This window comes from Rhizobium brockwellii (genome assembly GCF_000769405.2).
GTDB lineage: Bacteria > Pseudomonadota > Alphaproteobacteria > Rhizobiales > Rhizobiaceae > Rhizobium > Rhizobium brockwellii.
In genome coordinates, this window is record NZ_CP053439.1 from 2,175,226 (window position 1) to 2,232,896 (window position 57,671).

General features: G+C 62.0%; 48 protein-coding genes (2 of these 48 only partly in view). 18 read left to right on the top strand and 30 right to left on the bottom strand.

The features are described 5' to 3' along the window. From rpsD to RLCC275e_RS10990, 8 genes are all read right to left on the bottom strand, one after another. A protein-coding gene (rpsD, locus tag RLCC275e_RS10955) for a 30S ribosomal protein S4 (RefSeq protein WP_003540107.1) crosses the window boundary here: on the bottom strand, positions 1-70 show its 5' portion. The gene continues 548 nt to the left of window position 1, outside the view; only the first 70 of its 618 coding nucleotides appear in the window; the start codon lies at positions 68-70; its stop codon lies off the left edge, out of view. A gap of 224 nt (positions 71-294) precedes the next feature. After that, positions 295-1,806 carry a helicase HerA domain-containing protein gene (locus tag RLCC275e_RS10960; RefSeq protein WP_033182461.1) on the bottom strand — a complete coding sequence of 504 codons (1,512 nt, stop codon included), beginning with the start codon at positions 1,804-1,806 and terminating at the stop codon, positions 295-297. 32 nt (positions 1,807-1,838) lie between these two features. Then, positions 1,839-2,027 (bottom strand): hypothetical protein, encoded by a 189-nt coding sequence (locus RLCC275e_RS10965; RefSeq protein ID WP_033182385.1) that lies wholly within the window; start codon positions 2,025-2,027, stop codon positions 1,839-1,841. Next, positions 2,024-3,199, bottom strand: coding sequence for an MFS transporter (locus RLCC275e_RS10970; RefSeq protein WP_033182384.1), 1,176 nt, complete (start codon positions 3,197-3,199; stop codon positions 2,024-2,026). The genes RLCC275e_RS10965 and RLCC275e_RS10970 overlap by 4 nt, the downstream gene beginning before the upstream one ends. A 95-nt stretch (positions 3,200-3,294) precedes the next feature. Continuing rightward, positions 3,295-4,098, bottom strand: coding sequence for a glutamate racemase (gene murI / locus RLCC275e_RS10975; RefSeq protein ID WP_033182383.1), 804 nt, complete (start codon positions 4,096-4,098; stop codon positions 3,295-3,297). Continuing rightward, a complete protein-coding gene (locus RLCC275e_RS10980) occupies positions 4,079-4,909 on the bottom strand; it encodes an RNA methyltransferase (protein WP_033182382.1) in 831 nt (276 codons plus the stop codon). The genes murI and RLCC275e_RS10980 overlap by 20 nt, the downstream gene beginning before the upstream one ends. 4 nt (positions 4,910-4,913) lie before the next feature. Next, complete coding sequence (locus RLCC275e_RS10985) at positions 4,914-6,947, bottom strand: FUSC family protein (protein WP_033182381.1); 2,034 nt, start codon at positions 6,945-6,947, stop codon at positions 4,914-4,916. A gap of 112 nt (positions 6,948-7,059) precedes the next feature. Then, on the bottom strand, positions 7,060-7,587 hold the full coding sequence (locus RLCC275e_RS10990) for a hypothetical protein (RefSeq protein WP_033182380.1): 528 nt from the start codon (positions 7,585-7,587) through the stop codon (positions 7,060-7,062). A gap of 188 nt (positions 7,588-7,775) precedes the next feature. On the opposite strand from RLCC275e_RS10990, the gene RLCC275e_RS10995 reads away from it, so the two are divergent. The 3 genes from RLCC275e_RS10995 to RLCC275e_RS11005 all read left to right on the top strand — a co-directional run bounded on the left by RLCC275e_RS10995 (position 7,776) and on the right by RLCC275e_RS11005 (position 10,207). After that, entirely contained in the window at positions 7,776-8,987 is a 1,212-nt protein-coding gene (locus RLCC275e_RS10995) for an NADP-dependent isocitrate dehydrogenase (RefSeq protein ID WP_130668523.1), read from the top strand. A gap of 70 nt (positions 8,988-9,057) precedes the next feature. Beyond that, positions 9,058-9,504 (top strand): GNAT family N-acetyltransferase, encoded by a 447-nt coding sequence (locus tag RLCC275e_RS11000; protein WP_033182376.1) that lies wholly within the window; start codon positions 9,058-9,060, stop codon positions 9,502-9,504. 76 nt (positions 9,505-9,580) lie between these two features. After that, entirely contained in the window at positions 9,581-10,207 is a 627-nt protein-coding gene (locus RLCC275e_RS11005) for a glutathione S-transferase family protein (RefSeq protein WP_033182375.1), read from the top strand. A gap of 58 nt (positions 10,208-10,265) precedes the next feature. On the opposite strand, the gene RLCC275e_RS11010 is transcribed toward RLCC275e_RS11005, so the two are convergent. From RLCC275e_RS11010 to recA, 3 genes are all read right to left on the bottom strand, one after another. Beyond that, entirely contained in the window at positions 10,266-11,117 is an 852-nt protein-coding gene (locus RLCC275e_RS11010; RefSeq protein ID WP_033182374.1) for an AraC family transcriptional regulator, read from the bottom strand. Positions 11,118-11,264: 147 nt separating this feature from the next. Next, positions 11,265-13,919 carry an alanine--tRNA ligase gene (alaS, locus tag RLCC275e_RS11015; protein ID WP_033182373.1) on the bottom strand — a complete coding sequence of 885 codons (2,655 nt, stop codon included), beginning with the start codon at positions 13,917-13,919 and terminating at the stop codon, positions 11,265-11,267. Between the two features lie 154 nt (positions 13,920-14,073). Next, the gene (recA, locus tag RLCC275e_RS11020; RefSeq protein WP_003559805.1) at positions 14,074-15,168 is read right to left on the bottom strand and encodes a recombinase RecA; all 1,095 of its coding nucleotides are present in this window, start codon (positions 15,166-15,168) and stop codon (positions 14,074-14,076) included. A 229-nt stretch (positions 15,169-15,397) separates the two neighbouring features. Between recA and RLCC275e_RS11025 the strand changes: the two genes are divergently transcribed. Together RLCC275e_RS11025 and RLCC275e_RS11030 are read left to right on the top strand one after the other, a co-directional pair. Beyond that, positions 15,398-16,342, top strand: a complete 945-nt coding sequence (locus RLCC275e_RS11025) for a carbohydrate kinase family protein (RefSeq protein ID WP_033182372.1) — start codon at positions 15,398-15,400, stop codon at positions 16,340-16,342. An 88-nt stretch (positions 16,343-16,430) separates the two neighbouring features. Beyond that, positions 16,431-17,357: a pseudouridine-5'-phosphate glycosidase gene (locus RLCC275e_RS11030; RefSeq protein ID WP_033182460.1), complete on the top strand. Its 927-nt coding sequence runs from the start codon at positions 16,431-16,433 to the stop codon at positions 17,355-17,357. A gap of 259 nt (positions 17,358-17,616) precedes the next feature. Here the strand turns inward: RLCC275e_RS11030 and cckA are convergent, their stop codons facing one another. Then, positions 17,617-20,220 (bottom strand): cell cycle histidine kinase CckA, encoded by a 2,604-nt coding sequence (gene cckA, locus RLCC275e_RS11035; RefSeq protein WP_033182371.1) that lies wholly within the window; start codon positions 20,218-20,220, stop codon positions 17,617-17,619. Between the two features lie 299 nt (positions 20,221-20,519). On the opposite strand from cckA, the gene RLCC275e_RS11040 reads away from it, so the two are divergent. Together RLCC275e_RS11040 and RLCC275e_RS11045 are read left to right on the top strand one after the other, a co-directional pair. Then, the gene (locus RLCC275e_RS11040) at positions 20,520-21,575 is read left to right on the top strand and encodes a flagellar biosynthetic protein FliO (RefSeq protein ID WP_033182370.1); all 1,056 of its coding nucleotides are present in this window, start codon (positions 20,520-20,522) and stop codon (positions 21,573-21,575) included. A 430-nt stretch (positions 21,576-22,005) separates the two neighbouring features. Then, complete coding sequence (locus tag RLCC275e_RS11045; RefSeq protein WP_033182369.1) at positions 22,006-22,641, top strand: DUF1062 domain-containing protein; 636 nt, start codon at positions 22,006-22,008, stop codon at positions 22,639-22,641. Between the two features lie 63 nt (positions 22,642-22,704). Here RLCC275e_RS11045 and dksA read toward each other — a convergent pair whose 3' ends face one another. After that, positions 22,705-23,124: an RNA polymerase-binding protein DksA gene (gene dksA / locus RLCC275e_RS11050; RefSeq protein WP_003559816.1), complete on the bottom strand. Its 420-nt coding sequence runs from the start codon at positions 23,122-23,124 to the stop codon at positions 22,705-22,707. Positions 23,125-23,400: 276 nt separating this feature from the next. Here dksA and RLCC275e_RS11055 point away from each other — a divergent pair, with 276 nt between their 5' ends. The 3 genes from RLCC275e_RS11055 to RLCC275e_RS11065 all read left to right on the top strand — a co-directional run bounded on the left by RLCC275e_RS11055 (position 23,401) and on the right by RLCC275e_RS11065 (position 26,645). After that, the gene (locus RLCC275e_RS11055; protein WP_033182368.1) at positions 23,401-23,895 is read left to right on the top strand and encodes a SixA phosphatase family protein; all 495 of its coding nucleotides are present in this window, start codon (positions 23,401-23,403) and stop codon (positions 23,893-23,895) included. Positions 23,896-24,093: 198 nt separating this feature from the next. After that, positions 24,094-25,569, top strand: coding sequence for a YcjX family GTP-binding protein (locus RLCC275e_RS11060; RefSeq protein ID WP_033182367.1), 1,476 nt, complete (start codon positions 24,094-24,096; stop codon positions 25,567-25,569). Then, positions 25,566-26,645, top strand: a complete 1,080-nt coding sequence (locus RLCC275e_RS11065) for a YcjF family protein (RefSeq protein ID WP_033182366.1) — start codon at positions 25,566-25,568, stop codon at positions 26,643-26,645. Before RLCC275e_RS11060 ends, RLCC275e_RS11065 begins: the two co-directional genes overlap by 4 nt. 63 nt (positions 26,646-26,708) lie before the next feature. On the opposite strand, the gene RLCC275e_RS11070 is transcribed toward RLCC275e_RS11065, so the two are convergent. After that, complete coding sequence (locus RLCC275e_RS11070; RefSeq protein WP_165402796.1) at positions 26,709-26,846, bottom strand: hypothetical protein; 138 nt, start codon at positions 26,844-26,846, stop codon at positions 26,709-26,711. Between the two features lie 9 nt (positions 26,847-26,855). Between RLCC275e_RS11070 and RLCC275e_RS11075 the strand changes: the two genes are divergently transcribed. Further along, positions 26,856-27,407, top strand: a complete 552-nt coding sequence (locus tag RLCC275e_RS11075) for a hypothetical protein (protein WP_033182365.1) — start codon at positions 26,856-26,858, stop codon at positions 27,405-27,407. 68 nt (positions 27,408-27,475) lie between these two features. Here the strand turns inward: RLCC275e_RS11075 and folK are convergent, their stop codons facing one another. From folK to folP, 3 genes are read right to left on the bottom strand one after another with little or no spacing between them, the layout of a single operon-like run. Further along, complete coding sequence (gene folK, locus RLCC275e_RS11080) at positions 27,476-27,994, bottom strand: 2-amino-4-hydroxy-6-hydroxymethyldihydropteridine diphosphokinase (protein WP_171816954.1); 519 nt, start codon at positions 27,992-27,994, stop codon at positions 27,476-27,478. Then, complete coding sequence (gene folB / locus RLCC275e_RS11085) at positions 27,987-28,352, bottom strand: dihydroneopterin aldolase (protein WP_003540148.1); 366 nt, start codon at positions 28,350-28,352, stop codon at positions 27,987-27,989. The genes folK and folB overlap by 8 nt, the downstream gene beginning before the upstream one ends. Next, positions 28,349-29,218, bottom strand: coding sequence for a dihydropteroate synthase (gene folP / locus RLCC275e_RS11090; RefSeq protein WP_033182363.1), 870 nt, complete (start codon positions 29,216-29,218; stop codon positions 28,349-28,351). Before folP ends, folB begins: the two co-directional genes overlap by 4 nt. A gap of 101 nt (positions 29,219-29,319) precedes the next feature. On the opposite strand from folP, the gene RLCC275e_RS11095 reads away from it, so the two are divergent. Then, positions 29,320-29,946 (top strand): DUF922 domain-containing Zn-dependent protease, encoded by a 627-nt coding sequence (locus tag RLCC275e_RS11095; RefSeq protein ID WP_033182362.1) that lies wholly within the window; start codon positions 29,320-29,322, stop codon positions 29,944-29,946. A 313-nt stretch (positions 29,947-30,259) separates the two neighbouring features. Here the strand turns inward: RLCC275e_RS11095 and RLCC275e_RS11100 are convergent, their stop codons facing one another. Both RLCC275e_RS11100 and RLCC275e_RS11105 read right to left on the bottom strand, forming a co-directional pair. Continuing rightward, positions 30,260-30,580, bottom strand: a complete 321-nt coding sequence (locus RLCC275e_RS11100; RefSeq protein ID WP_003540151.1) for a 2Fe-2S iron-sulfur cluster-binding protein — start codon at positions 30,578-30,580, stop codon at positions 30,260-30,262. Positions 30,581-30,842: 262 nt separating this feature from the next. Continuing rightward, entirely contained in the window at positions 30,843-31,226 is a 384-nt protein-coding gene (locus RLCC275e_RS11105; protein WP_082229805.1) for an Hpt domain-containing protein, read from the bottom strand. 460 nt (positions 31,227-31,686) lie between these two features. On the opposite strand from RLCC275e_RS11105, the gene RLCC275e_RS11110 reads away from it, so the two are divergent. Both RLCC275e_RS11110 and RLCC275e_RS11115 read left to right on the top strand, forming a co-directional pair. Beyond that, entirely contained in the window at positions 31,687-38,550 is a 6,864-nt protein-coding gene (locus RLCC275e_RS11110; RefSeq protein WP_033182361.1) for an apolipoprotein A-IV repeat region-like domain-containing protein, read from the top strand. 89 nt (positions 38,551-38,639) lie between these two features. Then, on the top strand, positions 38,640-39,200 hold the full coding sequence (locus RLCC275e_RS11115; RefSeq protein WP_033182360.1) for a cysteine hydrolase family protein: 561 nt from the start codon (positions 38,640-38,642) through the stop codon (positions 39,198-39,200). Between the two features lie 217 nt (positions 39,201-39,417). Here the strand turns inward: RLCC275e_RS11115 and RLCC275e_RS11120 are convergent, their stop codons facing one another. Next, positions 39,418-40,779, bottom strand: coding sequence for a caspase family protein (locus RLCC275e_RS11120; protein ID WP_082229804.1), 1,362 nt, complete (start codon positions 40,777-40,779; stop codon positions 39,418-39,420). A gap of 286 nt (positions 40,780-41,065) precedes the next feature. Between RLCC275e_RS11120 and RLCC275e_RS11125 the strand changes: the two genes are divergently transcribed. Then, positions 41,066-41,941, top strand: coding sequence for a D-alanyl-D-alanine carboxypeptidase family protein (locus RLCC275e_RS11125; RefSeq protein WP_033182359.1), 876 nt, complete (start codon positions 41,066-41,068; stop codon positions 41,939-41,941). Between the two features lie 145 nt (positions 41,942-42,086). On the opposite strand, the gene RLCC275e_RS11130 is transcribed toward RLCC275e_RS11125, so the two are convergent. From RLCC275e_RS11130 to RLCC275e_RS11150, 5 genes are all read right to left on the bottom strand, one after another. Continuing rightward, complete coding sequence (locus tag RLCC275e_RS11130) at positions 42,087-43,340, bottom strand: sensor domain-containing diguanylate cyclase (RefSeq protein WP_033182456.1); 1,254 nt, start codon at positions 43,338-43,340, stop codon at positions 42,087-42,089. A 147-nt stretch (positions 43,341-43,487) separates the two neighbouring features. Further along, positions 43,488-44,099 carry an ABC-type transport auxiliary lipoprotein family protein gene (locus tag RLCC275e_RS11135; RefSeq protein ID WP_033182358.1) on the bottom strand — a complete coding sequence of 204 codons (612 nt, stop codon included), beginning with the start codon at positions 44,097-44,099 and terminating at the stop codon, positions 43,488-43,490. 24 nt (positions 44,100-44,123) lie between these two features. Continuing rightward, entirely contained in the window at positions 44,124-45,494 is a 1,371-nt protein-coding gene (locus tag RLCC275e_RS11140; RefSeq protein WP_033182357.1) for an MlaD family protein, read from the bottom strand. Positions 45,495-45,503: 9 nt separating this feature from the next. Then, a complete protein-coding gene (locus RLCC275e_RS11145) occupies positions 45,504-46,349 on the bottom strand; it encodes an ABC transporter ATP-binding protein (protein WP_011652197.1) in 846 nt (281 codons plus the stop codon). A gap of 1 nt (position 46,350) precedes the next feature. Beyond that, positions 46,351-47,520 carry an ABC transporter permease gene (locus RLCC275e_RS11150; RefSeq protein ID WP_171816953.1) on the bottom strand — a complete coding sequence of 390 codons (1,170 nt, stop codon included), beginning with the start codon at positions 47,518-47,520 and terminating at the stop codon, positions 46,351-46,353. 99 nt (positions 47,521-47,619) lie between these two features. Between RLCC275e_RS11150 and dgcA the strand changes: the two genes are divergently transcribed. After that, the gene (gene dgcA, locus RLCC275e_RS11155) at positions 47,620-48,603 is read left to right on the top strand and encodes an N-acetyl-D-Glu racemase DgcA (RefSeq protein ID WP_033182355.1); all 984 of its coding nucleotides are present in this window, start codon (positions 47,620-47,622) and stop codon (positions 48,601-48,603) included. Here dgcA and RLCC275e_RS11160 read toward each other — a convergent pair. Further along, complete coding sequence (locus RLCC275e_RS11160) at positions 48,555-49,775, bottom strand: MFS transporter (protein ID WP_033182354.1); 1,221 nt, start codon at positions 49,773-49,775, stop codon at positions 48,555-48,557. The two genes, dgcA and RLCC275e_RS11160, sit on opposite strands and share 49 nt — an antisense overlap. Before the next feature lie 165 nt (positions 49,776-49,940). Next, a complete protein-coding gene (locus RLCC275e_RS11165) occupies positions 49,941-50,753 on the bottom strand; it encodes a UDP-2,3-diacylglucosamine diphosphatase (protein ID WP_026238397.1) in 813 nt (270 codons plus the stop codon). A 219-nt stretch (positions 50,754-50,972) separates the two neighbouring features. Here RLCC275e_RS11165 and RLCC275e_RS11170 point away from each other — a divergent pair, with 219 nt between their 5' ends. Then, the gene (locus RLCC275e_RS11170) at positions 50,973-51,722 is read left to right on the top strand and encodes a histidine phosphatase family protein (protein ID WP_033182455.1); all 750 of its coding nucleotides are present in this window, start codon (positions 50,973-50,975) and stop codon (positions 51,720-51,722) included. Between the two features lie 67 nt (positions 51,723-51,789). Here RLCC275e_RS11170 and RLCC275e_RS11175 read toward each other — a convergent pair whose 3' ends face one another. Beyond that, entirely contained in the window at positions 51,790-54,942 is a 3,153-nt protein-coding gene (locus RLCC275e_RS11175; protein WP_033182353.1) for a multidrug efflux RND transporter permease subunit, read from the bottom strand. Positions 54,943-54,947: 5 nt separating this feature from the next. After that, complete coding sequence (locus RLCC275e_RS11180; protein ID WP_171816952.1) at positions 54,948-56,126, bottom strand: efflux RND transporter periplasmic adaptor subunit; 1,179 nt, start codon at positions 56,124-56,126, stop codon at positions 54,948-54,950. A 232-nt stretch (positions 56,127-56,358) separates the two neighbouring features. Here RLCC275e_RS11180 and RLCC275e_RS11185 point away from each other — a divergent pair, with 232 nt between their 5' ends. After that, positions 56,359-56,919, top strand: coding sequence for a TetR/AcrR family transcriptional regulator (locus RLCC275e_RS11185; RefSeq protein WP_033182352.1), 561 nt, complete (start codon positions 56,359-56,361; stop codon positions 56,917-56,919). Positions 56,920-56,978: 59 nt separating this feature from the next. Here RLCC275e_RS11185 and RLCC275e_RS11190 read toward each other — a convergent pair whose 3' ends face one another. Then, positions 56,979-57,671 carry the 3' portion of an FAD-binding oxidoreductase gene (locus RLCC275e_RS11190; protein WP_033182453.1) on the bottom strand. Its footprint extends 747 nt past the window's final position, so only the last 693 of its 1,440 coding nucleotides appear in the window; its start codon lies off the right edge, out of view — the gene reads right to left on this strand; it ends in the stop codon at positions 56,979-56,981.

Consider the following 57,671-nt stretch of genomic DNA (forward strand, 5'->3'; position numbering starts at 1 on the left):
TCGGACGGCCCCAGATGTTTTCGCCCATACGGCGGTCAATTTTGTACTTGGACGATTCGCGCTTGCTCATCGTATTTCCTTTCAAAGGTTTATGACGGTTTGTTGCCAAACCGCGCGAAGGAAACACGCCCTCCTCTGGTCTTTTCTAAGACCTGACAGGATGTTCCGGTTAGCGAACAGGAACGATCCACGGGACATGTCAAATGAAACACCGGACATTGCTGCCCGGTGCTTGCGGCGGTCTTTAGAGGCCCGTCATGAAAATGTCAACAGCGGCAAACCCGGAAAGCGCCACTATTCCGCCGCCAGCGGCTGGTCGCCCGTGTCGGGGGCATTGGCGTCGCCCGGCACCGTCTGGCAGTCCATATCAGGGAAAGCGACGATACGCTTGCCGGAAAAATCGGCGTGCACGACGATGATGCCCTGCTCCTCGAAATAGCCAAGCAGGCGCCGGGCGCGGCGGGCGGAATGGGTGCCGTAGGCGCGGGCGATGCGGGCGTCCGACGGACACGGCTCGCCGCAGACGGCAGCCTTGGCGAGCATCAGAAAGACGCCCTGCAGATCGTCGGTGACGCCCGATGACAGCGACAGCGCCGTCGCCCAGGCATCCGTCGCAGCTGTCGTCGCATCGACGCCGGAACGCGAGATCGCCACGCGCCGGCGGAAATCCGGCAGCGCGATCGGCGGTCCCGGGACGCGGCGCATGCGCAGCCTTACCAGAAAATCCTGGTAGAGCACCGAATCGGTGCGGAAGGCGGAGGTGGGATCGTCGAGGATTTCGGCAAGCACACCTGCAAGGCGCTCCTCCCGCTCCTCGGCGGAGACTTCCACCTGGCTCGCCCTTGTCTCGGCAGGTGCGGCCGATGCCGCCGGCGTCGAGCGCGAGAGTTCGGCCAGAATATCGGTCGTCGGCCGCGGCGCCGGCGGGGCGCGGCGCATCAGCGGGCGCTGGAATTCCTCCGGATCGGGCGTGAAGATCAGGTCTTCGACATCCTGCGGCGCATCCGGCAGCGGCATCAGCTTCGGGCTGGAAGAGCGCGCCGAGGTCTCCACCGCGCCGATCTGGATCGGCAGCGGCCGGCGCGACAGCGCCGGCCCGAGGGCGACGAAATTGCCGCGCTTCAGATCACGGAACATCTCGGCCTGGCGCCGGTCCATACCGAGCAGGTCGGCGGCACGCGCCATGTCGATATCGAGAAAGGTGCGGCCCATCAGGAAGTTCGAGGCCTCGGCGGCGACGTTCTTGGCGAGCTTGGCAAGCCGCTGCGTCGCGATCACGCCGGCAAGACCGCGTTTACGCCCGCGGCACATCAGATTGGTCATCGCGCCGAGCGACATCTTGCGCGCATCTTCCGAGACATCGCCACCGACCGACGGGGCAAACATCTGCGCCTCGTCGACCACGACAAGAACCGGATACCAGTATTCGCGATCGGCATCGAACATGCCGTTGAGGAAGGCGGCGGCGGCGCGCATCTGGTCTTCGAGATCGAGGCCTTCGAGCGTCAGCACGCAGGAAACGCGATGCTGGCGAATGCGGTTGGCGATGCCGGCAAGCTCCGCCTCGGTCCGCTCGCCGTCGACCACGACATGGCCGAACCTGTCGCTGAGGGTGACGAAGTCACCCTCGGGATCGATGATGACCTGCTGCACCCATTGCGCCGATTGCTCGAGCAGGCGGCGCAGCAGATGTGACTTGCCCGATCCGGAATTGCCCTGCACGAGCAGACGGGTCGCCAGCAACTCCTCGATATCGAGCGTCGCCGGAGCGCCGGACGCCAGTCCCATATCGATGCCAACCTGCACGTCCAATTCCCTTAAAAATTCCCGGCCCGTCTCTAGATCAGGATGATTTTAGGCCCGATCGGCCTAAAATCATCCTGATCTACATCAAAGAAATAGAGCATGATGTCGTCCGAAAACCGCGCACACTTTTCGGCATCATGCTCTAGCAGATTCGCAGGCACTGTTGTCGTCAAACCTTTAAGAACCCACAGGAAAGCCAGCCCTGGGAAATAGGGTTTCACACCGCCTCGCGCTCGACGAGGTCGCCCGCCATGTCCTTCTGCGTCGGAATCAGCAAACGTGTGCAGAGCAGGCTGACGAAAAGCGGTACCAGCAAGACCGCAAGCCCCGCGCGCAAGCCCAGGAGTTCGCCGAGAAAGCCGATGATCGGCGGCCCGATGAGAAAACCGCTCAGGGCTGCGAAAGAGAGCGTCGCAACGCTTGAAGCGGGCGGGCGGTCAGTCAGCGAAGCGACGGCCGTCACCGCAAGCGGAAACCCGACCGAGACGCCGACACCGACTGCGGCAAAGCCGAGTAGCGCAAGCGGCGTCGCCGGTGCAAGGAGAACGACGAGCATGCCGGCAAGCGAGGCGATGCCGCAGCCACGGGCAATGGCAACCGCGCCGAAGCGGCCTTTCATGTAATCACCGCTGAAGCGCCCCGCCGCAACCATGAAAGCGAAAACCGAATAACCGAGGCCGGTTTGCGCGCCTTCTGCATTCATGACATCGCGGAGGTAGACCGCCGACCAATCGGCGATCGCACCTTCGGTCATCGTCACGCCGAAGACGAAGGCGCAGATCCCGAGCAGAGCAAGACTGGGCAGCTTGAAGCCGGTCATTGCCTGCGAATTCTCCGCATGGTGACTTTCCGGCAATTTCGGCAAGCGCAGGCTGGCAATCAGGGCAGCCGGCAGGATAGCGATCGCCGTGATCAGGATCGACCAGTGCGGCGAAAGCCCGATGGCTATGGCACCAACGCCGATCAGGCTGCCGGCCATGATGCCGAAGCTCCAGAAGCCGTGGCAGCGGCTCATGATGATCAGCCCCGTCGCCTTCTCCGTGACATCGGCCTCGACATTCATGCCGAGTTCCACCGTCGAAAGCGCGACCCCAACGACAATCAAGGCGAAGAATAGAAGCATGGCGCTGGGCGCGAAGGCTGGAAGCGAAACCACGGCAAGAAAGAAGATGAAACCATAGATGATCGCCATGCGCCCGCCGATGCGCGAGACGAGGCGGCCGGCAAACGGCAGGGTGATCAGCGTGCCGATCGGCAATCCCAGAAGTGCGACGGCGAGATCGGCGGTGCCGAGTTCGAGCTTCGCCTGGATATCAGGAATGCGCGGCAACCAGGCGCCAAAGGCTATCGGCTGCAGAAAGAAGATCAGCATGACAAGTCTTTGCAGCGGCACGGCGCATCCCTTTGTGATTGAGCGGCAAACACCCGCCCGCGATTCCCCGCGGAGATCTTGCGCGATGACATCGCTGAAATAAAGCGCGCAGTGCCTTATCGCGTGCTGAGACCGAAACCCTGCATCAGTCGGCGCGTCGCAAAATCGGGATTGCCGGACGTAAAGACGGCAAAGTCGAAATTATCGGGGTGAACGGCATCGGCGATCTGCGGAACGAGTGTGCGCGCGCGCCGGGCAATGGCTTCTGCCGGATCCAGCCAGTCCACCGGCCAAGGCGCCAGTCTGCGGAATAGATTGGCCATGAAGGGATAGTGCGTGCAGGCAAGCACGACGATATCGGTCCTCTGACTGTCCTTCTCGACGAAGCATTGATCAATTTCGGCAAGCACGGCGTCGTCGGAGATGGCGTCACCGCGAATATAGGCCTCCGCCATGCGCGCCAGGTTCTCCGAGCCGACGAGCCGCACATGACATTGCTGGGCGAAGGACTGGATGAGATCGCGCGTATAGGCGCGCTTGACCGTGCCCGGCGTCGCGAGCACCGAGACCAGGCCGGAGCGCGTGCGCTCCGCTGCCGGTTTGATCGCCGGAACAGTGCCGACGAAGGTCATCTGCGGAAAGGCGGCGCGCAGATCGGCACCGACAAGCGTGAAGGCCGTGTTGCAGGCGATGATGCAGACTTCTAGATCGTGCTCTTCGAGCAGCCGGCCGAAGAGACCGATCACCCGCTCTTTCAGCGCCTGCTCCTCCCAGCCGCCATAGGGAAAGCCGGCATCGTCGGCGACATAGATGAAGCCGCGTTCCGGCATCAGTACGCGCACCTCGCGCAACACGGTCAGCCCGCCAATGCCGGAATCGAAGACGAGGACGGGTTTCAGCTCATGCGTCGGCGCTGTCATCTGGCGGTGTTTCCTTGGTCGCGGTCGGGAACCGGCCGCCGCGCGGGCTCTTGCGCGAGAAGCGGTCGAGGGAAGAGATGACGCCGCGCAGCACGCTGATTTCCTGCTCCGTGAAAGCCCGGCGGGATAGAACAGCGCGCAGATTGTCGACCATTTTTGGCTTTTTCCCGGCAGGATGGAAATAACCGCGCGCATCGAGCGCCTCTTCCAACTGGTCGAACAGGCCGAACAGCTGTTCCTTGGTCGAAGGCGTTTGCCCCGTCGCCTGGAAGGGCACGGCGCCGAGATCCTCCATGCCGGATTTCATCCATTCATAGGACATCAGCAGCACGGCCTGGGCGATGTTCAGCGAGGCGAAGGCCGGGTTGACGGGAAAGGTGACGATCTCGTCGGCAAGCGCCACTTCCTCGTTGGTCAGCCCCCAGCGCTCGCGCCCGAAGAGGATGCCGGTGCCCTCGCCGGCTCGGAACCTCGCCCGAAGCGTTTCGGCGGCGATGACCGGCGAGCGCACCGGCTTGTAGCCGTCGCGCTCGCGCGCCGTCGTCGCATAGACGAAATTAAGATCGGCAACGGCCTGCTCCAGCGTGTCGTAGACCTTGGTGGCCTCGATGACGTGATCGGCCTTGGAGGCGGTTGCCAGGGCTTTCTCGTTCGGCCAGCCGTCGCGCGGATTGACGAGGCGGAGTTCTGCAAGGCCGAAATTCGCCATGGCGCGCGCCACCATGCCGATATTCTCGCCCATCTGCGGCTCGACCAGAATGATGGCCGGTCCTTCGGCCAGAAGTTGACGTTCGCTGTTGGTGCCTGCCATGATCTCAACCCTGTTTCGAGCGCGCAATAGCCTCGCCCGGTGCAAACGGCAAGATGTCGGCCTGCGGATAGAGCCGTTCCAGCGCCGAACCGATCATTTCGAGCCCGAGTCTTGCGCCGTCGCGCGACAGCGGCAGATGCCGTCCTGTCGTCCGCGACGCCCTGCGCTCGATGAAGAAACAGGCCGAGCCCTGCGCAGCCGCATCCTTCGTCAGCGCCAGATCCGCCGCGATAAGCTTTTTCAGGTCGTCTCCCACCGCCGGCGCTTTGGAACTCTTCGCCAGGATGCGTGACCAATAGGTGCAGGAGAGAAAGACCGCCAGCGTCTGGCGGATCTGGCCAGGCCGCGTCACCACCGACCAGGATGAGCCGAGCGGCTTGGCCGCCACCGTCACGTCGCGGTAGCAGGCATCGATCTTCTGCGACAGCGCGATCAGCTCGAAGCCGCTCTTGCCCTCGCCGATCGCCGCCAGCAGGCCGTCCAGCGCCTGAAACCAGCGGGCAAGTGCCGCATCGAGCGCGCCGCGCGTGCGGGCCGGGAAAACGAGGAAGGCGACCGCCGTTCCGGCCACAGCCCCGATCACCGTCTCCCCGATGCGCAGCTGCAGCAGATCAAGCGTCAGCACCCCGGTCATGCCATAGACTAGGCAGAGCACGATCGAGATGAAGAAGGTCATCGTCGCATAGGATACTTGCAGGAAATAGAAAGCGAGGAAGATGCAGACGGCCGCAACCGGAATGGCGATGACAGGCTGCCCCGAAATCAGCGTCGCCAGCACGAGGCCGATCGCAATGCCGAACACGGTGCCGAGCGAGCGCGACAGTGCCTTCATCGCCGTGTCGCCGCGCGAATTGGTGTTGGTGAAGACCAGGAAAGCGGCAAGCACCGCCCAGAACCAGCGCTCGCGCGACAAGAGCAGACCGAAGCCCATGGCGAGCGCCGAGGCGAGCGTGATCTGCAGTGCCGAGCGCAGCAGCGGATTGGCGAATGAAAAGTCGATCTTCTCGGGCTGTGCCGTGTCCTTGACGGCATCGATACCGGCAAAGCCGGAAGCCTGCCCCTCGCCGATCGCCTGCGTCAATTGCTGCCGCGACTCGCCGAGCCAAAGCAGCGCCCGCACGGTTTCGCCTTGCGGCTCGTCCTTGATGGCTTCGGCCATCTCCTCATAGGTGGCGAGCTCCGCCTTGTCGGCCTCGATCACGGCATGGACGAGCGCAAAGGGCGGCAGGCTCTGGAAGCTCACCACGATCGCGCTCTCGGCGGCGAGATGCGCATCGAAGAGCCGGATCGCGAGTTCCGCGGCGGGATTGGAAGCACCGTCGAAGACGCCGGCCGGTGGGCGTGGAATGAAGCTCTCGGCCATCAGCACCACTTCCTTCAGCCGGTCCTCCAGCTGGCGCAGCTCCTGCCGGTCGGCCTCGCCGATATGGCCGCAGCCGGCAAGGGCCGCGAGCTTGAAGAGGATCTGGTTGATCCGGCCCCGGACGCTTTCAAGCGAGCGCAGCAAGTCGCGACGCCAGTCATCTGGCAGCAGCACCGCTCTCACCACATGGCCGACCAGCACCGCGACGACGGGGCCGGCAGCCACATAAGGCAGTTGGCCAAGCGACGGTTTGAAATAGGCGCCCATGAAATAGGAGGTGAAGGCGAACATGCCGATCGCAAAGCCACGCGGCCCGAACACCCGCCCGGCTGATGCGATCGCAATCACCACCAGGAAGACGAGATCGGAGAGAAGGCGGCGATCCTCGAGCCCCGCCGCGATGCCGACGACGGCAAGGCTCGCGACACAACCCAAAAGCCGGGTCACCAGCTGGCGTGAATTGCCCTTGTCGCGCACCGCGATCCCGCCCTCGATCGACAGCACGATGCCGAGGCCGAAGGCCGCCGTCGGCAGCGGCACGATCAACATCTGGATAGCAAACAGGATGGCGAAGGAGAGGATGATCGTCAGCGTCACCCGCGAAGCCGTGCGTAGGCGCGAGAGCGCCGGATCGTTGGCAAGCAGCCAGTCGCGGAACTGAAAACCGGAAAACAAATGAAGCCCCTCATGCCGCCCAGAGATCGACAGATACCGCCGCACGAGCGGAAATCAAACCGCCAGAGAAAAAGATCACGATCGAATCTCGACGGCCTCGAATGTCGCGCGCCTATTGGCCCTTGGCAATCAGCGCCATCGTCGCCTTCAGGGAATCATGGGCCTGCGTTTCGATATTCTCGGTTACGATATCGTCGATTACGGGCTGGCCTGCCTCTTCGATCACTTCGAAGCGAACGGTCGTCGTGTCCTTGGCGTCGGGCGCGTCCGTGCAGGCAGATTTCCGGAAGCGCACCGTCACCTCGGTCGTCCCGTTGACCGCTGGCGCTGCCGCCATCGCGAGGTCTTCCAGCGGGCATGCATCCTGGCCGTTGACGATCACGTCGTAGTCGAAGGGCGATATGCCGTCGTCATCGACAGCAGGAAATTGCGCCGCCGCCTGGTATTTCGCGACGAAATCGCGGCTGTAGAGGCGGTCGAGCCGGGAGGCGTCGAAGATGTCGGTCCAGTCGCTGTTATTGTCGGCCCAGTTGCTCCTCGTCGCCTCCATGATCTCCTTAACTGGAGCGGTAACGTCAGCGGCATGGCCGATGCCGGAAAAGGCAATAAGGCTTGCGATAACAACGGTGATTGTCTTCATGGTCGAATGTCCGGGGGCGGCAGATCGAGGCGGACACTAGCTAAATTCCAGCGCTTGGCAATGGCGGCAAAAACGCATTCTCGAGCCCCTTGCAGCTTTGCGTTCCCTGATCACAATGCTATAGCGCTCCTCATCACATCACCCACCCGGGACGCCGGTCCCCATTGAAGCTCGAACGAGGCAGATACATGAACAAGATCAAGGTCGCCAATCCCGTCGCCGATCTCGACGGCGATGAAATGACGCGCATCATCTGGCAGCTTATCAAGGACAAGCTGATCCATCCGTATCTCGACCTCGACATCGATTATTTCGACCTCTCCGTCGAAAACCGCGACGCCACCAACGACCAGGTCACCGTCGACGCCGCCAACGCCATCAAGAAATACGGCGTCGGCATCAAGTGCGCGACGATCACGCCGGACGAAGACCGCGTCAAGGAATTCAATCTCAAGCAGATGTGGAAGAGTCCGAACGGCACAATCCGCAACATTCTCGGCGGCGTCATCTTCCGCGAGCCGATCATTTGCAAGAACGTACCACGCCTGGTTCCCGGCTGGACCAAGCCGATCGTTGTCGGCCGCCATGCCTTCGGCGACCAGTACCGTGCCACCGACTTCCGCTTCCCCGGCAAGGGCAAGCTGACGATCAAGTTCGTCGGCGAAGACGGCACGGTTATTGAGAAGGACGTCTTCGACGCCCCCGGCTCCGGCGTTGCCATGGCCATGTACAATCTCGACGAGTCGATCCGCGAATTCGCCCGCGCTTCGATGATGTACGGCCTGATGCGCAAATGGCCAGTTTACCTGTCGACCAAGAACACCATTCTCAAGGCCTATGACGGTCGCTTCAAGGATATCTTCGAAGAGGTGTACCAGACCGAATTCAAGGATCAGTTCAAGGAAGTCGGCATCACCTACGAACACCGCCTGATCGACGACATGGTCGCCTCGGCGCTGAAGTGGTCGGGCGGTTATGTCTGGGCCTGCAAGAATTATGACGGCGACGTCCAGTCCGACACGGTCGCCCAGGGCTTCGGCTCGCTCGGCCTGATGACCTCGGTTCTCCTCACTCCGGATGGCAAGACGGTGGAAGCCGAAGCTGCCCATGGCACGGTAACGCGCCACTATCGCCAGCACCAGAAGGGCCAGGAAACCTCGACCAACTCGATCGCCTCGATCTTCGCCTGGACGCGTGGCCTGGCGCATCGCGCCAAGCTCGACGACAATGCCGAGCTTGCCCGCTTTGCCGCAACGCTCGAAAAGGTCTGCGTCGACACTGTCGAATCCGGTTTCATGACCAAGGATCTCGCCCTGCTCATCGGACCCGATCAGCCGTGGCTCTCCACCACAGCTTTCCTCGACAAGATCGACGAGAACCTGCAGAAGGCCATGGCATAAGCCGGTCTTTTCGGTATAGCATTGAAACGGCGGGGATTTCCCCGCCGTTTTCATTTGCGAGGATGAACCGATGAAGGCAACCGTGCGCCCGCTCGAACCCATTGACCGCGCCGCCTGGGAGCCCTTGTGGGCCGCCTATCAGCGCTTCTACGAGGTGGTCATTCCGCCTGAAACGACGGATCTCACCTGGGCGCGTTTCCACGATCCTGACGAGCCGATGCATGCGCTCGGCGCCTTCGGTGGAGACGATCGTCTCGTCGGCATCGTCCATGCTATCTTTCACCGCTCCTCTTGGCTGCCGCAATGGACCTGCTATCTGCAGGATCTTTACGTCGAGGACAGCCAGCGCGGGCTCGGTACCGGCGCTGCCCTGATCGAAGCCGTCGCCGATCTCGCGCGCGCCAACGGCGCAGGCAGGCTCTATTGGATGACGCACGAGACCAATGCAACGGCACGCCAGCTCTACGACAGGATCGCCGAGCGCTCCGGCTTCATCCAGTATCGCAAGGCGCTCTGACGATCGGGGCTTGCAGGCTGATATCGCTGCCCTATTGATTCCGTGGGACAGATAAAGGGAACACGAGGAGGATTTCATGACCGAGGAACTGGTATTCTATACGAACCCGATGTCGCGCGGGCGCATCGCACGCTGGATGCTGGAGGAGATCGGTCAGCCCTACCGCACCGAATACCTGACCTTCGGCGAAACGATGAAGGCGCCGGAATATCTCTCGGTCAACCCGATGGGCAAGGTGCCGGCGATCCGCCACGGCGATACCGTCGTCACCGAGTGCGCGGCGATCTGCGCCTATCTCGCCGAGACCTTTCCTGAGAAGGCGCTGGCGCCGAGACCGGAGGAGCGTGCCCGCTATTATCGCTGGATGTTCTTTGCCGCCGGTCCGCTCGAATCGGCGGTGACGATGAAGGCTCTCGGCTTCGAAATTCCGCAGGAACGCCTTCGCATGGCCGGCTGCGGCGGTTTCGGCGACGTGATGAACACGCTCGAGAAAGCCGTCTCCGCTTCGACCTACGTCACCGGCGAACGCTTCACCGCCGCCGACGTCTATGTCGGCTCCCATATCGCCTGGGGCCTCGGCTTCGGCTCCATCGAGAAACGCCAGGCCTTCGTCGACTATTTCGGCCGCATCAACGAGCGTGAGGCCTATAAGCGGGCGAACGCCCTTGATGACGAAGCTATCAAGACCATGCAGGCTGCTTGAGCGTGGTCCTGAGCATCTTGGGGACGCGGCATATCCGCCGCGTCCCCGATCGACGGACTCAGACGAGCGGCATGTAAATATCCGTCAGCAGCTCGGTCGGCGGCACTTCGCGCGGATTGTTGAGATATTCCTCGAACATCACCCTGTCCTTCAGCTGCCGGCCGGATTTCGGCAGCCATTCGGCAAAGAGCCACTGATAGGATTTGGGCATATTGGCATAGGGACCCTTGTGGCGCAGCACCGCATAATCGCCGCCGTCGATCGTGCGCCGCTCGAACGGCGCATCAACAGCCACCTCAGAAACGCCGGTGACACCGGCAATCGAGCGCAGCTTTTCCTCGGGCACGATGTCGGGATCGTCGAGATAGACGCCGATCATCCGCATGTCTGGCCTGGCGAGGCCGCGGGCATAAAGAGTGCCGAACAGCGTCTCGAAGGCCTTGTCGATCTGCATGTAGGAACCGGTATGGGGAACGCCGATCAGCTCGATCGGTCCAATCTCGCGTATGGTAACGTCTAACATGGCTTTGGTCTTTCCGTTAGGTGAAGGCTCATAGGCTTTGTGGCTTCCCTCTTTCCGGTAGCGGGCCGGCGGCATGCCGTAGACCGACTTGAAAATACGATTGAAGGATTGGAGATTGGGATAGCCTGATTGCTTCGCAATTTCGCTGACGGCAAGTTCCGTGCGGACGATCTCGCCAGCCGCGTGATGCAGCCTGAGCCGCTTGACTGTTGCCGCCAGCGTCTCGCCGTAAATCGCCCGGTAGATCCTGTGCCAGTGATAGCTGGACATGCAGGCAATTTCGGCAAGGCGCTCCATATCCAGCTCCTCGTCGAGGTGGTCGTGAATATAGGCCGAAACCCGTCTCAGACGGTTTTCATAAAGTGCCCATGCCGTTTCGCCATTCATATCGGAACCTCGTGCAAATCGATCGACTTGAGAGAACCATAACTCGATTTGACAAATCCTGCTGACTTGCCCCCGCACTAGCCGGTGAAATGAAAAAGGCGGAAGCCAAGCCTCCGCCTTTTCGAAACGCATTGATGAGCCGGCTAATCAGCCGGCGAGTGCCACAGCAACCGCCTCGATCGCCTCATCGGCCTTGGACCCATCAGGGCCACCGGCCTGCGCCATGTCGGGCCGGCCGCCACCACCCTTGCCGCCGAGGGCGGCTGAGGCGACGCGGACGAGATCGACGGCGCTGAAGCGCTCAACGAGATCCGGCGTCACCGCGACGACAGCACTCGCCTTGCCATCGTCGGAAACGCCGATAAGCGTGACAACGCCCGAACCGATGCTGGTCTTGCCGTCATCGGCAAGCCCCTTCAAATCCTTGGGATCGACGCCCGAAATCGCCTTACCGAGGAACTTGACGCCGGCGACTTCGCGCACGGCATCGACCGAGCCGCCCTGCCCGCCGCCCATGGCGAGTTTGCGCTTGGCGTCAGCCAGTTCCTTTTCGAGCTTGCGGCGCTCGTCCATCAGCGCTTCGACACGCGATAGCACTTCGCCCGGCTGCACCTTCAGCGAGGCGGCAAGCGTCTTAACGCGTTCGTCCTGTTCGGCCAGATATTCGCGCGCCGATTCGCCGGTGACGGCCTCGATACGGCGAACGCCGGCGCCGACGGCACTTTCGCCGAGAACGCGGATCAGCCCGATCTGGCCGGTGGCCCCGACATGCGTGCCGCCGCAGAGTTCGATCGAATAGGCCTTGCCGGCCTTGGCGCCGCGCACGCCCTCGCCCATCGCCACGACGCGGACTTCATCGCCATATTTCTCGCCGAACAGCGCCATCGCGCCTTCGGCGATCGCATCGTCGACGCTCATCAGCCTCGTGGTAACTGGCGAATTCTGCAATACGATCTCGTTGGCCATATCCTCGACGATCTTCAGTTCCTCGGCCGACATCGGCTTCGGATGCGAAACGTCGAAGCGCAGGCGCTCTGGCGCGACCAGCGAACCCTTCTGGGCAACATGGGTGCCGAGCACTTCGCGCAGCGCCTCGTGCAGCAGGTGGGTCGCAGAATGGTTGGCGCGCAGCCGCGAACGGCGGGCATGATCGACCGTCAGCACGACCGCATCGCCGTCCTTGAACACGCCGTCGCTGACAATACCCTGATGCACGAACAGACCTTCGCCCCTCTTCTGCGTATCGGAAATCTCGATCTTGCCGTGGTCGGACGAGATCACGCCGGTATCGCCCATCTGGCCGCCGGATTCGCCGTAGAACGGCGTCTGGCTGACGACGATCTGCACCTTGTCGCCGGCCTTGGCCTCGGTCGAAACCGCGCCCTCTTTGACGATCGCCTGCACGACGCCTTCAGCCGTTTCGGTGTCGTAGCCCAGGAATTCGGTCGCACCGTGTTTTTCCTTGAGTTCGAACCAGATGGTTTCCGTCGCCTTCTCGCCGGAACCGGCCCAGTGCGAGCGGGCTTCGGCCTTCTGGCGCTGCATCGCATCGGTGAAGCCGGAGATGTCGACGCCGATCTCACGGGCACGCAGTGCATCCTGCGTCAGATCGAGCGGGAAGCCGTAGGTGTCGTAGAGCTTGAAGGCGGTCTCACCATCCAGCATATCGCCCTTGGAAAGATCCGTCGTCGCGTCCGACAGAAGCGACAGACCGCGTTCCAGCGTCTTGCGGAAACGGTTTTCCTCCAGCTTCAGCGTTTCCGAGATCAGCGCCTCGGCGCGCACCAGTTCGGGATAGGCGCGGCCCATCTGCTGCACCAGCGTCGGCAGCAGTTTGTAGACCAGCGGCTCCTTGGCGCCGAGCAGCTGTGCATGGCGCATGGCGCGGCGCATGATGCGGCGCAGCACATAACCGCGGCCCTCATTCGACGGAAGCACGCCGTCGGCGATCAGGAAGGCCGAGGAGCGCAGGTGGTCGGCAATGACACGGTGGCTGGCGCTGCCTTCCGCCTTAACGCCCATCGTGTCCTCGATGGTGCCGATCAGTGTGCGGAAGAGATCGGTGTCGAATACGCTCTGAACGCCCTGCAGAACGGCGGCCATGCGCTCCAGTCCCATGCCGGTATCGATCGACGGACGCGGCAGCGGCGAGCGCTCGCCGGGTGCGGTCTGCTCGAACTGCATGAAGACGAGGTTCCAGAATTCCAGAAACCGGTCGCCATCTTCCTCCGGGGAGCCCGGAGGGCCGCCCCAAACATTCTCACCCTGGTCGATGAAGATTTCCGAGCACGGGCCGCAGGGGCCGGTATCGCCCATCTGCCAGAAATTGTCAGAGGTTGGGATGCGAATGATCTTGTCGTCGGAAAAGCCGGCGATCTTCTTCCACAGCGTCGCAGCTTCTTCGTCCTCGGAATAGACGGTCACCAGCAGGCGGTTCTTCGGAAGGTCGAAGCCCTCGGTGACGAGCTTCCAGGCAAGCTCGATCGCATTCTCCTTGAAATAGTCGCCGAAGGAGAAGTTGCCGAGCATCTCGAAGAAGGTCAGGTGACGTGCAGTATAGCCGACATTGTCGAGGTCGTTGTGCTTGCCGCCGGCTCGCACGCATTTCTGCGAAGTCGTCGCCGTCGAATAGGGACGCTTTTCGAGGCCGGTGAAGACGTTCTTGAACTGCACCATGCCGGCATTGGTGAACATCAGCGTCGGGTCGTTGCGCGGCACGAGCGGGCTCGACGGAACGATCTCATGGCCGTTCTTCTTGAAATAGTCGAGGAAGGTCGACCGGATATCGTTCACGCCGCTCATGCTATGCCCTTCAATGCTGCCGGAGGCAGGTAAATACAAATCCATCGGCTTTTAACGTTCGCCCCCGCCACTGTCCAGCAGACAAACAAAACCGGCCGCATTCTCATCATGAATGCGGCCGGTTGGAACTGTCCGATGAGTTTAAGCGCGAAAATTACATTTCCGCGGTGGCATCGCCATCACCGTCATCGGGCTCCGGTCCGCCATTCTGCAGGAAGCGGTCGGCGATCAGGCCGGCATTCTGGCGCAGCGACAGTTCGATCTCGCGGGCGAGGTCCGGATTATCGCGCAGGAAGGTCTTGGCGTTTTCGCGGCCCTGGCCGAGACGCTGGCTGTTATAGGAGAACCAGGCGCCCGACTTTTCGACGATGCCGGCCTTGACGCCGAGATCGACCAGTTCGCCGGTCTTGGAAACACCCTCACCATACATGATGTCGAACTCGACCTGTTTGAAGGGCGGCGCCATCTTGTTCTTGACGACCTTGACGCGGGTCTGGTTGCCGATCACCTCTTCGCGCTCCTTGACCGCGCCGATGCGGCGGATGTCGAGGCGCACGGAGGCGTAGAATTTCAGCGCATTGCCGCCCGTAGTCGTTTCCGGCGAGCCGAACATGACGCCGATCTTCATGCGGATCTGGTTGATGAAGATCACCATGGTGTTCGACTTCGAAATCGAAGCGGTGAGCTTGCGCAGCGCCTGGCTCATCAGTCGTGCCTGCAGGCCGGGAAGGCTGTCGCCCATCTCGCCTTCGATTTCGGCACGCGGCGTCAGGGCCGCAACCGAATCAACGACAAGAACGTCGACGGCGCCGGAGCGCACCAGCGTATCGGTGATTTCGAGCGCCTGCTCGCCGGTATCGGGCTGCGAGATCAAAAGGTTCTGCAGGTCGACGCCAAGCTTGCGGGCATAGACGGGATCGAGTGCATGTTCGGCATCGACGAAGGCGCAGATGCCACCCTTCTTCTGCGCTTCGGCAATCGTCTGCAATGCAAGCGTCGTCTTACCGGAGCTTTCCGGCCCGTAGATTTCGACGATGCGACCCCTCGGCAGGCCACCAACGCCGAGTGCAATATCGAGGCCAAGCGAGCCGGTCGAGATCGTCTCGATCTCGACAACATTCTCGTTGGAGCCGAGTTTCATAATCGAGCCCTTGCCGAACGACCGCTCTATCTGTGAGAGTGCCGCTTCAAGCGCCTTGCTTTTGTCCACCGATTTGTCCTCTACCAGCCGCAATGAATTCTGAGACATCCGATCCACCTTTAGGTTATTGAAGCCGCTCTAGCAATGTCGAGTTTGTACCCTATTTGTTCCATTTTCGCAATAGGCGATCAAATAATTGAAAGAAAAAGGTAAAACGACCCGTGTTCTGTATTTGTTTTATCGATGAAAAGCAACGACTTAGGTTTGAAGTGCTGACACGAGCTGCGCAAGGCGCATCGCATCGATTCGCCTTTCGGGCATCGGGGGAGCGGCTCGCATGAAGAAAAAGATTCTTGTTCTCGGCGGCGCCCATATCGATCGGCGCGGCCGTATCTCCGGCGAGACGGCGCCTGGCGCCAGCAATCCCGGCACCTGGTTCGAGGAGCCGGGCGGCGGTGGCTTCAATGCGGCGCGCAACCTGGCAAGGCTCGGTTTTCAGGTGACGATGATCTCGCCGCGCGGCGGCGATCCGATGGGCGAGACGGTCGGAGAAGCTGCCGATTTCGCCGGCATCGACGACCGGCCCTTCGTCTTCCTTGACCGCAAGACGCCGAGCTATACGGCGATCATCGAGAAGGACGGCAATCTGGTGATCGCCCTTGCCGACATGGATCTCTACCGCTTCTTCGTGCCGCGGCGTCTCTCCATCCGCTGGGTGCGGGAGGCCTTCGCCGCCCATGATTTCATCCTCTTCGACGCCAACATGCCGGAAGAGACGGTCGCCGCGATCGTCGCGAAGGCTCGTTCGCTAGGCAAGCCCGTCGCGGCAATCGCCATCTCGCCGGCCAAGGTGGTCAGGCTCAAACCCTGCATCGGGGATATCGACTACCTGTTCCTGAATGAGGCAGAAGCTGCCGCCCTCGCTGGTGAGCGGCCGGAAGACGCCGCCGGCTGGCCACCGTTGCTGAACGAGATCGGCATCAGGAACGCCGTCGTCACCCGAGGCCGGCGCGAGCTCGTCGCGCTTTGCGACGGCCGCGCCGTGACGCTGCAGCCGCCGATTGCCGACACCGTCGCCGATGTCACCGGTGCCGGCGATTCCCTTGCGGCCGGCACGCTCGCCGCATTGATATCAGGCCTGCCGCTCGAAGAGGCCGTCCGCCACGGCACCGCGGCCGCCATACTGACCGTGCAGTCGCGGCATGCCGTCAACGAAAATCTGACGCCCGATCTGCTGAATGAGGCGCTTGCCCTTGTCCCCAAGGTCAGAATTCTGCATTGAAGCGGCGAATTAAATAGTTGAGCATCATGTCGACCGAAAACCGCTCACACTTTTCGGCATCATGCTCCGTCGATCACAGGACAAGACCATGACCAAGCCCATCTCCCCTCTTCTGCCGATCGCCTATTCGAAGGAAGTCGCCAGCGCCAAGCAGCGCGGCGCGCCGCTGGTGGCGCTGGAATCGACGATCATCACCCACGGCATGCCCTATCCCGGCAATATCGAGATGGCCCGCAGCGTCGAGGCGATCATCCGCGAACAGGGGGCGGTGCCGGCAACGATCGCCGTCATTCACGGCACGCTGCATATCGGCCTTGAAGCTGCGGAACTGGAGCAACTCGCCAAGGCGACCGAAGTCATGAAGGTGTCGCGCGCCGATCTCGCCTTCGCCATCGCCGAACGCCGCACGGGCGCCACCACGGTTGCGGCGACGATGATAGCGGCGGCGCGCGCCGGCATCCGTGTTTTCGCCACAGGCGGCATCGGCGGCGTGCACCGCGGCGCCGAGGAAAGTTTCGATATATCAGCCGATCTGGAGGAACTGGCGCGCACCGGCGTCATCGTCGTCTGCGCCGGCGCCAAGGCGATCCTCGACATTCCGAAGACGCTAGAGGTGCTGGAAACCCGCGGCGTGCCTGTCGTAACTTATGAAAGCGAGGAATTCCCCGCCTTCTGGTCGCGCTCCTCCGGCATCCGCAGCCCGCTGTCGCTGAACAGCCCGGCCGCCATCGCCAATTTCCAGACGGTTCGCGAACAACTCGGCATCGACGGCGGCATGCTCGTCGCCAATCCGGTACCGGAGGCCGACGAGATCGCGAGCGAGGAGATGGAAATCTATATCGAGCGGGCGCTCGACAGCGCCGACCGCGACGAAGTCACCGGCAAGGCGGTAACGCCCTATCTTCTATCGACCATCTTCGACCTGACGGATGGCCAAAGCCTCAAGACCAATATTGCACTCGTCGAAAACAATGCGCGGCTTGCGGCTGAGATCGCGGTAGCGCTGGGGGAATGAGGGGTGATGGGGCTGGGCCAGCATGGCCTTCAAAACGGTCGCGCCGTGTAAGCCCCCCCTGCCCTGCCGGGCATCTTCCCCACAGGTGGGGAGATGATAAGCGGCGAGACCTTCGCACCACATCAACGTTTCGCCGAGCTGCAATGGATACTTGGCTAGGGAAGTCGCTGCGCTCAGCCGATCTCCCCACCTGTGGGAGATGCCCGGCAGGGCAGAGGGGGCTTGCACGGCACAGCTTCCCCGACAACCATCCCTTCCCTCACCCGTCCAACGTCTCCTTCACCACAACAGCGAGCTGTTTCAGCGAAAACGGCTTCGGCAGGAAGCCAAATTTCGCTTCCGGCGGCAGGTTGCGGGCAAAGGCATCTTCGGCATAGCCGGAAACGAAGATGAACTTCATGTCGGGATAGGTCTTGCGCAGCTCGCGCAGCAGTGTCGGGCCGTCCATTTCGGGCATGACGACGTCGGAAACGACGATATCGACCTTGCCGTCGAGTTCTTCCAAGATGGCCAGCGCCTCGACGCCCGAGCCCGCCTCGTGCACGGTGTAGCCGCGCGTTTCCAACATGCGCTTGCCGCCGCGGCGCACCGCCTCCTCGTCCTCGACGAGAAGGATAACGGCCGATCCCGTCAGGTCTTCCGGCTGCTGAGGCGATACTGGCAGCGGCACCACTTCGGCTCCGGCGATGGCGCCATCGATCGAACCCGCTTCGGCGACAACCGCCGGCTCCGGGATGTGGCGCGGCAGGAAGACGCGGAAGGTCGTGCCTTTGCCGACTTCGGATTCCGGCTGGATGTAACCGCCCGACTGTTTGACGATGCCGTAGACCATGGCGAGCCCGAGGCCGGTGCCCTTGCCGACATCCTTGGTGGTGAAGAACGGCTCGAAGATCTTGTCCATGATTTCAGGTGCGATGCCTGTGCCGTTATCCGCAACCTCGACCAGCACCATGTCCTCGGCCGGCATGTAGGAGTAGTTGAAGGCCGAGACCTCGGCAGCGGTCAGGTTTCGGGTGCGCAATGTCAGCGTGCCACCCTCTGGCATCGCGTCGCGCGCATTGACGCAGAGATTGATCAGCACCTGCTCGAACTGCGAAAGGTCTGTTTTAACAGGCCAGAGGTCGCGGCCATATTGCACGTCGAGCTTGACATTGGTGCCAGAAAGCAGCCGGTCGACCAGCATGCGCAGGTCGCCGACGACATCGGTCAGGTTCAGCACCGAGGGCCGCATCGTCTGCTTGCGTGAGAAGGCGAGCAGTTGGCGCACCAGCACTGCGGCGCGGTTGGCGTTGCGCTTGATCTCTATCAGATCGGCGAAGCTGGCATCGGCCGGCCGCGCCTGCAGCAGCAGATGGTCGGAGGAAAGCAGGATCGCCGTCAGCACGTTGTTGAAATCATGCGCGATGCCGCCGGCGAGCGTTCCCACAGCATTCATCTTCTGCGTCTGCGCCATCTGCGCTTCCAGCGCCTTCTGCTCGGTCACCTCGACGGCGTAGACGATCGCCGCTTCCTCGGGCGCCTCGTCGCTCTGGTCGATGACGGCATTGACATAGAAGCGGAAATAGCGCGCCTCGTCGGTCGGTGTACGGGTGTCGAGCGGCGCGATATCGCCCTGCCGGTCCTTGGCCGCCGCCAGCGCCGCGGCCAGCTGTGGCCGGTCGCTTTCCTGCACGATGGTTTCGAGATGCGGCGCCTTTTCGAGATCGTCGCGCGAGACGACGCCGGAGAACATCTTCAGGAACGGCGCATTGGTCCGCAAGATGCGCCCGTTGCCGTCGACCGAGGCGATCGCCATCGGCGTATTGTTGAAGAAGCGGGTGAAACGCATGGCGGCGGCCGAAGCGGACTGGCCGCCAGCATCGCTCTTTTCACGTGCCAACACGATCGTCCGGCTTTCGCCGGGTGCGCCGTCGCGCATCGAGGTGACGCTGTGGATGATCTGCACCGGCAGGCTCTGGCCATTGCTCTTGCGCAGGTCGAGATCGAGCGTCACGGTCTTTTTCAGGCCGGGTTCGGCCTGCACCGACTGAATCAGCGCCAGCCCCTCGCCCGCCACGACGTCGCCGATCGTCATCGAGCCCGGCACGAACTTGGTGAGGTCAAGACCCAGCCACTCGGCAAGCGTCGCATTCAGGTAGAAGATCTCGCCCTTCCTGCCGGCGGAAAAGAAGCCGGCCGGCGCATGGTCGAGATAATCGATCGCGTTCTGCAATTCCTTGAAGAAGCGCTCCTGGTCGTCACGCTCAGTGGTGATGTCGGTGATCTGCCAGATCTGCAGCGGCTTGCCGCCGTTCTCCTCCGGCTGCAGCAGCCGCGCCTTCAGCCGGTACCAATGCGCGCCGGAGCTGTTGCTGCCAGGCCCGACGGCGCGCAGCAGGCGGAATTCCTCGCGGCCTTCCTTGCCCTCGCGCAAACCGTTGACCAGCCTGTAGAGCGCTTCGTTGGATTCGCGGTGGCGCGACAGCAGCGTTTCCAGCGTCTGCACCTCAGTCGCCTTGCGCGCGCCGGTCAGCGCACCATAGGCGGCATTGGCATAGATGATCCGGCCCTTTTCGTCGGTGATCAGCGTTCCGTCGGGATGGCTGTTGAGGAAGGCGCGCGCCAGGCTGTCGGACTGGCGCTGCGGCATCACCTCGATGAAGCCGATGACCGAGGATACCAGGAAGAAGATGCCGACCATGGCGAGCACGCCGAGACCGCCAAGCACGACCTCGTTGTCGAGCGACTTTTTGAAGAAGACGAAGGCGCCCGCAGCCGCGATCAGCACGAGCGCCAGCAGAAGAATGCGCAAGACCGTGCCAGAACGCCCCCCACGATCCACAAGCGGTGCGTTATAGTCGTCGGCCTGACGCGGTTTCGTCATATATTCCTCACATAAGCCCTCCCGCTTCGTAGCACGAACACGAAGCAGGAATCAGGCACTCTTTTCCTTCTTAGCAATTTGCCGCGTCGGCAAAAACACCGCTAGCCGGCAAGACTGCTTGAATTCACAGGCAACAGCGCCATCTGCCCCAGAAGCCCACCGCTGCCACCCGCGCGCAAGGTCGCCGGGTGCAAGCAGCGGAACACGAAATCGCGTTCTCCCGTGACTGGACAGCACCGGCGGCCCTTGCCTAAGGAACGGAAAAGTCGTCAATATGTGCCGAATGCGAAATGGAGTAAGTGACTATGTTGGATGATGTTGTCGGAGCTTATGGCAGCCGTTTCCTGCTTGCGGCCGGTGGCGTCAGTCTGGCGCTTGTCCTGCTCATCATCGTGCTCTGGGTGATCCGCAGCCGGGCGCCCTCGCCCTTCGTGCGCGGCGGCCGCAACCGCCAGCCCCGCCTACAGGTGCTGGATGCCGCAGCCGTCGATGCCCGTCGCCGGCTGGTGCTGGTGCGCCGCGACGACGTCGAGCACCTGATCATGATCGGCGGCCCCAGCGATATCGTCATCGAAAGCCGCATCCTGCCCGCGGCGGCCGAACAGCCGGACAGCGCCATCCACCCGCAGCCCGTCGAGCAGCGTCCGATATCCGTCGCGCGGCCTGAAACGCCGCCGGTCTCGCCACCGCGCCCGCCGGTCGCAGCCCGTGTTGAGCCGGCCACCGAGCCCTCTTTCTCCGCGCCGGTTTCGCCGGAGCCGCGCCCGCGCCCAGAACCGCCGGCCCAACCGCCGGCCCAGCCCGCCGTGGCCCCCCCGGTGGTCACGAGCCCTCTTCCGGCAGAGCCCGTGACAGCTCCACTGTCGGCCGAACGCGACACTCCTCTGCGTGCCGTGCCGCCCCAGCCGCGTCCGCTGGAGCGTCCCGCCGCTCCCGCAGCCGCGCAGCCTGCACAGTTTCACGATGCCTCAAGTGCCGCCGAGATCCTCGATGCCGCCCGCCAGCGCGTGCTGCCGCAACAGCGCATTGAACCCGAGGTCTCCGCCCCGCCTGTCCAGGACATGCCGGCGGCCGCACGCGCCGCACCGGGTGGCGCCGAAGACGATTCGGCTGCGCAGTCGGCAGCAGCGAGCCGTCTTGATTTCCAGCGGGTGTTGGAACAGGAAATGTCGAACAACCTGACGGCCGAACGCATCGTGCCGGCGCCGGCAAACCAAGCGCCTCGGCCCGGAGCGCAGCCCGGAAACCTGCCGCGCCGCGATCCGGAAATGGCCCCGATCACCGGCGCCGATACCGATCTGCAAAAGGAAGTCGCCCGCATCTTCGGCGAGATGAGCGTCAACCGCGACAAGTGATCGGGCGCGACAAGTGACCGGGGCACGACAAGTGAGCGGAAACGCACGTCCGACCTTCCTTCATCACCAAGTTGCATAAAAGCCGCAATGCGGCGACTTTCAGTTCCCGATGCGCCAGGGGACTCCATCTTGTGCCGATAATTTGTTATCGCTCCGGTTGAAGAGCGTTGGCGCATCGAGGTCATACTTTGCCTAAGTAAATACCGGTCTCACTCCAGTTTCACCCGTACTGCCGGACAGCGACACGCTGACGGCGTATGAACATTGTTCATCGGGTGGTGGCGAGAGACCGGTTTGGCATTGTTGACATGTGCCATGTGCAGCTCCGCTGTCTCAGCTCTTCCGCCGCCCAGAACATCGCCACACCGCGCCCGCAAGGGCTTTCTCACGCACCATACTGGTGGACTTCCGAACGGAAGACCAACACGATATGTGCAATACCCTTCGGGTCCGATGGACCATTCTGCCGAAAACAGCGCCCCAGCCTTGGATTGTATGCAGCGGCTGCGGGGGCCTCAGAGCTTTCCGATGCAGTGACAAGATCCGGCTCAACGCCAATGGCCGCAAGCTCGATGCCTGGCTTATCTACAAATGCTCGACCTGCGAAAAGACGTGGAACCGTCCGATCTTCGAGCGCCGCAATGTTCGCGACATCGATCCCGCAGTCCTCGAGGCGTTGCAGTCCAACGAGCCTGATTGGATCCGCGCAGAAGCGTTCAACCTCGAGGCTCTCAGGCGCAAGTCGCAGCGTGTCAACGAGTTTGCCGAATTTGAAATCGCAAAAGAGATGCAGCAGGACATTGCCAATTGGACGAGACTGGAAATCGAACTGATGGTCCCGTTTCCATCAAGCACGCGCCTCGACCGCCTGCTGGCGTCCGAGTTGCAAGTTTCACGCACCCGGCTACAGGCTCTTCACGATAGTGGCATGCTGCAGACGGATTCGAATCGAGCCGACGTTTTGCGGCGGCGGATCAAGAACGGCACCAGGGTTGCAGTCGACCTCGCCGCCGAGACCAGTCGGGAGCAATGGTGGAGGTCTGTGGCGACCGGAAGCTCACCGTAATTGTAAAAGGCGCCGCGATCTGATCGCGGCGCCTATTTTGCTTTCATGCCTGCATGAAAACTCTCATTCGTCGCGATAGACCTTTTCGCGGCGTTCGTGACGCTCCTGCGCTTCGATCGACAGTGTCGCGATCGGGCGGGCGTCGAGACGCTTGAGGCCGATCGGTTCACCGGTTTCCTCGCAATAGCCGTAGGTGCCGTCGTCGATGCGCTGCATTGCCGCGTCGATCTTCGAAATCAGCTTTCTCTGCCGATCACGGGCGCGAAGTTCGATCGCCCGATCTGTTTCCGACGACGCCCGGTCGGCGAGGTCGGGATGGTTTGCGCTTTCCTCGGCCAGATGGTCGAGTGTCTCCCGCGCTTCTCTAAGGATATCATTTCTCCATGCAACCAGCTTCGCCCTGAAGTAGGCGCGCTGGTTTACGTTCATGAATTCTTCCTCTTCCGAGGGAACGTAATTGCTAAGATCGATCTTCTCACTCAACGCGATTCTCCTGAAGAACATCTCATCTGGCCGGGTGTATATCCCAAGCGCTAGTCGCGATTCAAGCCAAATACGACAGGTAAACAGATTTTTAAATCTGTCACAGTTTTCGGCTAACAGACTATTTTCTCATCATTATTCCGGCTTGCGTTTTTTGCTTCGCCTTCAAAACGCCGTGTTATCAGCCGCGTTTTGGCCAGCTGGAGCGGCGCCAACGGTTGACGCCGGCCGATTGCAACCGCTACTGAAAAGGTCCGCTGGATCCTGGATTTGCCCATGACCGTACGCCTGCCTCCACCCAACCGCATCTATCTCCTGCGCCATGCCGAGGCCGCCTGGGCCGAACCCGGACAGCGGGATTTCGACCGGCCGCTCAACGAAAAGGGCTTTGGCGATGCCGAAATCATCGCCGACAAGGCCGCCGACAAGGGCTACCGTCCCGATCTTCTGATCAGTTCAACTGCGCTGCGCTGCCGCGATACCGCCGATGCGGTCTACCGGGCGATGGGCCTCACGCTCGAGGTTCGTTATGTCGACGCGCTCTATAATGCCACGGTCGACACCTATCTCGAGATCATCGATGCGCAGGACGAATCTGCCGTCATGCTGGTCGGCCACAATCCGACCACGGAGCAGGCGCTGGAGGCGCTGATCGGTCACGAGGCGATGGTAAGCGCCCTTCCCGGCGGCTTCCCGACGGCTGGCCTCGCCGTCGTCGACTACGACGCTTCTGCCACCGTCTGGCGCCTCACCGATTTCGTGGTCGTCTGAAGACTTCAAAGCAATTCCAGCAAAAGTGTGCCGCGGTTTGCCAGGCAAAGCGCGAAGCGCTTTTGCCGGGAATTGCGAAAAAACAAGGAAGTAGAGCATTTCCGTGATTCGAAGAAACGGAAATGCTCTAGCGCCGCTTCTTTTGCGGGCGGCGCACCCTCCCTATATTGCGGGGCAGTCACCAACCGGAATCGCGCCTTGCCGCCACGCCTGACATCTTTTGCCGATGACGCCCGCATCGCCTTCGACAATCTCGCCGATAGGGCGAGCGGCCTCGTCAATCCGACCGTGCGGCTCGGTGTCACCGGCCTCTCCCGCTCCGGTAAAACGGTCTTCATCTCCTCGCTGGTCCACAATCTGTTGAATGGCGGCCGCCTGCCGCTGTTCGAGCCGGTCCAATCTGGCCGCGTCTCGGCGGTGCGGCTCGAGCCGCAGCCCGACGATGCGGTGCCGCGCTTCCAGTACGAGGACCATATCCGCGCGCTGGTGAAGGACCGTATCTGGCCGGATTCGACCCGGGCTATATCCGAACTGCGCATCACGCTGGATTATCAGAGCGCCAGCGGTTGGAACCGGCTGTTTTCGCCCGGCCGCCTGTCGATCGATATCGTCGATTACCCCGGCGAATGGCTGCTCGACCTGCCTCTGCTCGGCAAGGATTATCGCACCTTCAGCGAGGAAACGATTGCGCTTGCCGAAACCGGCATCCGCTCCGAGCTGTCGCGGGAATGGCTGGCGCTAACGCGCGCCGCCGATATCCACGCCAGCGCCGACGAAATGGTCGCCCGCGACCTCGCCACCGCCTTTGCCGATTATCTCAAGGCCTGCAAGGCCGATGAACGCTCGCTTTCCACCCTGCCGCCTGGCCGCCTGCTTCTGCCCGGCGATCTCGACGGGTCGCCGGCGTTGACCTTCGCGCCGCTAGCTCTGCCGCCGGACGGACGTCCCGGCCGCGGCTCGCTCTGGACGATGATGGAGCGGCGCTACGAGGCCTACAAATCCGTCGTCGTCAAGCCTTTCTTCCGCGAGCATTTCGCCCGGCTCGACCGACAGATCGTGCTGGTCGATGCGCTGCAGGCGATGAACCGCGGCCCCGAAGCCGTGCAGGATCTGGAACGCGCGCTGACCGATGTGCTGGCCTGTTTCCGCCCCGGCACCAATTCGCTGCTTTCCTCCCTGCTCGGGCGCCGCATCGACCGCGTGCTGGTCGCTGCCACCAAGGCCGACCATCTCCACCATGAAAGCCACGACCGGCTCGATGCGCTGACCCGCCGTCTTGTCGATCGCGCCATCGACCGCATCGGCATGGCCGGCGCCGGCATCGACGTCATGGCGCTAGCGTCCGTGCGCGCCACCCGCGAGGCGACCGTCAAACGTGATGGCCATGAACTGCCGGTCATCGTCGGCACGCCGATGGAGGGCGAAACCATCGCCGGCGAGCGTTTTGACGGCCAGAGAAAGACCGCAATCTTCCCCGGCGACCTGCCGCAGGATCCTGAAAGCCTGTTCGATCGCCTCGCTGCGGGCGACACCGGCCTGCAACTGCCCGATGTCAACGTCGTCAGGTTCCGCCCGCCGCAACTCGAGGAAACCGGCGGCGGCATCAAGCTGTCGGTGCCGCATATCCGCCTCGACCGCGCCATGCAGTTCCTGTTCGGAGACCGTCTCGCATGAGCAAGCCCCCGTCCGATCCGCCGCGCCGCGCACCCGCCGCCTTCAGCTACGAGGACGAGGCTGCCGATCCGCGCGACAACGGCCGGCAGGGAGAGCAGCGGCGCAAGCCGGAAAGCTTCTCCGAAAATATCGTTGTTACACCTGACGAGGACGACCCTTTCGTCAATCCCGACAAGGATCTGAGCGCGGTCCCCGTCGCAACGCCGCTGAGACGTCGCACCTCCTTCGGCAAGATCGCCGCCGGCGCCTTCGGCATCCTGCTGTCGCTCGCCATCGGCCTCTGGACCGATAGCCTGATCCGCGATCTCTTCACCCGCGCCGACTGGCTGGGTTATGCAGCTCTTGCCGTGCTGGCGGTCGGCATCCTTGCCGTGCTGGCCCTCGTCATCCGCGAAACATCAGGCATGATGCGCCTTGCCGCCGTCCAGCAGATCAAGGCCGAAGCCGAGGCGGCGATCCTCGAGACGCGGCCGGCCAAGGCGCGCGCCGTCGTCGCCCAACTGACAACGCTGTTGTCGGCAAATCCTGAAACATCGAAGGGCCGCGCGACGCTGAAGGCGACCGAAGGCGAGGTCATCGATCCCCCGCATCTGATTGCACTAGCAGAACGCGAACTGCTCGCCCCCCTCGATCGCAAGGCCAGGGCACTCATCGTCAACGCCTCCAAGCGTGTCTCGATCGTCACCGCCGTCAGCCCGCGCGCCGTCGTCGATCTGCTCTATGTGCTCTATGAGGCGGTGCGCCTCATCCGCGCTATGGCCGAGTTGTACGGCGGCCGTCCCGGCACGCTCGGCATGTTCCGCCTGCTACGTGATGTGCTGGCACATCTGGCCGTCACCGGCTCGATCGCGGTCGGCGACAGCCTGGTCCAGCAGGTGCTCGGCCATGGGCTTGCCTCGAAGCTCTCGGCCCGGCTTGGCGAAGGGGTCATCAACGGCCTTATGACCGCTCGCATCGGAATCGCGGCGATGGATCTCTGCCGCCCGCTCGCCTTCCGCGCCCTGAAGCGGCCGGGAATCGGTGATTTCATCGGCGATCTCACCCCTTCCATGTCACCGCGCGGCAACAATCCTTGAACGAAGCAGCGATTCCGCAGCTTTCGCTTACCCTAGCGTAAGGCCGAAGAAATTTCAGCAGATTCAAGGCTCTAGTGACGGGATTTCAAAATCAATGCCGCGCAAAAGCCTTGTATTGCCTTGCATTTCTGCACAATCGAAAGGAAGGATTAACCATTCTTCGGCAAAACTTGCAGCCAGTTCGTGAGTGGTGTTTGCCAAGGAAAATCCATGTATTCGCGCAAGTTTCTTATCGTATGCGGTTTGGCCGCCGCGGCATTGTCTCCCGTCGCAGATGTCGCTCCGGCAGCCACCGCTGCAACCCGTGACAAGGCCTTCTTCGATTCCGTCGCCGGCTCATGGAAGGGCCCCGGCGAAATCGTCGCCGGCAAGTACAAGGGCACGAAATTCACCTGCAACCTGATCGGTGAGCCCACCGGCGACAGCAGCGCCGGTATCAAGCTCGACGGCACCTGCCGCGTCGGCGTCTTCAAGCAGCCAATGACCGCCATCATCTCGCAGTCGGGCTCGAGCTACAAGGGCAAGTTCCTCGACGGCGCCGCCGGCAAGGGCCTTGACGTCGTCTCCGGCGCCGTCAGCGAGGATACCGTCGTCGTCGGCATCAACCGCGCCAAGCTGAACGGCGCGATGATCGCCCGCGTGCGTGACGACAAGACGATGAACGTCACCGTTTCGGTGAAGGTCGAAAGCCAGATGATCCCGGTGATCGGCCTGACGCTGACCCGCCAAGTCGACGAGATGGCCGTCGGCTCCATCCAGTAGACAAACCGCGCAGCGGATTTTCCTGAAGCGGCGGGCCTCCCGCCGTTTTCCGTTTCAGCTTCCCTGCGTCAGGCGCTCAGCCACCAGTCACGGCTGTCGTCGGCGATCTCGATGCCGGCCACCTCGGCATCCGACAGCCAGTTACTGACCGCCCTGCCCCTGACCAGAAGACCCGGCGCGATATCGGCAAGCGGCATCAGTACGAAACCGCGATCGGTCATTCGCGGATGCGGCAGTTCCAGCCGCGGCGCGTCCTGAATGACGTCGCCATAGGTCAGCACGTCGATATCGAGCGTGCGCGGACCCCAGCGCTCGATGCGCTCGCGTTTCATCTCCCGTTCGATCGACAGGCAGACATCGAGCAAAGCTTCCGGATGGAGCCGGGTCTTAACGGCGGCGCATGCGTTGAAGAAGAAGGATTGGTCGGTCTTACCCCAGGGCGGCGTGCGATAGAGCCGCGACACCGCCGCAACCCGGCAGTCGTCCCGCCCGTCCAGCCTCTGCAGCGCGGCTGCCATCGCCTTCACGGGGTCGCCGATATTGCCGCCGAGACCGAGTGTGGCGGATTGCAATGCGGCCTCAGGCAAAGTGCTCAACGCTCACCTGCACGAAATCGAGCACGCCAGGCACGGGCGCGTTCGGCTTGCGCACCGTGATCTTCGCCCGCCGGATCTGCGGGAATGTCTCGCAGAGCCCCTTGGCGATATCGAGCGCCAGGGACTCGATCAGGTAGCGCCGCTTACCGGTGACGATCTGCTCGATCACGGTGAAGGCGATGCCGTAATTGACGGTATCGTTGATCGAATCGCTTTCAAGCGCCTCGCCGGCGACGACATCGAGCTCGGCATCGACGAAGAAGCGCTGACCGAGGAATTCCTCCTCGTCATGTACGCCGTGGCGCGCGAAGAAGGCGCAGTTCTGCAGCGTGATCGTGTAGGTGGTCATGTCGGCCGCTTCCTCTCGAATTCCTGGCGCGCATTGAGCATAGCATCGGCGATATCAAGCGCATCCCTGTTGATTGCGACATTGTGCACGCGGAAAACCGCAGCCCCTTGAAGTCTGAGCAGCGCGCTGGTCGCAGCCGTCGCTGCATCCCTGTCCTGCGCCTCACGCCCCGTCACCGCGCCGAGGAAGCGTTTGCGCGACGTACCGGCAAGTAGCGGCAGACCGAAGCGGGAAAGTTCGGAAAACCGCGCCATCAGCTCCAGGTTTTCTTCCGCCGTCTCCTTGGCAAAGCCGAAGCCCGGATCGAGCACGATGCGGTCGCGGTTGACGCCTGATGCAGCGGCGATATCAAGCGACCGTTCGAGGAAATGGACCTGGTCGGCAATCACATCGACAAGTTTTACCCTGTCGCGGCCGGTATGCATGATGCAGAGCCCGGCTCCGGTCACCGCAGCAATATCGGCGATATCGGGCTCCTTCTGCAGCCCGAAGACGTCGTTGACGATATGGGCGCCGGCACTGATCGCAAGCCGCGCCGTCTCGGCGCGATAGGTGTCGATCGAGATTAGCGCTTGGGTGCGGCCGCGCAGCGCCTCGATGACGGGCAGCACGCGCGCCTGTTCCTCGGATGGACTGACCTTTGCTGCGTTCGGCCGGGTCGATTCGCCGCCGATATCGACAATGCCGGCACCCTCGCTCACCGCCCGCAACGCCTGTTCGACTGCTGCATCGACGGTTTCAAAGCGTCCGCCGTCGGAAAAGGAGTCCGGCGTCACGTTGATAATCGCCATGATCACCGAACGACGGCCGAGTTCGATCTCCCGGCCTTGGCCGACACGCCATATGCTGCCTTCGAGCCCTGTCACCAGACTTATCCCATTGATGACGAAAAAAGCGCCATCCGATATTGCGCTTGCGGTGGCTATGCCCCAAGCTCCCGTCGATTTCAACACGGGTTGCGTTCAGAATGCCGTTTGCAGTGCGTTATATGGTCTTCCCTATTGCCTTTTCCATTGCTCTTTCCCTCTGCAGCCCCGCGGCAGCCGAAGTGATCGCATCGAAAAGCTATTCCTATTTCGACATTCGCGGCAAAACCGCCGACGAACTCGACCGCGAACTCAGCCGGCGCGGCCCGACTGCGAGCGGTTCCTCGGCGCGCCATCCCGGCGCCACGAAGATCCGCTTCGGCGGCGAGGCAACCTATATCCAGGATAACGGGCGCTGCCGCGTCGGCAACGTCAAGGTCACGGTCCACACCCAGATCATCCTGCCGCGCTGGAGCAGCCGCAAGGGCGCCAGCAAGGAGCTGTCGATGATCTGGGACGCGTTGTCGAGCGATATCAAGCGCCACGAGGAACGCCATGCCGAGATCGCCCGCGATCAGGCCCGTGCCATGGAGCGCGCCATTCGCGCACTGCGGCAGCAGCGTAGCTGCGAAGTCATGCAGGAACTCGTCTCCGACGAATCAGCTCGCGGTATAGAGGAGCACGACCGGCAGCAGGCGCGATTCGACCGGGTCGAGGCGGTCAACTTCCAGAAGCGCATGCTGAGGCTGCTGAACAATCGAATCAACGGCCGAGCCGGTGCAAAATAAGGCTTTTTCAGTCGGGTTGCGAGCGGAAAACCTTAGCCGCGCAACGAAACTTGTGCGAAACTTGCACCCTCCCCAGCGATTGAAGGGTCATTTTTCATCCTGGCAGACTCAACCGGAACGCGTTAATATGAACACATTCGAAAGTTCAGGTACGGATCTGCACTTTCATCGCTGGGTTCTCCTGGCGCGTTCTGAAGCCGCGGATGTTCCTCCCTCATCCGTAGGTAATGCGCCCGCCTCGCCTCGCTCGCTCTAGCGCGCGAGGCGTCTTTTTTTATCGAGTTTTTCGGCGACGTTTGAAGCGCAGTACGCGTCAGGCCTGGCGTTCCGGCACGTGCACCACGAGCCCGTCATAGACAGCCTTCATCCGGATCTGACAGGACAGCCGCGAGGTCGGGCGCACATCGAAGGCGAAGTCGAGCATGTCCTCTTCCATCGCTTCCGGCTGGCCGACCTTCTCCGTCCACTCCTCGTCGACATAGACATGACAGGTCGCGCAGGCGCAGGCGCCGCCGCATTCGGCCTCGATGCCGGGCACCGAATTGCGCACGGCATTCTCCATCACGGTGGAGCCTTGGTCGACGTCGAGGTCGAAGCGCGTGCCGTCGAAGGCGACGATGGTAAGTTTGGGCATCAGGACTATTTCCGGTCTTCAAGTGGGTGGGCGGATTTTTCTTCCGACAATTCGACGCGTCAGTCAATATTGGGAAATCCGCGACAGCCTCGCAGATCGGGCCTTCGCCCGCCGTCTTCAAAGCGTCATAAGGGACGTCGCAAAAAGACCCGCGGTTCCGCAATGGAACAACGGGCCTCGTTCGAACAGTATCTTTATGTCGGTCGCCCAAAAGTGTGCAGCAGTTTTGGGACAACGACATGCATCGTATAAAACTTAGAGATCAGCCGCGGCAGAGCTTCAAGATGAAATTCTCGGCGTCGATGACGGCGGCACCCAGCGCCGCCGTCGCGCCGGCATCGCCGCCGTTTTCCTCGACGGCTTCCGCCGTCTGCGACACGCGGAAGGCGCCGACCGAGCTTGCCGCGCCCTTCAATCGATGCGCGGCTGCGCCGATGCGGATGGTTTCACCGCTGGCAATATCCTGGAGACAGGCGCGGGCCTGGCGCGCAAACATCTGAAGGACTTCGATTTCCAGCGTCTTGTCGCCCATCGTCTGCTTTGCGAGATGGACCAGATCGATCGGCCGGACCTTCGAGGGACACGGTCCCTTTGCATTATCCGGCGCCTCGAATACGATGTTCAATGCCGCCATCTGGGCTGCCATTGCCAATTCTCCCGTCTCTGTCGTCCGCAGTTGCAACAGTTCTGCGTCAGGAGGGTGGCCATCCCGTTAAATTCCGGCACATTCAGGGCGGAAATCTCGCCATATGGTTAATGTCCGTTAAATATCCCTAAATTATTGGTTTTTAAGCGGTGTCCAAGATTCAAAGATGTTAACAACGGGTTAACGAGCCATGAATCTCAAGCCTTCATTAATTGTGTGAAGAGCCCAGATGTGTCACTACGATACTGGTGGAGCGGGTTTATGGTACGCGCCTTTGCCGAGCGAGTGGATAATGGTAGTGTTTTGATACCTTCCGTTTGAAAAAGCGGCTATCTACTCTGAAATGACATGCTTATCCGTCCTTCGTTGGGATGGAGGGCTGGAACGGCAAAGTTGTTCCCGGTAGGCGGAAGCCGGGGATGTGCGGTTGGGCCGGCTGACAGTAATGAGGCATACCCGAATGGCGAACAATAAATATAACGAGTCGATTGAGGACAAGGCGTTCAAGGCATTGGACGAGGCGCTCCAGATCGACTTCAGCAAGGATAACGTACCGTCTCGCCGCGGCGACGCGCCCCAGGCCCCGGAGGCTAATGTGTCTGATCCAGTAAATGCGCGTAATCAGCAGGCCCAGGAAGAAGCGCAGCGCCGCAGCCGCCGCGGTGCCGCCGGCGAGCAAACCTCCAGGGGTCCGACCTTCGCGCCCGCCAACGATGCCAGCCGCAATACGCCCGCCTCGATCCTGAAATCCTTTGACGGCGCCTCCAGCCGCTCCGCGGTACGCACCGCCACCCTGTTTTCCGTGCTTTGGGTCATGGCCGGCCTCGGTCTGATGTCGCTGCTTTATTCTCCACTGATCTGGCAGATCCGTTCGCTCGCCGATCTCGTCGCCCTGCCCGGCGTCATCGCCGGCCTCGTCGGAATCATCATTCCCGTGATGATGTTCTATGCCTTCGCCATTATGATCTCCCGCGCCCAGGACATGCGCAACGCCGCCCGCTCCATGGCAGAGGTGGCATTGCGCCTGGCAGAACCGGAAACCATCGCCTCCGAGCGCATCATGACGGTTGGCCAGGCCGTGCGCCGTGAGGTCTCGGCCATGAATGAGGGCATCGAGCGCACCATCGCTCGTGCCTCCGAGCTGGAAACGCTCGTCCATTCCGAAGTCAATGCCCTTGAACGTTCCTATGCCGACAACGAGTTGCGCGTGCGCGGCCTCGTCCACGAACTCGGCTCAGAGCGCGAGGCGATCGTCAACCACGCCGACCGTATCCGCACCTCGATCGGCAGCGTGCACGACCAGTTGAAGGAAGAGCTGTCGCTTGCGACCGAAGAGATCGCGGTGCGGCTTGCCACATCGGGCGAAGCCTTCGCCTCGCTGATCGATACACGCGCCGCGACGATCCTGGAAAAGTCAGACAGCGCCCTGCAGTCGATGGGCAGCCTGCTCGCAGCCAAGACCGATACCCTGTTGCAGACACTGAACGCATCGGGTTTTGCGCTGGCCACCGAATTCGACAATCGCCTCGAAGCCCTGTCCGTCAATCTCAACGACCATGGCGAAAGGCTGCTCAGCCAATTCGAGACGCGCGCCTCGACCATGGACAGCAGCACGGAAAAGCTGAATGCGGCGCTGAACGAGCGTACGCACCAGCTCAACGAGATATTGATCGCCCGCACCCGCGAGATCAACGAGAGCCTGACGTCAGGCGAACGCACGATCGGCGGCACACTCGACGACGTGCTGTCGAAGTTGAACAGCGCGCTCGACGAAAAGGGTGCAAGCTTCCGCCAGAGCCTGCAGACCACGGCCGACGACGCCGTCATGGATCTCGATGTGCGCTCCGGCTTCTTCGAGGAGCGGCTGCAGACGACCGTCGCCCACCTGTCGACCGCCTTCGACGAACGTGTCGCCGAATTCACCAGCGCCTTCGATAAACGCACAGGCTCGCTCGACACCAAGCTGATGGAGAGCCTCGCCCGTATCAACGAGACGCTGACCGGTGGCTCGGATTCGATCGACGGCATCCTGAATTCCGGCATCGACCGCCTTGGTTCGTCGATATCAGACCAGTCGCTGGCGCTCGCCACCACGCTCGCCACCGGCCACGAAGTGCTGGAAAGCACGCTCGGCAGCCGCGCGGAAGAAATCACCACGGCACTCACCAGCCGCACCGGCGAACTGACCTCGGCGCTGCAGAGCGCTACGTCTGACATCGCGCTGACGCTTGCATCGGGCACCTCCGAGCTGCAGAACAACCTTCAGACACGCTCGGCCGAGTTCCGCGACACGCTGCGCACCACCACCACCGATTTGACGACTGCCGTTGCCGCCGGCACCGAACAGGTGACCGCTGCCTTCGGCGGTCGCGCCGAGGAGCTAAGCGGCGTGCTTGCCGCGCGTGCGGCCGAAATCAGCGAAGCGCTCGGCACGGCCCACGGCCGTATCGACAGCGTCATGGCAGAGCGCGGCGGCGCACTGGTCGAGGCGCTGACCACCCATCACGGCCGCTTCGAGGAAGCGCTGACGACCCGCTCCGACGCCATCATCAATGCCGTCTCCGGCACCCATGACCGTCTTGCCGAGACGCTCGACGAAAAAGCGATGGCGCTTGCCATCTCTCTGAACGAGAGCCAGGCCCGCATCGAGGACACGCTCGAGACCCGCTCCGCAGCGCTGCTGCATGCGGTATCAAGCACGCATGACCGCCTCTCCGAGACGCTCGACGAAAAGGCGATGGCGCTCGCCATTTCCCTCAGCGAAAACCAGGCCCGCATCGAGGATACGCTAGAGACCCGTTCCGAGGCCTTCCTCAAGGCCGTGTCTGGCACTCATGATCGCCTGTCAGAAACGCTGGACAGCAAGGCGGCCGCCCTTACGACCTCGCTCGACGAGCGCCATGCCCGCATCGAGGATGCGCTTGGAACGCGCGCCGAGGCTCTGCTGAACACCGTATCCGGCACGCGCGACCGTCTTGCCGAGACGCTCGACGAAAAGACCGTGGCGCTCGCCGTTTCCTTGAACGAGAGCCAGGCCCGCATCGAGGATACGCTGGAAACCCGTTCCGCGGCTCTGCTGAACGCCGTCTCCGGCACCCATGACCGTCTGTCCGAGACCCTCGACGAGAAAGCGATGACGCTCGCCATCTCGCTCAATGAGAGCCAGTCACGGATCGAAGACACGCTGGAAGCCCGCTCGGAATCCTTCCTCAAGGCCGTGTCCGGCACGCACGACCGTCTCTCGGAAACGCTCGACGAAAAGGCGACGGCGATCGCCGCCTCCCTGAACGAGGGCCAGAGCCGCCTGCAGGACACGCTGGAGAGCCGCTCGGAATCCTTCCTCAATGCGGTCTCCGCCACCCACGACCGCCTGTCCGAGACACTCGACGATCGGGCGATGGCGCTTGCCATCTCGCTGAACGAGAGCCAGAGCCGTCTTGAGGAGACGCTGACAACAGGCGCCGAGGCGATCACCAATGCGGTTTCCGGCACGCATGTCGGCCTGAACGGTGTGCTCGACCAGAAGGCCGCCGCCCTCGCCACCTCGCTGAACGAAGGCCAGGCTCGCCTCGAGGAAGCCTTGGGGCACCGCACCGCCGCGATCATCGGCGCCGTAATGGCAACCCACGACCGGCTCACCGATACGCTCGATGAAAAGACCATGGCGCTCGCCATTTCGCTCGATGATAACCAGAGCCGCTTCGACAGTGTGCTCGAAGCTCGCAGCAACGCCATCATGGAGGCCGTCTCCGGTGCCGAAGCCCGAGTCGCCGGCGCCTTCTCCGACAAGACCGATGCAATCCGCACCGCCTATACTGATAATCAGCAGCGGCTCGAAAATGCGCTTTCCGAACATAGCGCCGCCCTCTCAGGCGTTCTCGATACCGGCGGCGCCCGCTTCGAGGATCTCGTCGGCGGCTTGACCGGCCGCATCGAAGGCCGTCTGACGGATGCACATACACGGCTCGGAGGCCTCGCCGACGAGGCCGCAGCGCGCATCGAGGGTGGGCTTGCCTCTGCCCATGAACGCATGCGCACGACCCTCGAAGACCGCGCCAACGCTATCGACCTGTCGCTGAACCAGGCCCATGCGCTGATCAGCGATACGCTGGCCGAACAGGCGACCAGCATCGGCACCTCGGTGGCGACGAGCGTCGGCATGCTAGAATTGTCGCTTGAGCACCGTGAAGCCGCGATCCGCCAGGCGATCGATGCCGGCGCCCAGACATTGGAAGATCGCATGCATGCCGGCGCCGGCCAGATCGCCGACCGCTTCCAGGAGGCGGCAAATGCGATTTCGAGTTCCACTCAGAACTTCTCCGCTAATCTCGATCGGTCGGTCGAAAGCCTGACGGGCCGTTTTGAAGAAACTGGATCGCGCGTTGAATCTGGTCTCTCAGCGATCGAGACCCGTATCCGCGACGGCGTCGGCGGCGTTGCCGAAAAGGTCGAAGCAGCAAGCGGCCAGCTGTCCGGCGTGCTTGCCGACGGCGTCTCCCGTATCGGCGCGCTCAGCGACGATGCTACTCAGCGCATCTCGGCGACGCTCGAAGGCAGCGCCGCAAACCTCACTCAGGCGATCGACAGCCGCACCGCCAATCTGGCCGAGACGCTGGACAGCCGTACCATCAGCCTGACGGGGGCCATCGAGGGCCGCACCGCGAGCCTCGGCGAAACCCTCGACCGCGGCAATGAACGCATCGAGGAACGCCTCTCCACAATGGACCGTGCGTTGACCGTCGGCCTCGAGGCCGTCAACCGCACCATCGAAGGCAAGGCCGCCGGTCTCGCCTCGACGCTGCGCAACGCGGTTGCCGACGCGGCCCAGGGAATGGAAGGCGAAGCGACGAGAACCACCGAACTGCTTGGCAAGACCGGCCAGCAATTCGCCGAGGATCTCAATGCTAAAAGCGACGAATTCACCCGCACCATGGATGAGCGCTCGTCACAGATCGTCACCCGCGTCGCCGAAGCCCAGAACCGGCTGGCAAGCCAGGCCGCTGCCGTTGCCCAGACCTTCTCGGAAGCCGGCAATGCCATCGTCAACAAGGTCGCCGAGGCCGAGACCATCGTCGGCACGCAGGTCAATGCCATCTCCAAGGTGCTGTCGGATGCCGGCCAGTCTCTGGAGACACGCGGCAATGCCATCCGCTCGACCCTGTCGGGCGCCGGCACCGAGATTTCCGCCACCATGGCAGATGTCGACCGGGCGCTCGAAGCCCGCAGCAGCGCCATTCGCACCACCCTCGAAGAGCGTGCCCGCGAGATCGATACGACGTTCTCCGAGATCGACCGGGCGCTGGAAGCACGCGGCAACTCGATCCGCTCGACGCTCGAAGAGCGCACCCGCGACCTCAATTCGATGCTATCAGGCCGTTCGGTCGAATTGACCCGCATCCTCGACGAAACGGCCCGCCCGATCATCGACCGGTACACCGATGCCGGCGAGCAGGCCGCCGCCCGCATCACCGCCGCGGCCAACCTCAGCGCCGACCGTCTGCGCGCCGAAAACGAAGCGCTCGCCAGCGCCGTTGCCGCCCGCACCGAGAATGTCGCCAATGCCGTCAGCGCCATCGAGAATAGCCTGGTCGGCAACGTCAACGGCCTCGTCGAGCGCATGTCGGAAAGCAGTGCGGCGATGGCGATGATGATGAACCGCGCCGCCGAGCAGTTGACCAGCGTCGACGGTCGTCTCGGCGATACCACCACGCGCTTTGCCGACTCCGCCACCAGGGCCGCTGAAATGGTCTCCGCCTCGACCAGGCTTCTCGAAGGCAAGGTTGACCGCCTCTCCGACATCTCGGGCCAGACGCTGTCACAGGTCGGCGGCATCATCGGCCGCTTCGACGAACACTCCAAGGTCCTGACCCAGGCCTCGCAGCTTCTCGGCGCCGCCCAATCCAACCTCGCCTCGACGCTCGAAGAGCGCGAGAGCGCGCTGCAGACACTCTCTGTCGGCCTCGTCCAGCGCTCCGCCGAGATCGAAAAGACCATGCAAGGCCTCGGCAGCATGATCGAGACCGTGTTCGAGCGGGCAGAGCAGCGCTCCAGCCAGGTTACCGGCAATTTGCGCCAGGGCGTGCAGTCCTCCTTCGCCGATATCGGCCGCATTCTCACCGAAACCGAGAAGCGTGCCCAGGAAGCGGCAGAGACGATGCGCGAGGCGATCACCCGCGCCGGCGACGAAGCCAATACGACGATCGACGGCACCTTTGCCAATGTCGAGCGCCGTTCCGGCGATCTCTCCAATCGCATTCGCGGCGGTCTCACCGCCTCGCTGTCGGAAGTCGAGCGCATGCTCGGCGAAGCTGGCCGCGCGTCCGATGGCGCCGCCCAGAACATGCGGGAAGCGCTGCGCGAGGCGATCGATGATGCCGTCGGCCGCTTCTCCGGCGCCACCGAGGATATCCGCCGCTCTGCGGCCGATATCCGTAACGAGCTTGACGCCACCCGCGCCGAGCTGAAGCGCGGCGCTTTCGATCTTCCCGAGGAAGCCAAGGAAAGCGCCTCGGCCATGCGCCGGGCCGTCGCCGAGCAGATCAAGGCGCTGCAGGATATCTCCCAACTCGTCGGCCGCTCCAGCCAGCAGCTCGAGATCTCCGAGCCTGTCGCCCGCACACTCGCTCAGGTGCAGCCTGCCCCGCGTCCCGCCCAGCCGGTCACAGCCCAGCCGCCGCAGCCGGCAGCACCGCCGCCGATCGAAGCGACAGGTCTGCGCGGAACGATCGCACCGTCTGCGCCGGCTGCCGCTCCCCAGCGCGCCGCCCCGCAGCCTGCACCCGCTCGCCAGGAAACAGGCCGCCCGGAAACAGGTCGCCAAGAGCCGGCACGTCCGGAAAGCGGCGGCTGGATCAGCGATCTCCTGCGTGGCGCATCGCGTGAGGAGGCGGCCGACGAGGCCGCGGCCGCCCGTGTTCCCGCCCGCCCGGCGGAAACTGCCGCACCGGCCGCGCGCAGCAACGATAGCCGCAATCCGCGCCACGTTGTCGAATCGCTGAACTCGCTCTCGGTCGATATCGCCCGCGCCATCGATCACGACGCCTCGGTCGATCTCTGGCGCCGTTACCAGCGCGGCGAGCGCGACGTCTTCACCCGCCGCCTCTACACGCTGAAGGGCCAGCAGACCTTCGACGAGATCAAGCGCAAATATGACCGCGAACCGGAGTTCCGCACCGCCGTCGACCGCTACATCGGTGATTTCGAAAAGCTGCTCGCCGACGTCGCCCGCACCGACCCGAACCGGACGGTGACGCAGTCCTACCTCACCTCGGATACGGGCAAGGTCTACACGATGCTCGCTCATGCCGCAGGCAGGCTCGGCTGAACTCGCTGATCTGAACTGGAATTATCCGGGAAGCCGCTTGAACATGTATCAGGCGGCTTTCGCCATCCAGCCACGGAAACCTCCCCGACATGACCAAGGCCCTTGTGATCATCGACGTCCAGAATGCCATCCTCTTCGGCAAAGCCTCGCCGGAGCGGCAACCTCAAGTCGACGCCGCACTCGACCAGACCATCGCACGGCTGGCCGCGCTGCAGGAAAAAGCTCGGCAGGCAGGCGCGCCGATCGTACTCGTTCAGCATGACGGCGACAGCGGCCATCGATTGGCTGTCGGCACGCCGGGTTGGGCGCTGCGCGACGAGATCGCGCCGAGGCAGGCCGAGGTCGTTGTGCGCAAGAAAAGCGCCGACTCCTTCTTCGAGACCGATCTTGCAGAACGCCTGGGCGAACGATCGGTCACTCACCTCGTCGTCGGTGGATGCATGTCCCAATTCTGCGTCGACACGACAGTCAGGCGAGCCGTGTCGCTCGGATATGATGTGACGTTGATTGCCGATGGTCACACGACCGGCGACACGGCGACCTTCACCTTCTCCGAGATCATTGCCCATCACAATGAAACATTGGATGGTTTCGATGCGGGCAAGGCGACGGTAGAAATCCGCCCCGGCGCCGAGATCGCCTTCTCATAAAGTTTTTCAGGCAGCACGAAAACCGGGACCATCAAGCGGCTCCGGTTAGACTGTGACATTTGCGACATACCGGGGGCGGTCCCTCGAATAGAGGATGTTCTCGAAGCGGATCACACCCTTTGCGCGGCCGAGGCGCATCACTGGAGTATTACCGTTCTTGCCCCGCCAATGTAACTGAAGTAGGTGCGGAGGAGAGGCAATTGATGCCGCGATCTTTCTATTGAGCATTGCCGCCATCAGTCCGGGCCAGATCATCTGACGCCCAAGCCTGAATTGCCTGATTGAACACACGCTCACCGTCCTCGCCCTTTTCAAGCGTCAGCAGCGCTCGTGTGCCGTTCTGATAAAAGATCGGCAAATCAATCCATCGGCGTTTACCAAGCAATTCGATGTTTTTGGCGCGAGCATCAGGCAAACCATTGAGCGCCAGCATATAGAGAGTGTCAGTGACCTTGCCGGCCACGGCTATCAACATGTCACCGCGAGCGCCTTCCGTGGTCTTCATCGACATGCTCGTCCAACTATTAATTCCACCTCCTTCAAATCCTGCCGCGATCTGAAACGATAGTTCGAAGAGATGGCTCGCAGCGATCGATAGATCCGTGTTTCTTTCCAGCGTCAGTACAGCCGTCAGGTTACGCTGCGGAATTTCCATGTGGCCCCGCACGACTGGATCGGAGTGGCCCTTGCCGTCAGTCCGCATATCGATTGACCAAGTCACCGAGCCAGCCAGTGCCGTCGGCTCCGGCATTCCAACTCTCTCCTCATAGAGAACCATTTGAGCTTTGGTAGCCGGCAAATTGGTGGCGGAGGATGGGCTGAGATAGACAGGTTCCTCGGGCAAGCTGGAATATTCGAACGGTGTCTGCTGGCCATCGGTTTTATTTCGGACATAGGCAGAGACGCGTCTGAAAAGAAAATTCACCTCGAGCCCGGGCATCTCCAGGAACTTCAGCAGGCCCTCGGTATAGGGGCTGTGATCGGAATCGACGCCATTTGCAGTGGCGCCCGCCTCCGCCGAATAGCTGACGAGCAAATTCGGCGTTGGTTCGATCCCCGCAAGCCCTCGTCCGATGGAACGGCTGGCTCCGTTTGGCTTCATTTTCAGCACAAAGGGATTCTTGCGGTATACGTCGAGAAGGACGATGCGAAGACCTTTGACGCTGCGAACAGCATCCAGAACGTTGTCCAACGTCACGGTTTCAGGGGTCGCCTGCGCATCTGTGCTTAAAGTGGCATCCGTCGGAATGAGATAGTTGGAGCCGTTAGGCTCTATTCCGTGTCCGGCGTAGAATACCACGGCGATATCTGCCCCGGCCGCAACATCGGAAAACGTCGACAGAGCGGAATCGAATTCAACCTTTGTCGCATCATGAACGACCGTCACCTCGAAACCCATTCGCCGAAGCGCTGCGCCGATAGCAGTCGCGTCATTTCCGGGGTTCCGAATCTTTTCGACCTGGCTATAGGCCGAGTTGCCAATCACCAGCGCAACGCGTGCAGATGACGCAAGGCTGGAAAGAGCAGAGAAGATGAGCACACATAGGCCAACGACCAAAACCATTGCCGAGCGCATCATAGAAATCCCACCTCACGCAGCGTAATGCTGTCTTCCAGCGCCTTAGATCGAAATGAGCGTTGCCGCAAGGATTGTGCGAGATCCGACGCTTCATTCCTCGCTGCAGGCCGAAAGCCGCTCGACGTCGGCAAGGCCAAAGCCTGACATGGTGAGACAAAAGGAATCAGCTGTGGATGACCCTTTTTTATTGCCCGCTCTCCTTCATTCCGTCACAAACTTTTCTGATCCGCTCACATTAAAGCGAATGGCTCACTCCACCATCCAAACGATAGAGACAGCAACATTGATGACCAAGACGACATCCCGGCTCCTTGCCACCGCGCTCTCTTCCTTTTTCCTGATCGGCGCTTTCACTCAGGTTCAGGCAGGCCAGGCAAGCTTCGTCGTGGATGTGCAATCCGGCCAGATCCTCGAAGGTTCCAATCAGGACGATCTAAACTATCCGGCGTCGCTGACCAAGATGATGACGCTCTATCTCGCCTTCGAAGCCTTGCATGACGGACGTCTCAACTGGGATCAGAAGCTCACCATGTCGGAAAATGCCGAGAGCAAGGAGCCCTTCAAGCTCGCCGTCGGCGCCGGCCGCAAGGTGACGCTGCGCGAAGCGGTCGAAGGGATTGTCGTGCTCTCCGCCAACGATGCGGCTGTGGCGATCGCCGAGCAGCTTGGCGGCTCCGAACAGGCTTTCGCCAAGGCGATGACCGACAAGGCACGTCAGCTCGGCATGAAGGATACGGTCTTCAAGAATCCGTCGGGACTTCCCGATCCTGAGCAGGTCACCACGGCGCGTGATATGGCGACACTCGGCGTTTCGCTGATGCGCGACTTCCCGGAGGAGTTCAAACTCTTCTCCATGCGCGGCTTCCAGTTCCGCGGCATGAAGCTGCGCGGCCACAACAACCTCATGTATCGCTATGACGGCGTCGACGGCATCAAGACCGGCTACACCGACGCATCGGGCTACAATGTCGTGACGTCGGCGCTGAAGGATGGCCGCCGCGTGGTCGGCGTCGTCATGGGCGAAAAGACCGCGAGCATACGCGACGACAAGATGGCAAGCTTGCTGGACAGCACTCTCTCGCCGTCATCGACCGCCACAGCTTCCACGACACCGGGCAGCCAGCCGGGTGCGACCATGACGGATTCGCAGCCGACCAAATAGGCCCGATGAGCAGAGACTTGCCGTCCGGATTTTGCTAGCGCATCGGCCCGAAAATCGGAATCGATTTTCGTAAAGCACGATGTGTAGACTCAAAGAGTTAGAGCGCCCTTTGTGCGTCCCAAAAGACGCATGGCGCTCTAACGGGTTATCTGAAAGCCACTTCCAGGTGCTGCCGGTCTTGCGCGATCACCCTGCAATTCGTTTCGAATCCTTCGCCTTTGATGGCCAGAATGAATTCCGAAGGAATGCCTGATGAATTGGAGACCGAAATGCCGGCGCTCTCCGATCCAATGGATTTGACGGTGCAGTCGATGGTCGAGCGCCGATCGTTGAACAGGATCGAACCCGCCTTCAGCACCCGCCGTCGAGCGCCAATGGCGTGATCGGCGTGGATCGAGCTCCACGACACGCAACGATTCCGTCCGCCATGCTTGGCCTGATACATCGCCGCATCCGCCTGAGCCAGCAGGGTCTCGATCTCTTTGCTGACGATCGAGAGTGCCGAAGTTCCGAAGCTGGCTGTCACGGTCAGAGCGCCATGATCGCCGCGAATGATCTCAGAGGCGATGGCGGCTCTGAGTTTCTCGGCAACTGCAGCGGCACCTTCCCGATCGACATGCGGCAGGATGACGGCAAATTCCTCGCCGCCAAGACGGCCGAACAGATCGCCGGCTCGAAGGGTCGCCTTGCAGGTCGATGCCACCGCCTTGAGGACCTCGTCTCCGGCCGCATGCCCATGCGTATCGTTCACCTTCTTGAAATGGTCGATATCGAAGACGATGCACGACAGGTGGTGCTTGTGCCGCAAAGCGAGCGAAATAAGCTGATCTGCCTCCTGCTTGAAGGCACGCCGCGTCATCGCCTCGGTGAGGCTGTCGATGGCGGCCGACTGCAAGAGCTCGATGCGGTCCATCGCGGCGCCCGCCAGTTCCTCGAGAATGCCGAGATCTCTGTTGCCGAACGATCTTGGCCTCCGGTCGATCGCGCATACCGTTCCGATCACGTGCCCGGCTTTTGTTCTCAACGGCACACCGGCATAAAAACGAATATTGTCCTCGCCCGTCACCGAAGGATGCTGTGAAAACCGCGAGTCCTTGGTAGCGTCCTGCACGACAACAGGCCTTTCACAGTCCACGACGTAGCGGCAGAACGTGTCTTCGCGCGACACCTCGTCGGCTGAAAGGCCGGAGCAAGCCTTGTACCATTGCCGATGCGCATCGATCAGTGAGACGATGCCGATGTCGATGGAAAAGATCTCCTTTATCAGGCGTACGATCCTCTCGAAGCCCTCGTCCCTCGGAGTGTCGAGGAGATCAAGCTGCTGCAGCGCAGCCAGGCGATCATTTTCACGTTGGATCGCCTCCAATGACGATTTCCCGAATATTCGTGCAGCCACCATGCAGCATTCCTCCTGAAAGGGATTGCATGATGCGTTCCATAAATTCATGAAGAAATTGAATACGATGGCGACCACTATGCCATGGGGTCAACTATTTTTCAGAATCGACAACCCTCGATATTCACGGGGCGACCTCGGAATTCCAGTTCAGATTGAGCGCAGCGTCCAACTGACGATCTCGGAGGCAACCATGGAGAAGGCGCGGTCGAGGCCTTTGACGAAGCCGTCATTGTCGCCGCCGGCCGGCGCCATGGCGCGGAACACCTTCTGAGCGCGCACCGAGCCGTTGCGGTCATTGAGGATCTTGGCAGAGATCTCGACCACCGCCTGGTTGCCCTTAGAAGCATCGATCTCAAAGGAGCGGATATCGGTGACGATCTGGTAGTCGATCGCCAGCCCCTGCCCCGGCATGCCGACGCCGCCGAGCTTGCCCGAGTTCTCGAAAGCTTCCACCAGCTTCGACTGCACTATGCGCGGCAGCTTGTCGCCCCACTGCGCCTTTGAGAGATACTGGATTTCCGAAGGCGAAACGCGGATGACGATCTGTTCGCTGTCAAGCGACCTTAGCGCCGTCGGGCTGGCGATCAGGATCTGGCGGGATTTGGCCGCGGGTCCGCTGCCATCGACAGCGGCGGGCAGGTCATAGGTGTCGTTCTTGGCCGCGGTGCCGCACCCCGAAAGGATCAGCGCCGTCAGCGGCAGCGCGATCACCATTCCCCTGATCCAAGAACGGCGCGACAACAGATGCGATGCGACCATATTAGGCTACCCCTGACTTCCCAGTTAACGCCGCGTCCGGCCGTCATATTGCTTCACCGTGTCCCCGCCGAAGATCAGGCGTTGCGGATTGCGGTCGAAGTTGGTGATCGTATCGTTCAGATTGCTCACGGTTCCGCGCATGTCGTTGACGAGAGTCTGCACGTCGCGCAAGCCGCCGCTCGAGAATTTCTGCAGGTTGTCGGCAATCGGCCCAATGCGCGAATTCAGGTTGTCGGCCACCTTCTTGAAGGATTCCAGCGTATCGCGCGCTTCAGTGAACAGCGATTGCGTATTGTCGGTTCCGAGCAGCGCGTCGACCTTGATGAGAATGCCGTCGATGCGGGTCGAGGCCGAATTCAGCTTGTTGGAAAGCTGCGACACGTCCTGGATCGTCTGGTCGATATCTTTCTGACGCGCCGAAACCGTGTTGGCGACATCGCGGATCGAGGCGACGGCAGCGCGAGCATCCTTGGTCGCTTGCGCGATGTCGTCGACCGAGCCCTTCACCTTCGCCGGGTCGATCTGGGCAACGAGCGTATCGACGCGGTCGAGTGTCGCCTGCGCCTGCTTGCCGAAATCATTGAAGGTGGTGGCCGTCTGGTCGAATTTCTGGATCGCACCCTTGAGGTCGCCGGAGGCATCGGCGACATTGGCGGTAATCTTCTCGGCATTGGAGACGATGTTGTCGATCTTCTGCGCATCGACCGCCTTGACCAGCGACTCGACGGCTTGAAGCGTCGAATCGACACGGCCGGAGACCGCCTTCACCGTATCGGAGAGCTGGCCGACGCTCTGCAGGAAGGCGTCGATATTGCCGGAATTCTTGGCAAGCGCATCCGAGAACGTCTCGGCATTCTTGAAAGTCTCGGTCAGCGGCCCGCGCGAATCTTCGATGAAACCCTGAAGTTCGCCGACTGCGTCGTTGGCGCGATCGAGAATCTTGTCAGCCGTCGCCAGAAGATTGGTGACGCTCGACTGGTCGGCAACGATGACGGCGCGTTTGCCGTTGTCGATCGCATGCTGGAGAATGCTTTCCTCGCCCTTGCGGCCGCCCGAGAGTTCGATATAGGCAGCCCCGGTCAAACCCTGGATTTCAAGGGCGGCCTTGGTGGAGGGATAGATCGGCGCGTCGGTGCGCACCTGGGTGAAGGCCAGCGAATATTGCGGATCGTCGGCATCGATCGACAGCGTTTGCACCGAGCCGATCTGGATGCCGTTGAAGCGCACCGGCGAGCCGACGCTGAGGCCGTTGGCCGAGCCCGGAATACGCACGATCAGTTCCGTCATCGGGCCGCCGCGGCCATATTCGGCCATCCAGTAGACGAAGCCGAAGGCAGCCGCGATCACCAGCACCGTGAAAAAACCGACAATCGTGTAATTGGCTTTGGTTTCCATCTTATCCGGTCACTTTCCGCTGCTGTCGTGCCGCGCGGCAGCATCGTTCTGCGGCACAATCGACCGCGCGCGTTTGCCCTTGAAATAGGCCTGCACCCACGGATCGTCATAGGCCAGCATGTCGTCGATCGTGCCTTCCACCATTACTCGCTTCTTTCCGAGCACGGCAATACGGTCGCAGACCGAAAACAGGCTGTCGAGGTCGTGCGTGACCATATACACGGTCAATCCCAGACTATCGCGCAGGTTGGCGATCAGTTCGTCGAATTCGGCCGCACCGATCGGGTCGAGGCCGGAGGTCGGCTCGTCCAGGAAGACGAGTTCCGGATCGAGTGACAGTGCGCGGGCAAGGGCTGCGCGCTTGATCATGCCGCCGGACAGTTCGGATGGATATTTGTCGGCGGCATCGGCTGCAAGCCCGACCATGCGGATCTTCAGATGCGCCAACTCGTCCATCAGCGAGGTCGGCAGATCGAGATATTCGCGCATCGGCACCTGGATGTTTTCCTTGACCGTCAGCGACGAGAACAGTGCCCCCTGCTGGAACAGCACGCCGAGCCGCATGTCAAGCGCGTTACGCTGCGGTTCGTCGAGCTCATCGAAATCCTGGCCGAGGATCTTGATCGTGCCGGAGCGGCGCGGCAACAGCCGGAGCACAGTGCGCATCAGCACCGATTTACCGGTGCCCGACGCGCCGACGAAGCCCAGAATCTCGCCGCGGTAGATATTGAGGTTCAGATTGTCGAGCACGACCTTGGAACCGAAGCCGACGGTGACGTCGCGCGCCGACAGCACGATGTCCCTTTCGTCCTTGTCTTCCATATCGATCGGTTTCTCGTCCACGCGGTCCGCCATCCTAGAAATCGATCGCTGCATAAAACATCGCAAACAGCCCGTCCATCAAGATGACGACGAAAATCGCCTTCACCACAGCGGCCGTCACGTGCTGGCCGAGGGATTCCGCACTGCCGCCGACCTTCAGCCCCTCGACGGCGGCGACGATGCCGATGACCAGCGCCATGAACGGCGCCTTGATCATGCCTGAGAGCACCGTCGACAGCGTCACCGCTTCGTGCAGACGCGACAGGAAATTGGCGAAGGTAATGCCGGAATAGCCCCAGGCGACGGCGGCAGCCCCTCCCAGCGAGGCGAAATTCGCCAACACCGTCAGAAGCGGCAGCGCGATGGTCAGTGCCACCAGTCGCGGGAAGATCAGCACGCCGATCGGGTTCAGGCCCATCACCTTCAGCGCGTCGATCTCTTCGCGCATCTTCATCGAACCGATTTCGGCGGTGATCGCGCTGCCCGAGCGGCCGGCAATCATGATCGAAGTCAGAAGCACGCCGATTTCGCGCAGTTGCAGGATGCCGACGAGATCGACGACGAAGACCTCAGCGCCGAAGTAGCGCAGCTGGAAGGCGCCCTGCTGAGCGATGATCGCCCCGATCAGAAACGACATCAACAGAATGATCGGAACGGCGCGAACACCCATATGATCGATCTGGTTGACGATCGAGGCCGGCGAAACGCCGCTGCCGCGGCCGAACTTCATCTGCGCGCCGCGCACCGCCGAGCCGAGGATATACATGGCGGCGGCGAAATTGTCCCAGACCTCATAGGTCATCTTGCCGATCGGCGCGAAGATGCGCGCGGCAAGCGAGACTTTCTCCACCTGTTCCGGCTCGGGCTTGGCCGGCTCCTCGGAAAACATCTCCAGCATTTCGTCGATATGCGGATTGGTGCCTTCGAAGCGAACCGCCCGCCCGCCCGCCTCTTCTTGCTTCTTCAGCCGGCACAGCAGCCAAATGCCGGCGGTGTCGATCTCCGAAATCTCCGAGAGGTCTACCGTCAGGTCCCCAGTCTTCTTCTGCAGGAGCTTTTCGAAATCGCGTAGCACCAGATGGATGTAGGCGCTGCGCCAATTTCCCTGAAGACGCACACGCTGTCCCGAGCCATCAGCCTGGTCGTCCACATCAAGGGAGGCGGCGTTGCGATTCTCGGCGTTCAAGATACTTATGTCTTTCAAGGCTTACAGCGACATTGCCGAATCGCGAAGCAGATCGTTCGCCCGGCGCGTCAATATACAGAAGCACCGTGCAATTTCCATGCTTGCAGGAGAGCAATAATGCCGCGCACCCTCGATATCCAGATGAATTCCTTTCCGATTGCCGGGACCTTCACCATCTCACGCGGGGCAAAGACCGAAGCCGAGGTTATCACCTGTACGCTTGTCGAAGAGGGCGCGCAGGGGCGCGGCGAATGCGTGCCTTACCGCCGCTACGGCGAGACCATGGAGAGCGTTTTCGCCCAGATCGAGGCGGCGCGACCGCTGATCGAGGCCGGCATTTCACGCCATGACCTGCTGTCGGCCATGCCGCCGGGCGCGGCCCGCAACGCCGTCGATTGTGCCCTCTGGGACCTCCAGGCAAAGCAGACAGGAGACAGCGTCGCCGCCCGCCTCGGCATTGCCGCTCCGCAGCCGCTCACCACCGCTTACACCATCTCGCTCGGTGAACCGGAGGTGATGGCCGCCCAAGCGCGAGAACATGCCGGCCGCGCCCTGCTGAAGGTCAAGGTCGGCACTGGCGACGATGAAAGCCGCATCCGCGCCGTCCGCGCCGCCGCGCCCGATGCCAAAATCATTCTCGACGCCAATGAGGGCTGGCCGGAGGCCGTGTTGGAGCGTCATCTCCATATCGCCGCGGAAGCAGGCATCGCTCTCGTCGAGCAGCCACTGCCGGCCGGCCGCGATGGGCTGCTCGCCGAAATCCGCCGCCCGCTCCTCGTCTGCGCCGATGAGAGTGTCCACCACACCGGCGATCTCGCAAGCCTTGCCGACCGCTACGACGCGATCAACATCAAGCTCGACAAGACCGGCGGCCTGACGGAGGCGCTGTCGATGAAGGCCGAGGCCGAACGGCTCGGATTCAGTATCATGATCGGCTGCATGGTCGGCACCTCGCTTGCCATGGCGCCCGCCGTTCTGCTCGCCCAGAATGCCGATTTCGTCGATCTCGACGGTCCGCTGCTGCTTGCCCGCGACCGCGAACCCGGCCTGCGCTACGCCGCTTCGCTGGTCTTTCCACCCGGAAGCACCCTTTGGGGCTGAAGATAGTAGGCGAAGATGACGAGGCCGAGGCCGGAAAACGCGACCAGCGCCATGACGTAATAGCTGACGACGCCGAGCCAGGCATAGAGATAACCCGACGCCAGGGTCATCAGCGCCATCGCCATGCCGACATAGAAGAAATAGGCGCCCTGTGCCGAAGATTCCTGCGTCTCCTGCACCGTCGCCATGATCCGTCGCTGCACGCCGGTATGCACGAAGGCATAGGTGAAGCCGTGGAAACATTGCAGCAGGAAGAAACCGGCAAAACCGGTATTCATCGGAAACAGGATCCAGCGGCAGACGCTGATGGCGCAGCCGAAGCGGATCAGCGTCCAGGCATCGAAGCGACGGTTGAGACGCTTCGACAGGAAGAACACCGTCACTTCCGAGGCGACGCCGGCGCTCCAGAGCAGGCCGACCTCAGTGCCGGAGAAGCCGAGCTGATGCCAGTAGATTGAGGAGAAAGCGTTCAGCACCGCATGGCTCGATTGCTGGATGGCGACGCCGATCAGAAGCAGCAGCAGGTGTGGCTCGCGCAGGCCACTGCCGGTAGCGGCTGGAATGTTGATCGGCTGGCCGCGCCGTCGCGTTGGCCCGATGCGCGGACAGAAGATCGCCATGACCACGGTCATGGCAAAGCCGAACACCATGACATCAAGCACCATTCCGCCGCCCCACCGGCTGATCATCTGGCCACCGACAAGCGTCGAGACGATGAAGGCGATGGAGCCCCACACGCGCATCGACCCGTAATCGAGCCCCCAGCGGCGCACGCCCGAAATGACGATCGATTCGACGACGGGCACATAAGGCGCGAAGGTAGCGCCCTGCAGCGCATAGACGATCGTCACCGGCCAGAAGGTCGTCGTCCAGAACAACGCGACCGCCGTCAGCAACGACAGGCCGCCCGACCAGAGCAGCACGTCGGCGCGCTCCTTCAATCGATCGGCGATCATGGCGACGACAGGCGCCACCAGCACGCGAACCACCATGGGTATGGCAAGGATGATGCCGATCTCATGATCGCTGAAGCTATGGGTCGCGAGCCAGACGGGAAAGAACGGCAGGACGATGCCGTTGACGAGCAGCGGCGCACAATAGGAAAGCGCACTGAGAAGCCGGAAGCGCGGCGGCGCTCCCTCACCCGTCGGGGAATTTTGAGCGGGAATCATGGGTGGACCTGAAGGAAACTGGACGTTGTCCTAACACACCACCCTGGAGGCGACTATTGCGAGAAATAGCCGTTCTGAAACGTTTTAGAAAATAAATAGGGCCTGTCGCCTGACGGTAACGGCTAAATTCGATGGAGCGCAGGCGCGGATGCGCCCGCGCCAAAATCAGGCGGCTTGCGGGGCCAGTTCGCCCTCGTCATGCATTTCGATAGCGGCAAGCGCAGGTACGCTGCTGGCGAGCGCCCGCCAGGTGATCAGTTCGAACGTGCCATCCTCATGCTCGGCGACTGCCGTGCAGCTTTCCACCCAATCGCCGGTGTTGATGTAGCGGATACCGTCCATGTCCTGGATGATGGCATGATGGATATGTCCGCAGATCACCCCATCGGCGCCGTTTTTGCGAGCTTCCTCGGCCACGACGCGCTCAAATTCGCCGATGAAGTTGACGGCATGCTTGACCTGCAGCTTCGCCCAGGCCGAGAACGACCAGTAGGGCATGCCAAGTCGGCGGCGCACCGCCGCCAGGATGATATTGATGCGGATTGCCGTGTCATAGGCCCAGTCGCCGAGATAGGCGAGCAGTCGGGCATTGCGGACGACGACGTCGAACTCGTCGCCATGCAGGATCAGATATTTTCTGCCGTCGGCGCCGTCATGCATCATGCGCTCGACGACCTCGATGCCGCCGAAATGCATGCCGGGGAAGGCGCGCAGGAATTCGTCGTGATTGCCGGGAATATAGACGACGCGCGTACCCTTGCGAGCCTTGCGCAACAGCTTCTGGACGACGTCGTTGCAGACCTGCGGCCAGTACCAGCTGCGCTTCAGGCGCCAGCCGTCGACAATGTCGCCAACGAGCACGATCGTATCGGCCTCATGGTGGCGCAGGAAATCCAAGAGGAAGTCGGCCTTCGCGGCCTTCGAGCCGAGATGGACATCGGAAATGAAGAGCGTGCGGAAATGTCTGGGTTCCATCATGTCTTTCACGAGCTACCGCTCATGTCCCATCTTTCATCTAGCCTTCCAAAACCAGACTCGTGTTTCAGGAAGATGACAAGCTGGGGAAAAGCCCTGCAAACCTGTTCATTCCGCGCGGGCAGTATGCCCGTCGCCGCCAGGTCCGGCGACAAGGTTGCCCTGTTCATTCAGGGCGTTCATGATGGCGCCGATTCCATATCCGACAATGCGGGATGGCTGATGCGTCTCTTTCTCGTTCGCCACGGCGAATCCCTCGGCAACATCAACGAACAGGCCTACCGCCAATTCGGCGATCACAACGTGCCGCTGACGCAGTGGGGCCATCGGCAGGCTCTCGAAGCAGGCGGCGTGATCGCGTCCTATCTCAAGGCATTGCCGAGCGCGGGTTTCGGCAAGCTGCATATCTGGTATTCGCCCTTTCTGAGGACCCGGCAGAGCAAAGATGCGCTGCTCGAAGCACTGCCGGAAAGTTTTGTCGGCGATATCAGGGAGGACTATCTGTTGCGCGAGCAGGATTTCGGTCTCTTCACCGAAATCTACGACCACGCCGAACAGAAGCAGAAGTTTCCCGACGAGTTCGAAAAATGGGCGAGGCTGCGCAGTAACAGCGGCAAGTTCTACGCACGGCCGCCGGATGGCGAAAGCCGGGCGGATGTGGCCCAGCGGGTGCGCCTGTTCCTGCAGACCGTCATGCACGACGCCGAAAATGGCGACCACAACGTCGTGATCGTCGGTCATGGCGTCACCAACCGGGCGGTCGAAATGAATTTTCTGCACCGCCCTGTCGAGTGGTTCGAGCGCTCCGACAATCCCGGAAACGCCGATATCACGCTGATCGAGGGGACGCGCACGCAAGGATACGAATCGATCCTGCTGCATCAGGCGGCCGACCGGCAGCTGGGACAGGAAGGCGAACTGCGCGATGCCTATGGCGCCGACGTGACGCTTACGCCGAAGCCGATGGCATAACTCCCTAAATCGAACCGCCGCAAAGGTCTGTGGCGGGTTGCGCAAGGCAACCCGCCAACTCGTCACCTCAGCTCGGCGACGTCACCGGCGCAGCTTCCTGCCCCGCCGGAGCCTCCTCATTCACAGTCTCCGGCCGCTTCGTCCTCAAGAGACGCAGCACGAAGACGAAGAAGACGGGAACGAAGAAGATCGCCAGCACCGTCGCCGAGATCATGCCGCCAAGCACGCCCGTGCCGATGGCATTCTGGCTGGCCGCACTTGGCCCGGTGGCGATCGCCAGCGGCACCACGCCCAAAGTGAAGGCGAGCGAGGTCATGATGATCGGCCGGAAGCGCAGACGGGCGCCTTCGATCGCGGCATCCATCAGCGATTTCCCCTCGGCAAAACCGTCCTTGGCGAATTCGACGATCAGGATGGCGTTCTTCGCCGACAGTCCGATGATCGCGATCAGGCCGACCTTGAAGTAGATGTCGTTGGACATGTCGCGGCTCATCACCGCAAGCACGCAGCCGATGACGCCGAGCGGCACGACCAACATCACCGACAACGGGATGGACCAGCTCTCGTAAAGCCCCGACAGCAGCAGGAAGACGAAAAGAATACTAAGACCGAACAGGAACGGCGCCTGCGATCCCGATCTGAGCTCCTCCAGCGACTGGCCGGTCCATTCGAAGCCGAAGCCGTCGGGAAGTTCCGAGGCCAGCCGCTCCATTTCGCCAATTGCCGCCCCCGACGAATATCCCGGCGCTGGAGCGCCGGAAATACGCACTGAAGGGTAGCCGTTATAACCGACGATCTGCGCCGGCCCTTTCTGCCATTCTGCGACAGCGAAGGAAGACAGCGGCACCATGCCGCCGCTCGCATTGCGGACATTGAGCTTCATAAGGTCTTCCGCCTGAAGTCTGCTCTTGTCCTGCGCCTGCACGATGACGCGCTGCATGCGGCCCGAATTCGGGAAGTCGTTGACATAGCTCGAACCGAGATTCGCGGTGATCGTGCTGTTGATGTCGGCGAAGGCAACGCCGAAGGTATTCGCCTTTTCGCGATCGATGACCAGCACGAGCTGGGCCGAGTCAGGCATGCCTTCCGGCCGGATACCCGCGATAATGGGGTTCTGCGATGCCTTGCCGATCAGCATTCCCGCCGCCTCTGTCAGTGCCGCCTGGCCTTTCGCCCCGCGATCCTGAAGGCGGAAGGTGAAGCCGTTGGTCGTGCCGAACCCTTCGATCGGCGGCGGCGACAGCGCGAAGGATGTGGCGTCCTTCAGCCCAAACAGCTGCATATTGGCGCGGTTGGAGATCTCCTGTACCGAATTGCCGGCGCCGCGTTGGGCCCAGTCCTTGAGCGTGACGAACACCAGGGCGGCGTTCGGTCCCTGCCCCGAGAAGCTGAAGCCTTGGATCGCGACGACGTTGGCAACGGCCGGCTCCTTCTTGAAGATCGCTTCGATGCTTTCGAGCGAGGCCACCGTGCGGTTGCGGCTCGCCTCCGGCGGTCCCTGCACGTCGACGATCAGAAAGCCCTGATCCTCGTCCGGCACGAAGCTGCTCGGCAGGTTGACGAAGAGATAGCCAAGGCCGATGAGCAGCGCGACATAAACGGCCATGACCCGCCAGGAGTGCTTGGCCAGTCCCTCGACGGTGCGGGCATAGCGCCCGGTCAGCCGGTCGAAGTTGCGGTTGAACCAGCCGGCGATGCCCTTCTTCTCGTGATGGCCCTTGATCGGTTTCAGGAAAGTGGCGCAGAGCGCCGGCGTCAGCGACAACGCCAAGAAGGCGGAAAACAGGATGGATACGACCATGGTCAGGCTGAACTGGCGATAGATGATGCCGGTTGAACCCGGGAAGAACGCCATCGGCACGAAGACGCAGGAGAGAACCAGCGTGATCCCGAGGATCGCGCCGGTGATTTGCCGCATCGCCTTTTTGGTCGCTTCCTTCGGCGACAGCCCTTCCACCGCCATCAGCCGCTCGACGTTTTCCACCACCACGATGGCGTCGTCGACGAGAATGCCGATGGCAAGCACCATCGCGAACATCGTCAGCACGTTGATCGAGAAGCCGGCGGCATACATGACGGCAAGCGTCCCGAGCAGCGCGACGGGCACGACGAGCGTCGGAATGATGGTGTAGCGGAAGCTCTGCAGGAAGATGAGCATGACGACGAAGACGAGCGCCACGGCTTCTGCGAGCGTATGCGCCACCTTCTCGATCGATGCCGAAACGAACGGGCTGGTATCATAGGGCACGGAATATTCGACGCCATCAGGGAAGAAGCGTGAAAGCTCCTCCATCTTCGCCTTGACCAGGTTGGACGTATTGACGGCATTGCCCTTCGACGACAGCTGGATGGCGATGGCGGCGCTCGGCTGCCCGTTCAAGCGGGTAGAGAAGCTGTAGCTCTCGCTGCCCTCTTCGATGCGCGCGACGTCGCGCAGCCTGACGTTCGATCCGTCGGCGTTGGCGCGCAGCACGATGTCTCCGAACTCCTTGATGTCGGTCAGCTGCCCCTTCACCAACACGGTCGCCGTCAGGTCCTGCGAGATCGGATTGGGTGCTGCGCCGATCTGGCCAGCTGCGACCTGGGCGTTCTGCGCCGAGATCGCCGCGCTGATGTCGGATGCTGTCAGGTTCAGGCCAACCATCTTGTCGGGATCGATCCAGATGCGCATCGCCCGCTGCGAGGCAAACAGCTGGGCTCGGCCGACGCCCTCGAGACGGCGCAGCTCGCCGATGACGTTTCGGTTGAGATAGTCGCCGAGCGCCACCTCGTCGGTCTTCCCGTCCGTCGAGGTCAGCGAGATGAACATCAGGAAGCCTGAGGACGCCTCCTCGACGGTGATGCCCTGATCCTTGACGGATTGCGGCAGCCGCGGTTCGACACGGCGGATGGCATTCTGAACGTCGACGGAAGCCTGGTCGATATCGGTGCCGGCCGCAAAGGTCGCGGTGATCGTCATTGCGCCCGATGTATCCGACGTCGACTCGAAATAGGAAAGGTGCTCGACCCCGTTCAGCTCTTCCTCGATCTGGCGGGTGACGCCCTGATAGATATCCTGCGGCGATGCGCCGGGATAGCTGGTGGTGATGCTGAGTTGCGGCGGCGCGACCTTGGGGTATTGCGCGACCGGCAGGAACGGCAACGCGATCAGGCCGGCGATGGAGATGAAAATCGCAAAGACCCACGCAAGGATCGGGCGATCGATAAAGAAACGTGCCATCGACTTTACTCCGGCTTCTTGGCGTCACCGGACGCGAGCTGGCCATCCCGCCACTCTTCCGGCGCGACCTTTGCGCCCGGCTGCAGCTTCTGGCCGCCGTCGACGACGACGCGCTCACCTGATGACAGGCCGCTTTCGACCACCCATTCGTTGCCGGCGGATTGACCGAGCTCGACGTCGCGCGATTGCGCCACGTCTCCCTCCTGGACGACATAGACCTGCGCCTTGCCGTCGGCCGTGCGGATGACGGCGCGCTGCGGGATGAGGATCGCCTTCTCCCGCACGGCCTGCTCGATCCGGACGCGGACGTAAAGGCCCGGCAGCAGGTCGCCCTTCGGATTGGGGAATTCACCGCGAAGGGTGACCTGACCCGTCGTCGCATCGACGCTGGCGCTGCTAAAGAGCAGCTTGCCGGCTTCGCCATAGACCGTGCCGTCGTCGAAGACGAGCTTGATGTCGGCCTTGCCCGGTTCGTTCGATGTGAGGCTGCCGTTCTCGACTGCCCGCTTCAGCGCCAGCAGGTCTCCGGAGGATTGCATGAAGTCGGCATAAACGGGGTCGATCTGCTGGATCATCGCCAGCGCGTCGCCGGCGTCGGCCGTCACCAGCGCGCCTTCCGTCACCAGCGCGCCGCCGATGATGCCTGATATCGGCGCGCGAACTTCGGTATAGCCGAGATTGATCTTCGCTTCGTCGAGTGCGGCCTGCGCCAGCGCGACATCGGCATCGGCCTGGGCAAGGGCGACGGCGGCCGCATCGTATTCGATACCGCTTGCAACATCGCGGTCGCGCAGCGACTTCTGCCGGTCCAACTGCTGGCGGGCATTCAGCTGCGTCGCCTTGGCGCGATCGAGGCTTGCCTGGGCACTTGCCACCCGCACCCGGAATAGCGCCGGATCGATCCGGTAAAGCACATCGCCCTGATGAACGAGGCTGCCCTGCTCGAAGATCCGTTCCTCCAGGATGCCGGAAACCCTGGCCCGCACTTCGGAAACGCGCGTCGCCGCAATGCGGCCGGGCAGCTCGCTGACCACGGGAAGCGGGCGGGCGCTAAGCGTCAGGACGCTGACGGCAGCAGGCGGCATCGCGCCGCCTTCCTGAGCGTAAGCCGGCAGGCCGGCGCCGAATATTAGCGCCAGGACAAGCGTGTAACCAAATGATTTCGTTCGAAAAAGCATGTTCATTAGCCTTCCTGCTGGTCCCGCTGGGGTCCAAAAAAGCACAGCCCGCCGAAATGACGTTCGGCGGGCCTCCTCAGCCGACAGATAGTCGATCTTTTTTTGCTTTGCAAGATACCTACCGGTTGGTATGATAGCATTATCATAATCGGAACTCCCATGGCTCGGCGATCCCGGGAGTGATACTGATCCTGTCGCGCGCCTCGGCGCGAAGCTTATCTCGAACACAGGTCATGCATTGGTAGATAGCCCCCGCAACAGAAAGAAACAGCCGGACGTCGTGCGGCAGGCTCTTCTCGATTGCGCCACCAAGCTGGCGCTTGAGCATGGTCTCGCCGCAGTCAGCCTGCAGGCGGTCGCAAGTGCTGCCGGCGTGACCAAGGGAGGGTTGTTTCACCACTTCCCCAATAAGCAGGCGCTTATAGAGGCCGTGTTCGACGGCATGATGGAAAACCTCGACCGCGAGATCGATGAGGAACTGGAAAAGGATAAGGGCGGCCACGGCACATTCACCCGCGCCTATGTCCGCACCCTGTTTGCCGACCGCGCCCTCAACAATAGCCCATGGTCGGCGCAAACGATGACCGTGCTCGCCGACCCCTACTCCAAAAGCCTTTGGCACAGATGGATGAATGACCGGCTGGTCAGGCACGCCGAAACCGACATGGGAATGCGGCTCGAGATCGTTCGCCTGGCGGCGGACGGAGCATGGCTTGCCCATGTTCTGAGGCCTGACGACCATGCCGGTTCGGACGACGCGGCGCTGTTGCACGAATTGATCGAACTCACCGAAAGGTGACAAGCGATTGGCGCCTCATCCCGCGCCCGAGTATATCACCCGAGCGCGGGATGGTCGGGCTAGGCAGCGCGCACAGCCGCCATCGGTTTGACGTTCTGATTCATCCGGAACAGATTGTTCGGATCGTAGCGCCGCTTGATCTCGGCAAGGCGAGCGTAGTTGGCGCCGTAGGCAGTCTCGACGCGGTCGCCTTCGTCTTCGGGCATAAAGTTGATGTAGGCGGTGCCGACCGCATGCGGCTTGGTTGCCTCGAACAGCTCCCGCGCCCAACCAATGCAGCTTCCATCCATCCCGGCTTCCCGCCAGCGCGCATGCACATTCATGACGAAATGCGAGCTGCGCTGCGGAAATGCAGTTGCTTCAGTGGGCACGCGGCCAGCGGCACCACCGACATGGCCGATGAATATCTCGCATTCCGGTCCGGGCAGCTTGCGCACGGCCTTGAGCAGCACGTCGATCGCAGCATCAGAGAGGGAGGCGAAATCCTGGCTCTTCCAATAATTGCGCGCCCCTGGCGTGAGCAACGGGTCGAATGCCTGTTGCCAACCGGTGAACGGCACCGGGCCGACGACGTCGGCAATCGGATTTCCGATCGCGCGCAATCTGGCCGCGGCCTTTTCGCCGGCGGCGATTTCTCCGCAATAGCACATGGCGAGCACCACGATCTCCTTGCCGTGCCATTCGGCAGGAAGGAACGGCAGCGGCGGCGCCTGGCGCATCACCACCCAGCAGGTCAGTTCGTCAGGCGCTGC

What these genes read in the sequence shown, in the direction of transcription:
- RLCC275e_RS10980 (WP_033182382.1), bottom strand. Translation starts at nt 4,909, where the DNA reads ATGGCAGGCACCAACAGCGAACGTCAACTTCTGGCCGAAGGACCGGCC.
- RLCC275e_RS11140 (WP_033182357.1), bottom strand. Translation starts at nt 45,494, where the DNA reads ATGGAAACCAAAGCCAATTACACGATTGTCGGTTTTTTCACGGTGCTG.
- RLCC275e_RS11055 (WP_033182368.1), top strand. Translation starts at nt 23,401, where the DNA reads ATGACCGTACGCCTGCCTCCACCCAACCGCATCTATCTCCTGCGCCAT.
- RLCC275e_RS11095 (WP_033182362.1), top strand. Translation starts at nt 29,320, where the DNA reads ATGCCGTTTGCAGTGCGTTATATGGTCTTCCCTATTGCCTTTTCCATT.
- RLCC275e_RS11170 (WP_033182455.1), top strand. Translation starts at nt 50,973, where the DNA reads ATGCGTCTCTTTCTCGTTCGCCACGGCGAATCCCTCGGCAACATCAAC.
- RLCC275e_RS11165 (WP_026238397.1), bottom strand. Translation starts at nt 50,753, where the DNA reads ATGATGGAACCCAGACATTTCCGCACGCTCTTCATTTCCGATGTCCAT.
- RLCC275e_RS11065 (WP_033182366.1), top strand. Translation starts at nt 25,566, where the DNA reads ATGAGCAAGCCCCCGTCCGATCCGCCGCGCCGCGCACCCGCCGCCTTC.
- RLCC275e_RS11110 (WP_033182361.1), top strand. Translation starts at nt 31,687, where the DNA reads ATGGCGAACAATAAATATAACGAGTCGATTGAGGACAAGGCGTTCAAG.
- RLCC275e_RS11100 (WP_003540151.1), bottom strand. Translation starts at nt 30,580, where the DNA reads ATGCCCAAACTTACCATCGTCGCCTTCGACGGCACGCGCTTCGACCTC.
- RLCC275e_RS11175 (WP_033182353.1), bottom strand. Translation starts at nt 54,942, where the DNA reads ATGGCACGTTTCTTTATCGATCGCCCGATCCTTGCGTGGGTCTTTGCG.
- RLCC275e_RS11180 (WP_171816952.1), bottom strand. Translation starts at nt 56,126, where the DNA reads ATGAACATGCTTTTTCGAACGAAATCATTTGGTTACACGCTTGTCCTG.
- RLCC275e_RS11005 (WP_033182375.1), top strand. Translation starts at nt 9,581, where the DNA reads ATGACCGAGGAACTGGTATTCTATACGAACCCGATGTCGCGCGGGCGC.
- murI (WP_033182383.1), bottom strand. Translation starts at nt 4,098, where the DNA reads ATGACAGCGCCGACGCATGAGCTGAAACCCGTCCTCGTCTTCGATTCC.
- RLCC275e_RS11025 (WP_033182372.1), top strand. Translation starts at nt 15,398, where the DNA reads ATGAAGAAAAAGATTCTTGTTCTCGGCGGCGCCCATATCGATCGGCGC.
- RLCC275e_RS11000 (WP_033182376.1), top strand. Translation starts at nt 9,058, where the DNA reads ATGAAGGCAACCGTGCGCCCGCTCGAACCCATTGACCGCGCCGCCTGG.
- RLCC275e_RS11125 (WP_033182359.1), top strand. Translation starts at nt 41,066, where the DNA reads ATGACCAAGACGACATCCCGGCTCCTTGCCACCGCGCTCTCTTCCTTT.
- RLCC275e_RS11075 (WP_033182365.1), top strand. Translation starts at nt 26,856, where the DNA reads ATGTATTCGCGCAAGTTTCTTATCGTATGCGGTTTGGCCGCCGCGGCA.
- recA (WP_003559805.1), bottom strand. Translation starts at nt 15,168, where the DNA reads ATGTCTCAGAATTCATTGCGGCTGGTAGAGGACAAATCGGTGGACAAA.
- RLCC275e_RS10995 (WP_130668523.1), top strand. Translation starts at nt 7,776, where the DNA reads ATGAACAAGATCAAGGTCGCCAATCCCGTCGCCGATCTCGACGGCGAT.
- RLCC275e_RS11045 (WP_033182369.1), top strand. Translation starts at nt 22,006, where the DNA reads ATGTGCAATACCCTTCGGGTCCGATGGACCATTCTGCCGAAAACAGCG.
- RLCC275e_RS11115 (WP_033182360.1), top strand. Translation starts at nt 38,640, where the DNA reads ATGACCAAGGCCCTTGTGATCATCGACGTCCAGAATGCCATCCTCTTC.
- RLCC275e_RS11010 (WP_033182374.1), bottom strand. Translation starts at nt 11,117, where the DNA reads ATGAATGGCGAAACGGCATGGGCACTTTATGAAAACCGTCTGAGACGG.
- folB (WP_003540148.1), bottom strand. Translation starts at nt 28,352, where the DNA reads ATGACCACCTACACGATCACGCTGCAGAACTGCGCCTTCTTCGCGCGC.
- RLCC275e_RS11160 (WP_033182354.1), bottom strand. Translation starts at nt 49,775, where the DNA reads ATGATTCCCGCTCAAAATTCCCCGACGGGTGAGGGAGCGCCGCCGCGC.
- RLCC275e_RS11130 (WP_033182456.1), bottom strand. Translation starts at nt 43,340, where the DNA reads ATGGTGGCTGCACGAATATTCGGGAAATCGTCATTGGAGGCGATCCAA.
- RLCC275e_RS11135 (WP_033182358.1), bottom strand. Translation starts at nt 44,099, where the DNA reads ATGGTCGCATCGCATCTGTTGTCGCGCCGTTCTTGGATCAGGGGAATG.
- dgcA (WP_033182355.1), top strand. Translation starts at nt 47,620, where the DNA reads ATGCCGCGCACCCTCGATATCCAGATGAATTCCTTTCCGATTGCCGGG.
- RLCC275e_RS11030 (WP_033182460.1), top strand. Translation starts at nt 16,431, where the DNA reads ATGACCAAGCCCATCTCCCCTCTTCTGCCGATCGCCTATTCGAAGGAA.
- RLCC275e_RS11145 (WP_011652197.1), bottom strand. Translation starts at nt 46,349, where the DNA reads ATGGCGGACCGCGTGGACGAGAAACCGATCGATATGGAAGACAAGGAC.
- alaS (WP_033182373.1), bottom strand. Translation starts at nt 13,919, where the DNA reads ATGAGCGGCGTGAACGATATCCGGTCGACCTTCCTCGACTATTTCAAG.
- RLCC275e_RS11120 (WP_082229804.1), bottom strand. Translation starts at nt 40,779, where the DNA reads ATGATGCGCTCGGCAATGGTTTTGGTCGTTGGCCTATGTGTGCTCATC.
- RLCC275e_RS11105 (WP_082229805.1), bottom strand. Translation starts at nt 31,226, where the DNA reads ATGGCAGCCCAGATGGCGGCATTGAACATCGTATTCGAGGCGCCGGAT.
- RLCC275e_RS10990 (WP_033182380.1), bottom strand. Translation starts at nt 7,587, where the DNA reads ATGAAGACAATCACCGTTGTTATCGCAAGCCTTATTGCCTTTTCCGGC.
- cckA (WP_033182371.1), bottom strand. Translation starts at nt 20,220, where the DNA reads ATGACGAAACCGCGTCAGGCCGACGACTATAACGCACCGCTTGTGGAT.